Genomic DNA, 55,954 nt, shown 5'->3' with positions numbered 1-55,954 from the left:
GATCTCCGGCCCGATACGCTGATCAACCATATAGTCGGCTTGCGCCACCCAGAGGCGCAAGACGTCAGCACCGTACTGTTTCACCACCTGCTCCGGCACGATGGTATTGCCGAGCGATTTGGACATTTTCATGCCCTTTTCATCCAGCGTGAACCCGTGGGTCACCACGTTCTTGTAAGGCGCACGCCCCTTGGTGCCGCAGGCCTGCAGAAGCGATGAGTGGAACCAACCGCGGTGTTGGTCGGTGCCTTCGAGGTAGACATCCGCAATCCCATCTTCGGTGCCATCTTCGCGGTCACGCAGCACAAAAGAGTGGGTGGAACCACTGTCGAACCACACGTCAAGCACGTCAAACACCTGCTCGTAATCCTCTGGGTTGGCGGCGTCACCGATGAACAGTTCTTTAGCCCCCTGCTTGTACCAAGCGTCCGCACCCTCGGCCTCGAAGGCCGCGGAAATACGGGCATTCACAGCGTCATCACGCAGAAGGAAATCGGCGTCCGTCGGCAGCGCGCCTTTCTTGACGAAGCACGTCAGCGGTACACCCCAGGCGCGTTGGCGTGACAGCACCCAATCCGGGCGCGCTTCGATCATCGAATAAAGACGGTTGCGACCGGCCTGCGGCCACCATTTCACCAGCTTGTCGATCGAATTCAGCGCGCGCGCACGAATGGTGGTGCCCATCTCGTCTTGCCCGTCACCCACTTCACGGTCCACAGATGCAAACCACTGCGGGGTGTTGCGGAAGATCACCGGCGCTTTCGAGCGCCACGAATGCGGATAAGAGTGGGTCACGCGGCCACGCGCAATGATACCGCCCGCCTCAACCAGCTTCGAGATCACAGCGTTGTTGGCTTTGCCTTCCTTGCCTTTGCGGTCAAAGACCTGAAGGCCTGCAAAGAACGGCACATGGGGCAAGAACTCAGATTCCTCACCCACATTGTGGGTCATGCGGTCGATCCAGTTGCGTTTGACGAAAGCTTCATAGTCGTCGGCACCGTGGCTGGGCGCGGTGTGCACAAATCCCGTACCAGCGTCGTCGGTCACATGATCACCGTCGATCATCGGCACATCGTAGTCCCAATAGCCTTCAGCATCATCCACGCCGTGGAACGGGTGTTTGAGGATCAGACCAGCAAACTCGCTCGCCTCTACATCACGCACACGGGTGAACTCGGTCACGCGGGATTTGCCCAGCGCATCCTCGGCCAGTGCATCCGCAAAAAGATAGAGGTCGCCCGGTTTGGTCCAGCTTTCTTCCTCGGTCGCGTCAACACGATAAAGCCCATAGGCAATCTTGTCATTATAGGCCACAGCCTTGTTCGACGGGATGGTCCAAGGGGTGGTGGTCCAGATGACAACGCGTGCCTCAGCCAGATCACCTTCGGCGTTCGCAAACGAGAACGGCACCCAGATCGTGTGCGACTTGTGGTCGTGATATTCGATCTCGGCTTCGGCCAGCGCGGTTTTCTCAACCGCCGACCACATCACGGGTTTGGACCCCTGATAGAGCGTGCCATTCATCAGGAACTTCATGAATTCCTCGGCAATCACCGCTTCTGCATGGAAATTCATGGTCAGATAGGGATCAGCCCAATTGCCGGTGATGCCCAGACGCTTGAATTCCTCGCGTTGGATGTCGATCCAACCTTCGGCAAACTTGCGGCATTCCTGACGGAAGTCGACCACGTCGACCTCGTCCTTGTCGCGGCCCTTCTTTCGGTATTGCTCCTCGATCTTCCATTCGATGGGCAGACCGTGGCAGTCCCAGCCGGGCACATAACGCGCATCGTGACCCATCATCTGATGCGAACGCACGATCATGTCCTTGAGGATCTTGTTCAGCGCGTGGCCAATATGCAGGTGGCCGTTGGCATAGGGGGGCCCATCATGCAGCACAAACGGTTCGCGCCCCTCGGCTTTGCCCTTCTCACGCAGGCGATCATAGATACCGATCTTGTTCCAGTGCTCCAACCAGCCCGGCTCACGCTTGGGCAGTCCCGCGCGCATCGGGAAATCAGTTACGGGAAGATTCAGCGTGTCTTTGTATTCAGGTGTGTCGGCACACATGTGTCCGGTCCTTTTCGGAAACTTCTGGATGTTTGGGAAGGAGCGGCGCGGCTGGTCCATACGCCTTGTCCCGGCGTCTCAAGCAAGGAGCGCCGGGTATGTAATTCGAATAATAATGATGGGCATATGTCGCATCATGGGGGCGTTATAGGCCCGCGTGCGCGTGGCGTAAAGCCATGATGGCTGGAGAGAACGCAGTTGGGCTGCGCTGAATTGCCCTGATCCACCCTCTTGGCAACGCCCCTCTTTCCGACTATTTCTCTCGGAATAACGAGGCGAGATATGACCCATCCCAATCCAATGCAGCTTTTTGACATCTCAGGTGATGAGATCGACCGCGTGCTGAACACATTCTACTCCCGCATCCGCCAGCACCCCGAACTTGGTCCGATCTTCAACGGGCATGTGGGGGAAACAGACGCGGAATGGGACAAACACATCGCATTGATCGCACGTTTCTGGCGCGGGGCCATCCTGCGCGAGCCCGGCTATGACGGCAACCCGATGCGCGCACATATGCAGGCAGGAAATGTCTTTTCAGAGCATTTCGACCCCTGGCTTGCGCTCTTCGAAGAGGTGGTTTCAGAAATTCTGCCCCCCCAAACCGCCCGCCCCTGGATTGCCCTCGCCCATAGGATCGGACGCGGCTTGCGACTGGGTGTTGAAGACCTGCACCGGCCTGCAACCAAAGCCCCCAGCCTCTCCTGATATTCTGCTTTTTCTTGCCATAAATACCTTGGGGTGAGGCCGTAAGGCCGAGGCGCAACGCCCCTTCAAGGCTCACCACAACTCGGGCCGCGCGATCATCACCCAAAAGATCATCAACATCGCAAGAAACGCAGGCCAGCCGAAGGCGAACCAGATACGATAAAGCTGGTGATAGCGATCGGGCAATGGAGTATTCGTCTGCGCGGCCTGTCGCGCCAGATCCCGCAGGCGGATCTGGATCCGGACCACGGGCAGCCAGAACAGACCCACAAACAGGTAAAGCCCAATCCCGGCAAGCAACCAAGGCTCGGTCAGGCTCCACCCCATCTCCCATGCCAAAAGCGTGCCAGTGATCGGCTGGATTACAGCAGCGGTGGCCGTGAAAAGCGTGTCAGCCACGACCACACTGCCGGCCACATGGGCTATCAGTGCCGGATCGCGGGAGCGTTGCGCCATCACCATGAAAAACGCAATCCCGGCCCCGGTGCCCATCAGGACCGCGGCCCCAAGAATATGCGCCCAGCGCAAAAAGATCAGCCAGTCCATCACCGGTTCTCCAGCAACATGCGCAAAAGCAGCGCCGACAGGATCACGGGGATCACTTTGACCAGCGCTCCCAGCGGATCCAGCCACAGAGAAGGTGCCAGAGCACTGGCCGAGATAAGGTAAACTAGACTGACGACAATCATCGCCCAACAGGCGCGTGCGGCATGGGCGCGCCAAAGGACTGCCAGCCCAATGGCGATGTCGATTGCGGACCAAAACAAAACCGTAGCTTTGGCCGCAAATAGCGACCATCCAGCCTCGACCAATACCTCTGCAGCCATTGACAGCGACACCACCCCGACCACACCCGACAGGATCCAAAAAAGCGACAGCCCCATCAGCACCAGCGGCATGAGCAGTGACAAACGCGCTTGCAGCCGATGCTCGGTCCCAACCGGTGTCGCGGTCAGTTGCTGCTCCAGGGACGCGATTTGCCCTCCTGCCCTGCGATATGGCACCGGATCTCCCGCAACCCCGGTTTTCATCACTTCAAGCGCCGTGCTGCGCAATGGTGATCGCCATCCAAGACGTCCCAACCCATCTGCGACCCATCCCAATATCGGCAACAAGATCCGTGGCAGGGGGAGGTAAAGCCGGGCCGGCGCAAAACCCAGCCATCGGCGGTGCAAGGCAATCACCTCTCGCAGAGGCCGGGGCTGTTCTTCAACGAGGTCAATTGGGGTGCCCGTCGGCAACTCACCCTTCAAGGCGCGATCAACCGCATGCGCGAGATCTGCGATGCCGACACATTGCACAGGGGTCTTCCCCAAAGCCAATGGTTGCACCAAGGGTACGGCCGCCAACATGCGGATCAGAGCGGTGCCGCCATAGGCCTGCTGCGAGATCACCAATCCGGGGCGCAGGATCCAGACCGGAGTTCCCGATGTCAAAAGGGCCGCGTCACCTTCAGCTTTCGTGCGGAAAAATGCGGTGCTCGCATCAGGGGCCACGCCTACGGCGGAGATTTGCACCACGGGCAATTTGCGTTCAGCAGCGGCCTCACCAAGTGCGGCTGGCATCAGGTGATGAACAGCTGACAGGTCATCCTCGGCCCCGTCCTGCAAAGCCCCGGCGCAATTCACAACTGCATCAATACCGTCCAGAACCGGCACCCATGCAGCAGGGTCGGTCAGCTCTCGCAGATCGACAATTCTCCATTCCAGATCGGGAAAGAGGCGGTGGGCCGTAGCTGCCTCGCGTCCCAGACCAACCACCTCATATTCCTGCGAAATCAAGTGCCGCGTGATCCCGGCTCCGATCAGACCATAAGCCCCAAGCACAAGGACGCGGATCATTCCGCCCTCTCTTTGTCCTGTATCTCTTTACCTTGCATCGACGCCCAGCGATTGAGCCAGGCCAATCCCGCGAGTGACAGGCCAAGGGCAAGGAACGAGAACACGCGCATCAACCCATCCAACCCCGAGATATCCACGAGGAACACCTTGGCCACGGTCAGGGCGATGACCCCCATCGCACCCCGGCGCAGAAGGTCGGATTGACGTGCAATCGCCTGATACAACAACCCTGCCCCTGCCATCAGCATTGCAACGGTATAAGTGTAAAGCTCTGGCTGGCGCATAGGCATGTCGGGCAACACCGGGCCACGCCAGAAATGGGCAATCTCGGCCACGACCCAGAAGATCAAAAGCCCAACTCCGGCCACCAGGAGACCAAGACCAAACTGACGCGGCAGATGTGGCATGAACCGCGTGACCAACAGCATCAAAATCGCCGGAAGGGCATAGGCCACCGTGAGGGTGCTGAGGACCGGCCAGCCATGGATCACTTCGCTGTTGCTGAGGAATGGATTATCCTCGCTCAACCCACGTGCCAAATAGCCGATGGCCAGCACAGCATAGATCCCGCCGAGCACCATACGCATCTTGGCCAAACGTCCGCCCAGCTGCAGACGCCACGCCTGCACGCTCGCGGCGACGAGCCAGATCAGCGCATTCAGGCCGGTTCCCCAATGCCGCTCTCCTCTGTCACCTGTCACCATTTCGATCCAACGATCCAGAAGGACCGCCGCAAAGATGGCTGTCAATGACAGGGCCGCGCTTTCCAAAGTGACCAGTGCTTTGATCCGGTCGCGCTGCCGCGCCAAATACCAGGCACCTGCCAGCGGCAAGATGGATCCCACAAAAGCGAAAGACACTTGGCCAATCGGGGCGTTATCCGCCCAAAATAGACCGGGATGGATCACCAGGCGGGCCGAAACAAGGATCGCACCAATCACCGCAAACCATTCCAGCAAAGGCAGGTCAAAGCGCCGGTCAATCTCTACCGCCGCCAACACCGTGAAGGCCAGAGCCACAGTCAGCGCAGAAGGCGACAGAAGCAACATCATGGCAAAACTTATCAAGCCGAGCGCGGAAATCAGCACCAGCGACAGGCGCATCTTGTCCTCATCTCCGGCGCGTGCAAATCGCTCAAGTTTCAGGACCATCAGGCCAGCCAGTGCAATTGCCGTGAGCGCCCACGGAAAATCTCCGATGATCGACGCGGGGGACCAGGCGACCTCAAGCGAGGTCAGCATGGCGGGCGCAAGGACTGCCGCGGCAAAGGCCCAAACCCGCGGATGGAAGGCAGATGTGAGGCTGCGCCAAGCGGCAACCAATCCAAGCAGGGCAGACAATGCCACCAGCATGATTGGGGCCCAGCGCAAGCCTTCTTCAGTCCCTTCGGCCACCGGCGCGATGAAGTCCCGATAGACGTTGTGCCCCAGCATTGGCTCAAGCCAGACAAGTGCGATTGTGCCCAGCGCGGGGAAGATCGGCAGGTCTTCCATCGCCGCACTGCCACGCCCCCAGATGGCGATGCCACCTGCAAGTATCACGAGTGCGAAGGTCGACAACCAGAACTCAGCGGTCCCCGCCTGTGCCGTCAATACAAGCCAGATCGTACTGCCCGCCATCATGGCCTGCAGCAAGAGCATCCGGCGGGGCCATTTGGAATAAAGAGGATTGCGTGTGAGCGTGGCCAACACCGGCTTACCCGGCAATTGTGGAATCAGGCGCCATGTCATTGTGATGATGGCGGCAAAAGGCATGACCAGCGCAAATCCGATCACCCATTCGGGATCCACATCGGCAAAGGCCAGTGGCACGATCAGACTATATCCCAGTGCCAGCGACAGAACCGACAGCCAGTGCCAGCGGCGATAGGTGTCAATCGCCAGCCCGACCAGCGTGACAATGCCCAGATAGGCAACAAAAGGCGAGGCATCTCCGCTGCCCCCCAGCAAAAACGGGGTCAGGAAAGCTCCGACAATTCCCAGTGCGGACAACAGCGGCCCGGTCAACCAACCGAGCAAAATTGCCCCGGCTGCCACGGCCAGTAGTCCGGCAAAGGTGGTGGTGGGTCCAATCAGGTCGTACAGATGGCGTGCCGAGAGAACCCCGGCAAAAAGAGAAATGATCCCCGCACCCGAGAAGACCGAGGGCAGGAAGGCAACCGGGCTGTCCTCACCATCGCCCCAACGCTTGCGCAGATATTCTCCGGCACCGATCAGGGCCGCACCAAAGGCAAGGGCAGCAAGCACACGGGCCGTCGGCGGCAACAGGCCGTTTTCGATGCCGTATTGCACCAGAAAGATCCCCGCCAGCGCAAGCGACACGGCGGCCACGGCATAAACCCAGTTCTGCACAAGCCAGCTGCCAAGCTGTCCCGTCCAACGATTAAAAGCGGAGGGTTCGGCAGGGGCGGCGGGTCGTCCTCGCGCAGATGTCGACCCGTTTGCCGCAGCGGGACGCGACCGATCTGTCGTCGCTGCTCGTGTCGGAGGTTCCGCCTGCTTGCTCGCCCATGGATCTGCGGCTGCGGAAGTGGGTTTCGGCTCTGATACTTCCGGTTCTTTGAAAGGGGGTCGCGCCGCAGCTTCTGGTTCTTGCTCAGAGACCGGTGCAGTTTGCGCCTCTGCCGGAGCATCGCGGTGCATCGTCTGTAACCGCTGTTCGGCCTGATGGATTCGTCTTGCAAGATCGGTATTTTCACGCCCAAGCCGACCGGTTTTCACCAGCAGATAGATCACGCCAACGGGCAGACCCAATCCGTAAAGCAATGCGATCAAACCCAAAAGTGCTTCCATAACGAACTCCTTGAAATCGATCCCACCCTAGCGAGCGGTTTTCAGAAAAGCCATTAAGGAATGTCCGACCTTTCAACGCTGCTCAGCGGCCAGAGTTGAACAGCCCGGTCAGGGCCCGTTTGACGATCCCCGAGACCGAGGGGCGTTTTTGCGTGACAAATGGCAAGGGGCGACAGACTTCGATTGCGGCCACGCCAACACGGGCTGTCAGTGCGCCGTTCACAACGCCCTCACCAAAGCGACGCGACAGTTTGGACAAGAGACCTCCCCCGGCAAGAGATCCAATCAGGTCATCTCCAACCGCAACTGCGCCTGTGGCCACCAGATGTGTCATCACGGCCCGCAACAATCGCCAACTTCCGAGGGTCCCCGCGCGCCCTCCGTAAATCTCAGCCACCCGGCGGATCATGCGGATGTTTCCGGTCAGCGCCGCCACCACATCTGCCAAAGCCACGGGAATGATCGCCGTGACCGTGGCGACCTGACGGCTCGCGGCTTCAACCTCGCGCAGGGCGGCTTGATCCAGCGGGGCCATCACTTCGGCCTCAGTCAACCCGATCAGCGCGTCCGCATCGAAGGCATCGGCTTGTTTTTCTTCCAACCGCGTCAGCCCCCATTTCAACTCGTCCCGCCCACGATAGAACCGAGTGAGCTGCGCCACTGCAACGCGCGCCTCGCCCAGATCCTCATGAGCCACGGCCTGCCCCACCATATGCTGCAGCCGATCCACTCGGCGTAGCCGCACCAGAGCCAGCATCTCTTTGAGCAACACAACAGCCGCCACCAGAAGAAACGCCGCAAGCAGCCCAAGAGCCACCATGCCCAGCCATGCATTCCGGTCGATCAGCCCGGTTACAAAATCATAGGCAGCAACCGATAACGCGAACCCCATGAGCGCCAGTAAAAGTGACCAGAACCAACGCCCGAGACGCGAGGGTTTGCGACCGGTCAACGAAGCGACCATCTGCATCGCGGCACCGCTTGGGTCCTCTTTGCCTGCGGGCACTTCTGGCACTGGTGGGACATCAGCCGGGGTCAAATCCGGGGTGCCTTCCAATTCGATCAACACCGGTCCCGTCGATTTTGGGGTATCACTCATGGTGAATTTCTCCATTCATAGCGGATGTCCGGCAATCCTTCGTCATTGCCCTGACCACCTGTGCGGGCCACCTCGATAAACCCTTCGCGCAGGTAAAACCGTTGCGCCGCTTCATTTGCCACAAACGTGTAAAGGACTAGTGTGCCGCTTGCGGTTTTCGCATGATCCAAAAGTGCCTTACCAATGCCGTTCCCGCGTGCGGCAGGCGAAAGGTAAAGCGCGTGGATCATCGTATTATCTCGGGCGAGAAATCCCAAAACGCGCCCATCGTGACGCGCGACGTGAACCCAACTCCGCTCTACTAGCATCCGCGCGAAATACTTTTCGGATGCTCGACTATGTAGCCGTGGCATCCACGGGGTCGCCGCGTTCCACTGGCTGAGGATATTGGCAACGCCAAGCACATCCTCGCGGGTTGCGGGGACAATGTTCATAGCCGGTCCCCGATTAGAAATTCCACCGCCTTGTCGAGCCGGATATGCGGCGGTCCTTCACCGGGTTTGAGCAAAAGATCTGCAGGTGCAAAGCGCATGATCTGATAGTCGGCATCAAGCCAAGCCTCTTCGCCATTACGCGCGGGCGACAAAAGCCGCGCCGGATCTTCGGGCAAAGCGCCGGGATAGAAGGCCGCTGACTTGCCTGTCTCAAGCAGACGCCCACGCACGCAATCCAGCGGCTTGCCCTGATGTTCGATCCGTTCTTCCACCGTGGTGCGCAGGGCTGCGATTGACATGGCGGCGGTCTTGGCCCCGGCAAAATCGGCGCGATCCTTGGCCTCGCGCAACAGCGCTTCGGTGATAGCGGTCAGCTGCGGATGCTGAGAATGATGCAGGTGATCAGCCTTGGTTGCGGCAAAGAGAATACGCTCCACCCGCTTTCCTAAAAAGAGTTGCGACAGGAACGCATTGGCGCCGGGACGAAAGGCGGCGAGGATCTCAGCCATCGCCCGGCGTAGATCCTCAAGGGCGGCAGGCCCCGCATGGATCGCCCCCAACACATCCACCAGCACCACCTGACGGTCGATGCGGGAAAAGTGATCGCGAAAGAACGGTTTCACCACGCGGGATTTATAAGCCTCGAACCGCCGTTCAAACTCGCGATAAAGCGATCCCCGCGTTGGTTTTGCGAGTTTTGGCAACGGCGCAAATGTCAGCGCTGGGGACCCTTCCATATCACCGGGGAGCAGGAACCGGCCCGGTGTGCAGTCGGAATAACCACTTTCGCGGGCAGATTTGAGGTAAGCAGCAAAATCCGAGGCAAGGCCCTGTGCAATTGGTTCATCCAGTTTCTCTGCTGGATCAATCCCGTCCACCTGCGTCAGAAATGTTTCTGCCTGCGGGCGGTTGGCAATACGGTCCAGCGCGTCGGCGGACCAATCGGCGAAACTTTGATCAAGCAGCGCCAGATCGAGCAGCCATTCGCCGGGGTAGTCAACAATATCCAGATGCACAGTGCGCGGGCCACGCAGTCCGCCCAACAGCCCGGATGGTTGGATGCGGAAAGAAAGGCGCAGTTCGGAGATTGCGCGGGTCGATGCGGGCCAATGGGGGTTTTGCCCGGTCATTGCCGCAAGGTGGCTCTCATAGTCAAAGCGCGGCACAAGATCATCGGGCTGGGGTTGCAGGAACGCGGTCTGCACGCGACCTTCGGCAGTAGCGGTCAGCCCGTGCATCCGCCCGCGATTCATCAGGTTGGCAACGAGGGAGGTGATGAACACGGTCTTGCCCGCCCGCGACAACCCTGTCACGCCGAGGCGGATCACCGGTTCAAACAGTGCCTCGGATGTGGCATCGCCCATTGCCTCGATTTGGCGGGTAATGCTGTCTGCCAGATCGCCAAGCCCCACGGTGTTCTCCTTATTGTTCAATGGGAAGATAGGGGGGCGGGCGGGGTTTCGCTAGGGGGGAGCTTTGTGTTCTACCTCCCCGTGGCTGGGGGCTCCGCCCGTTCTTCGGATGAAACAATCCACTGGATCGTTTCCCAAAAACCCTCGAACCCCGGGATGTTTTTGGCAAGAGGAAGGCGGCAGCGGGCTTGTCGGATCGGGTTGTGAGCGCTATGCGGTGCCATGCCCAGATTTGCGTTGAAAGTCGAATATCATGGCGCGGGATATGCCGGATGGCAGCGCCAGAAGGATCAGCCCTCGGTACAGGGGGCGATTGAAACGGCTTTGGCCAAGCTTGAGCCGCGCGCGCATACAATTGCAGCAGCAGGCCGAACCGATGCGGGGGTTCATGGGTTGGGTCAGGTGGCTCATTGCGACATGGAGAAGGACTGGGCGCCGTTTCGCCTGTCGGAGGCCCTGAATTATCACCTCAAGGAGGCGCGGGTAGCGATCGTCGACTGCGCCCTAGTGGATGAAGAATTTCACGCCCGGTTTTCTGCGACCGAGCGGCGGTATCTGTTCCGACTGATCTCACGGCGCGCGCCTCTGACCCATGATCGCGGTCTGGCTTGGCATGTGAAGCAAGAGCTGGATGCTGCGGCGATGCAGGCGGGGGCTGACCAGCTCATTGGGCTGCATGATTTCACCACGTTCCGGTCGTCCATCTGTCAGGCGGAAAGCCCGGTGAAAACGCTGGATGAGTTGCGGGTGGAAGAGGTGCGGCGCGCAAATGAAGTGGAATACCAGTTCAATGTGCGCGCACGATCCTTCCTGCACAATCAGGTGCGATCTTTTGTGGGCACGCTGGAACGGGTTGGTGCCGGGGCATGGTCGCCAGAAGATGTAACCCGCGCACTTGACGCCCGCGATCGCGCCGCCTGTGGCCCGGTCTGCCCGCCGGAAGGGCTCTATCTGGCCGGTGTCACCTACCCCGTCGATCCTTTCGCCTGAACAACCGCATCGAGGGCGGCAATGACATCTTCCTTGGTGCTGCGATGATTGACGATGGCGGCGCGCAGGCAGGTGATGCCGTTCACATCCGTGGTCGAGAATACCGCCTCACCGCTGAGCTGAAGATCCAGTGCGATCTTGCTGTTCAGGGCTGATTGGGCTTCGGGGGTTTGGTCTGGGTCAGCGCTGAACACACAGATATTCGACGTGACCGGAGACAGCAGCGCCATACCACGTGAGATCACCTCTTGCCCCATCAGGCGGGCCAGTTCGCAGTTGCGGGTGATGGCCTCGCTGAAGGCCTCTTCTCCGAACATTTCAAGCGCGCACCAGACCTTGAGCGCGCGGTTGCCGCGGGAAAGATCGATGCCATAGTCGCAAAACCATGGATCCCCGCCGGCAAGCCCCTGATCAGCGCCCTGCAAATAGGCCGGGCGGGCGGCAAAAGCGGCACGATGTTCGGCCTCGTCCCGGATCAGGGCAAGTCCGCAATCATAGTTCACATACATCCATTTGTGAAAATCGAGGGCAATACTGTCGGCGCGTTCGATCCCATCGGACAGGCTGCGCCAAGGGGCGTCAGCAATACGGGTCCATGCGCCGAACGCACCATCCACATGCAGCCAGACATTTTCTTCACTGGCGATATCTGCAAGCGCATTCAGATCATCAAATCCCCCCAGATCAACCGATCCCGCGGTGCCGACGATGGCCATGGGGCAGAGCCCATTGGCGCGGTCTTTGCGGATCTGCTCGCGCAGAGCTGACGCACCCATCTGCCCGTCCGACGACGGGATCAGACGCAGAGCATTATGACCAATCCCCAAAAGTTCGATCGCCTTGCGGGTGGCATTATGCACCCCATCCGCCGCATAGCAGGTGAAGCCCGCCTGTGTGCCTTCTGATCGCACTGTGCCTTGGGCGCGCAACCGAGCGCATTGAAGCGCGATCACCGTGGCCTGCGACGTGCCCGCCACCATGATTCCGCTCGCCCCTTCGGGGAAACCCATCTTGACCCGGGTCCAGTCAATCACTGCGCGTTCCATTTCATTGGCCCCGTGATTGCGCCCGCCACCGTTGGTATTAATGGTCGCTCCGACCATGCCAGCAATCAGGTCCGACGCAAGTCCCGTACCCTGCACCCACCCCCAAAAGCGCGGATGCGTGTTTCCACCGTGATATGGCAATACATCTTCGTCGATGCGCGCCGAAAGCTCATTGCCTTCGCTCTGGTGACGCCCAATTGCATATCGCTCGGCGGCGTCCTCGGGAGGGGATTGCCACGGGTGCTGCTGAGCTTCGGCGATCTGGGTGATGCAGCGATCCAACAGATTATGCGCCTGCGATCGAAATGCAGCCCAATCCTTGGGGTCGAGGTTCGAAGTCACAGGCAGCTCTCCTTGGGATGGTCTTGGGTGATACGAGCAGACGCATACCAGCTTACGCTACGTCAACTCAATCCCAATATCATCATTCCGCCGCATCCTCCCGCAACGTCAACAGTCCAGAGCCGATCAGACCAAGGAAAACGCAACCTCAGCCAATGGCCGCCCATTGACCTGCACGGTCAGATGGTGCGCACCGGGGTAAAGCCGAAACGTCGTGGCATTGCCCTTGAACCTGTGTGATTTCGTCAGGTGCATAGTCCGCCCGGCCTTCAATGTGACGTTTTTCAGCTTGAACACCTTCTCGCCGATCTTGCCACCTGCGCGCTGAAAACGAATGACATAGTCGACAATCAGTAGTTCGTCCCGCTTGGCAGTCAGATCAAACGAAAACTCCAGCGCGCTGTCGATTGCAACGTGTCCATTTGCGGGCGTCAGAGTGATATTGCTGGCGGTCACCTGTGCATCAGGCCGATACCCCAACAGTTCCAGCGCGGCAGGGTTCCCCTGCTTCACCAATGTACGGCAGGCATGGCGCGTCATCCAATCCAGCTCTTTCGGGTTTTGTCGCCCCATGTCGCGCCAACGCGACAAAGTTGTCACCACCAGACCCGGATCAGATTTCGCAATGTCATTGAGGTGGTTCGCAACCGAGCGCGTCACATAGCGGGTCGGGTCCGTGTGCAGCAGATCCAGCACCGGGATTGTGTCCGCCACGTCCCAACGAATACGCTCGCCCCACGGCAGGTTCGGACGGCACCCTTCGCTGGCCAGTCTGCGGACGTGATAGTTCTCATCCCCTGCCCAGAGCAAAAGCACCTCCTGCATCCGCGCCTTTTGATGGATTAGGAACGGGCGGATCGCGAACTCCATTGAAAACCGACGGGTAAGAGCGTGCAAAAGGGGTAAAGATGTTTCGAGATCTTCCAACCCGTTTCGCGCCACATACTGCCCAAACGGATCAATGATGAAATCGCCAAAGTCGTCATCGGTGTTGGCCGGGTCAAGCTCTGCCGGAAGGGCCTTGTGAATCATCTTGGCCGCAGCTGGGAAATCTCTCGGCAGATGTTCTTCCAGCACCTCCGCAATCCAGAGGATCCGCGCCTTGAGCTCCAGATCCGGCAGGCGTGCCATGATCTGTGATTGAAAGGCAGCCCCATCAAATTCAGGAGATACACCACTTAGCCAGCTGGCCAGCAGCTCGATCTTTCCGGCGTGGATCAATTGATCTTTCAGACTGAACCCTTCACTCATCGCACCCTCTCCACCAGAAATTTGTTCATGTTTTACCCCACCCTCAATCAGAACCACTTACAACACAAGAAGAAAGGGGGGCTGCCCCCGCCCAGATCAATTAATACACAGCTATTTCGCTGCGGGGGCTTCCCCCTGCCGCGCGCCTCGGCCATAATGCAGGACCAACGAGCAGTACAGTATTTCAAGGCGGCACATACATGAGCGAAGACCTTCTGGCCGAGCACAGCCCCGGGCAAAACCAAGACACCTATGACGCATCCTCGATTGAGGTGCTGGAGGGGCTAGAGCCCGTACGTCAACGGCCAGGCATGTATATCGGCGGCACGGATGAACGTGCGTTGCATCACATGGTGGCTGAGATCCTCGACAACTCGATGGACGAAGCGGTGGCGGGGCACGCCAACCGGATCGAGATCGAACTGCACGCCGATTATGCGGTGACGGTGCGTGACAATGGACGCGGAATTCCGATTGATCCGCATCCCAAGTTTCCCGACAAATCTGCGCTGGAGGTGATCCTCTGTACGCTGCACGCGGGCGGTAAGTTTTCCGGCAAGGCCTATCAGACCTCGGGCGGTCTGCATGGGGTTGGCTCTTCGGTGGTAAACGCTCTGTCGGATTCAATGGTGGTGAAGGTCGCCAAGAACAAGGAACTGTTTGAACAGCGCTTCTCTCGTGGCTTGCCTTTGGGTGGTGTCGAGAAAGTGGGTGCTGCCCCCAACCGGCGCGGCACCGAGGTCACTTTCCATGCGGATGAAGAGATCTTTGGCAAGCACCGCTTCAAACCCAAGCGCCTGTTCACACTGGCGCGCTCCAAAGCCTATCTCTTCTCGGGCGTTGAAATCCGCTGGAAGTCTCATATCGACGACGGCGAAACGCCGACCGAAGCCAGTTTCCACTTCCCCGGTGGTCTGGCTGACTACCTCAAGGAAACGCTGGGTAAGGCATCGGTCTACGCCGAGGCGCCTTTTGCCGGCAAGGTGGAGTTTCGCGAGAAGTTCGGTCAAGCGGGCTACGTGGAATGGGCGATCAACTGGACGCCCTCGCGCGATGGCTACATCCAGTCCTATTGTAACACCGTGCCCACCCCCGAAGGTGGCACCCATGTGACCGGGTTCTGGGCCGCGATCCTCAAGGGGATCAAGGCTTATGGCGAGCTTGTCGGCAACAAGAAGGCCTCCAATATCACCCGTGACGACCTCTTGACCGGGGGCTGCGCGCTGGTCAGCTGCTTCATCGCCGACCCGGCTTTTGTCGGCCAGACCAAAGACCGCCTGTCGACCGAGGCCGCGGCCAAGATGGTTGAACAATCCGTACGCGACCATTTCGACAATTGGCTGGCGGCGGATACGAAATCCGCGGGTGCGATCCTTGATTTCCTTGTGCTGCGGGCCGAGGAACGTCTGCGTCGTCGTCAGGAAAAAGAAACCCAACGAAAGAGCGCGACCAAGAAACTGCGCCTGCCCGGCAAGCTGGTGGATTGTTCCGCCACCAACCGCGACGGGACCGAGCTGTTTATTGTCGAGGGCGACTCGGCCGGTGGCTCTGCCAAGATGGCGCGCAACCGCAAGACACAGGCGCTGTTGCCCCTGCGCGGCAAGATCCTGAACGTGCTGGGCGCAGCGTCATCGAAACTCGGCACCAACGCGGAAATCAGCGACCTGACACAAGCGCTTGGCGTCGGGTTGGGCACGCGGTTCAACGTGGACGATCTGCGCTATGACAAGATCATCATCATGACCGACGCTGATGTGGACGGGGCGCACATCGCGGCCTTGCTCATGACGTTCTTCTTCACGCAGATGCGCCCGATGATCGACACGGGGCACCTGTATCTGGCCTGCCCCCCTCTGTTCCGCCTGACCCAAGGGGCCAAGCGGGTTTACTGCATCGACGAGGTCGAGCGCGACGAATGGCTGGAGAAGGGTCTTGGCGGCAAAGGCAAGATCGACGTCTCGCGCTTCAAGGGTCTGGGCGAAATGGACGCGAAGGACCTGAAAGAAACGACGATGGACCCGGACAGCCGGACGCTCATCCGCGTGACCATCGACGAGGACGAACCGGGTGAGACCGCAACGTTGGTTGAACAGCTGATGGGCAAGAAACCCGAGCTGCGGTTCCAGTATATTCAGGAGAACGCCAAGTTCGCTGGGGATTTGGATGTATGACGAACAACGCCCCAAACGATTGGAGAAGTGGGGCCTCCGTGCCACCTTACTGTATCTGATTGTTTTGGTTGGCGGATTGCCAGTGGCGGCATACTTCGGTGCGATTGAACTCAAGCCACTTGGGCTTAACGAAATCGGTGATTTTCTAGCTGGGGCATTTGGGCCGCTTGCTATCTTCTGGATTGTCTTGGGTTTCCTGCAGCAAGGTGAAGAGCTTCGAAACAGTGTCAATGCACTGAAGCTTCAGGCGGATGAACTAAAGAGTTCTGTCGAGCAGCAAAAAGCGATGGTCGGCATCACTGAACAGCAACTGAAACTCGACATCCAAGTGCGAGAAGAACAAACAAAGGTAAGCATCTCAAAAGATTTACCTTTTGTTCAGCTTCGAGGTGGAGGATCCATTAGCTCGGGCGGGAAACGTCAATACCGCTATCACTTGAAAAATATTGGAGCTGCTTGCACTGAAGGGCTCATTGTCCTTGCTGACAATGATGAACTTGAAGTCCCAAGAAATGGAATACCTTACTTGGACCAAAACTCAGAGTTCGAGATTTCACTGAATAACAAAGACGGACGCCAACTGGATGTATCCAAGACTTATGTTCTGGAAGTAACTACGTTCAATATCCGAAATCAGAAACGTTCCCAGCGCTTTGAAATAGGCCCCGGTCAACCAAAGTTGGTCTGGTGCGACCCCGAAGTTCAATGACGAGGACAGCGCCCGACCCTGGGTGGGCGCATGGATCGGCTTGTAGGGCACTTACTCCCCCCACCCACACCAATTCAGCATATCGAAACGTCGCAAGTGCGCCCTCCCGTGGGGAGGGTCGGGCGCTGTCCGGCCTTCGACCGGACGGAACATTTTTTGCAAGGAGGGTGATCACCCTCGGCAAATCACTCCAGCAACAGCCCTTCAATTACGCCCATCATCTGCGCGTCCGTATCATCACTATCCGCCGACAGGGCGAGTGCCACCAAGGCTCCCGGTTCCGTACCAAAAGCGCGCTTGTAGTCGGCGGCGAGGTTGATGCTCTCGGTGGAACTGCCCTCGCCGGACGGGCGCAGGACCAATGTTTTGCCACGTGCGCCGAGGTAGGGTGAGGCCAGCACCTCTCCGCGTTTATGCGCGCCGCCGTGCACGTAGACCAGCACGCGGCCATTGGGGTTTTTCAGCAGTCTACGGATACTCTGCCGCCCCGCTTGCTCTGCCTCTTCCTTGGGCAGGAAAGCGAAGTAAAGCGCAAGGTTGCGGTCATCCCCGCCTTTCCGGGTCAGGTCGGTCGGCGGGACAGATTTCGCCACGTTCCACCGCCATGAGGCTTTGGACGCATCCCAGTCTGAGGGCGGCAGGAGTTTATAGGTGATCGATACCGACCCCTCCGCGTCCACCACCATCCGGTTGGCAGAGCCATCAAAATCGACGCGCGAGAACCACGCGGCAAACCAGTGGGTCTTCCAGTCGGCAAAGCTGATTGGACCGGCTTGGGCGGGCAAGGACAACGCCGCCATAAGGGCGGGGGCAAGAAAGATACGGGTCAACATGAAACCGGCATATCACCTCCAGTGCATGGATCAATCACCCGGCCCTGATGCTCACGCGCTTGTCAGAGACCGTTAGTGATCACCCCGTCATCTAGCCTAAGCACCCGATCCATCCGGGCGGCGAGTTCAAGGTTGTGGGTGGCGATGAGTGCCGACAGGCCGGTGTCGCGGACCAGCTCCATCAGCGCCGCAAACACGGTGTCCGATGTGGTCGGATCAAGGTTCCCGGTGGGCTCATCGGCCAGAAGGATCGCGGGGCCGTTAGCGAGCGCACGACAAAAGGCGACGCGCTGTTGTTCGCCGCCAGAGAGTTCGGCAGGGCGATGGCTGGCGCGGTCGGCGATGCCCACACGGGTGAGCAGTTCTTCGGACCGTGCGCGGGCCTTACGGTCGGACACACCAGCGGCCAGTTGCGGCAATACCACGTTTTCCAGCGCGGTGAATTCTGGCAGCAGGTGGTGGAACTGATAGACAAAACCGACTTCGTCGCGGCGGGTCTCCGTGCGGCGGCGGTCAGACTGCGCGCCCATATCGCGGCCATTGATTTTCACCTGCCCGGCGTCCGCCCCATCCAGCAGCCCCGCGATGTGCAGGAGCGTGGATTTGCCCGAGCCGGAAGGCGCAACCAAGGCGACCACTTCGCCACGGGCAAGGGTTAGGTCTGCCCCGCGCAGCACGCGGATCTCACCGGGGGTATCAGGATTGAAGGTCTTTTCCAGACCGGTCAGTTCGAGAACCGGATCACTCATCTCATTACTCATAACGCAACGCCTCCACCGGGTTCATCCGCGCCGCCTTGCGGGCGGGGAAGAGTGTGACGATGAATGACAGCGACAGCGACAGGGCAACGGCTGAGAACACGTCCCAGAACTCCAGCTTGGCAGGCAGGCGATAGATGCCGCGGATCGAAGGATCCCACACGCCGCCGCCCGATAGCCAGTTCACGAAGGAAAACACGCTGTCGATGTTGATCGCAAAGAGACAACCGAGGATCACGCCCGCGATGGTGCCCACCACGCCGGTCAGCGAGCCACAGAGGAAAAAGATCCGCAGCACCGCGCCTTCGGTCAGGCCCATGGTACGCAGGATACCAATGTCGCGCCCCTTGTTCTTAACCAGCATGATCAGACCCGAGGTGATGTTCATCGAGGCAATCAGCACCAGAACAGAAAGGATGATGAACATCACATTATCCTCCATATCAAGCGCCCGCAGGAAGGCGCCGGAGCGGTCGCGCCAGGTCCATGTGGTAGAGGGTTCCTGAGCGGCCTCCATGACCGGCAGTAGCATGTCATCGACGCCTTCTGGGTCTTCGACCATCACTTCGATCTCGTCGGCTGTGCCTTCGCGGTTGAAGAAACTCTGCGCCTCTTCAAAGGGCAGGTAAACGCGGGTGCGGTCGATGTCCCAGCGACCTGCGGTGAAGATGTAGGTGACCTCGTAGACATTCACCCGCGGGCTGGTGCCGAATGCGGTTTTCACCCCGTTGGGGGAAATAAGCTTGATCTTATCCCCAGCGGTCACCCCCAGTTCCTGAGCCACCCCGGATCCGATGGCGACGCCTTTCTCGAACTGCGAGATGTCACCCATGTGGCTTTCTGGTTCGGCAATACGCGGAATGGTCAGGAGGTCGTCATAAAAAGTTCCGAAGACCTCAACCCCCGCGTTGGCCTGACCCTTGTTGGCCATGACCTGCCCTTTGATCAGGGGGGCTGTGCGGGTCACACCCGGCACTCTGGCGATGCGGTTGGCCCAGCCTTCAAAGTCGCGAATTTCACGAGTGACCTGCCCGATCTCGTTCACATGAGTTTGCTTGTAGACCGTGACGTGAGAATTGGCGCCAAGGATTGTGTCGACAAACTCATCCCGGAACCCGGTGCGCACCGCAAGCGTGATGATCAGCGCGGCCACCGCCAGAGTGATGCCAATGAGACTGATCCAGGTCATCGTGCTGACCCCGCCTTCCGCGCGGCGAGCGCGCAGGTAGCGCCAGGCGATCATCCATTCGTATCGGGAAAAAGGGGCGGTGCGGGCCAAGGGGCTCTCCGGTTCTGGTTCGGGCGTTGACGGACCCGTTTCTGCTTGTCGGCAAAGTGGGGGTTTCCCCGGCCAAGGTCAAGCACAGGGCGACCAGATCGGCGTTTGAATGCAAAATCCGCCGCGTCGGTGGACAAGCCGCCATCGCTCTGTGGAGAAGCCACAGATTTCTGTGGACAAGTGAGGTTATTTCACAAGTTCCTCTTTACAGGTTAACTGAAACGGGACACCATATCTAGTAAGGAAACGGCGCACAGACCGCCGCACCTAGTACAGGCAACAAATCCTAGGAACCGTTTTTGGGGCAACGGGTGTCAGGGTTTCAACCGCGAAAGGGTACGCCATGGCTGCCACCGAGCACTATCTCGAAACCGAAGACATGCATCCGATCGACATTGTCGAATATATCGCCGAACACCACGCATGGGAATTTGACCGGGTCGCAGATGACCAGATTGCCATGGCAGTTGAGGGACAGTGGCGGACCTATTCGATCACCTTGGCCTGGTCTGATTACGACGAGACGCTCCGGCTCATCTGCACATTCGAGATGGAGCCGCCGGAAGACAAACTTCCGAAGATTTACGAAGCGCTGAACAGCATCAATGATCAGTGCTGGAAAGGGGCCTTCGCCTACTGGCACGAACAGCGCCTGATGGTGTGGCGTTATGGTCTGGCACTGACCGGGGGTGGAATTGCCACACCAGATCAGATCGACCACCTGATCGCCACAGCAGTAGGGACTGCAGAACGTTTCTATCCGGCCTTCCAGTTGGTGGGCTGGGCCGATCACAGTGTTGAACAGGCGATGCAGGTCGCCATCGCAGACGCCTATGGGCGCGCGTAACAGCGACGGACGGGTATAACCAAAAGGGTACATACGGTTCTCCCAGCAAAATTCGGTCTTTCGGGGCCGTTTTTTGTTGTCGTGACTAAGCGTTGGTTTCGGGAGAGGGGCGCTGCCCCTCGCGAGACAAGCTCGCTCACCCCGAGGTATTTCCAGCAAGAAAAAAGGCGCAAGCTCGGATTTCCCATTGCCGCTTGGGAATGCTCTTCATAGTCTCGGCCCATATTCGGGAGGGATGTGATGAATATGGATGATCTGAAGGCGCGCGGATTGGTGCTTCTGGGTTGTGGAAAGATGGGTTCGGCGATGCTTGAAGGCTGGTTGGGCCAAGGCCTGCCAGCGAGTTCCGTCTGGGTCAAGGATCCCTACCCCTCGGGCTGGTTGAAGGGGCTTGAGGGGCTCAATCTGAACACTGCTCTCCCCGTGGATCCGGCGATCGTGCTGATCGCCGTGAAGCCACAGATGATGAGCGAGGCCCTGCCAGAGCTTGCCCCCTTGGGCAATGGCAAGACCCTGTTCCTTTCGGTGGCTGCGGGCACTCCGATTTCCACATACGAAAATATGCTCGGGAGCGAGACACCCATCATCCGCGCGATGCCCAACACGCCAGCTGCAATTTCACGCGGGATCACGGCGATTTGCGGTAATGCCCATTCGAACGCGGCGCAGATGGACCTCGCCGAAGCCCTCTTGAAGGCTGTCGGGCAAGTGGTGCGCCTTGACGGCGAACATCAGATGGATGCGGTCACCGCAGTATCCGGTTCCGGCCCAGCCTATGTGTTTCATCTGATCGAAACTCTTGCGGCAGCAGGTGAAGCAGAGGGCCTGCCGGTTGAGCTTTCAATGCAACTCGCCAAGGCCACTGTTGCGGGCGCGGGCGCACTGGCAGAAGCGGCGGAAGAGGACCCCTCACAGCTGCGCGTGAATGTGACCTCTCCCGGCGGCACAACAGCTGCTGCACTTGGGGTTTTAATGGATGAGACCGATGGGTTTCCTGCGCTGCTGACCCGTGCGGTCAAAGCTGCGGCAGATCGCTCGAAGGAGCTGGCCAATGGCTGATCCTACCGCAGAAATCACATTCGACGACTTCATGAAGGTCGACATCCGCAAAGGCACGGTGATCCGCGCCGAGCCCTTTCCTGAGGCGCGCAAACCGGCGATCAAGCTATGGGTTGATTTCGGGTCAGAGATTGGAGAGCGGAAAAGTTCGGCCCAGATCACCCAGCACTACACGCCCGAAGATCTTGTGGGGAAATCGGTGTTGGGCGTGGTAAATTTTCCACCGCGTCAAATCGGCCCGATGCGGTCGGAGGTGTTGATCCTTGGCCTGTACGATGCGGACGGCAATGTTGGTCTGATCATGCCGGACAAAGACACTCCAGACGGGGCCCGCCTATGCTGAGCCTCTTTATCTCTCGCCCTCTGCCTGACGCAGTTCTGGATCGTGCGCGCGCTCGGTTCGATACAACCATTCGTTCCGACACAACCGGCATGACCGAAGATGAGATGGTCGCGTCTCTTCGTGATTACGATCTGGTGTTGCCGACATTGGGAGATCTTTATTCAGCCGAGGTTTTTGCAAAGGCTGGAAGCATTCGCGCCAAGCTGTTGGCGAATTTCGGGGTGGGCTACAACCATATCGACGTTGAAGCGGCCAAGGCCCACGGGATTGTCGTCAGTAACACGCCCGGCGCCGTAACCGATGCCACCGCTGACACGGCGATGACACTGATCCTGATGACGGCGCGTCGCGCTGGCGAAGGTGAACGCATGGTGCGTGCAGGCGCATGGGAGGGCTGGCATCCGACACAGATGCTCGGCATGCATGTGACTGGCAAAACGGTCGGCATCATCGGCATGGGGCGGATCGGACAGGCCATCGCTCGACGCTGCCATTTCGGGTTTGGCATGAATGTGGTGTTTTACAATCGCTCTGCGAAACAGGTCGATTTCCCGGCAAACCAACTCGACAGCCTGCAGGAGGTCGCCGCCAACTGCGATATACTCATAATCGCCACCCCGGGTGGCGCTGAGACACGCCACCTGATCGGGACCGATACATTTGCCGCAATGCAACCTCATGCCCTGGTGATCAATATTGCCCGCGGTGAGGTCATTGACGAGACCGCCCTGATCGCCGCCCTCGACGCTGATGAAATCGGTGGTGCGGGTCTTGATGTCTATGAATTCGAGCCTGCTGTTCCCGAGACTCTAATCAATCGCGAGAATGTCACCCTGCTGCCCCATCTAGGCACAGCCACGTTGGAAGTTCGTACCGAAATGGGAATGCTCGCCATGGAAAATCTGGAACGGTTTTCACGTGGCGAACCGCTCCTCACACCAGTCTGATCCAGAGGGTCGAACGCCGCGATGCGTTCTCTCTTTTTTCTTGCCAGAAATACCTCCGCCGGAGGCAACACGAGGCAGCGGCGCAGCCGTTGACGAGATATCATGTGCGCCGAAGGCGCTCATTCAGGTGGCGCAGTCGCCTACCGCTTCGCGCCAATGCCGTCGACAAAGCGATACATAGGTTTCATTGCCACCTATCTGCACCTGATCACCATCAACCAGCACCCGACCATTTTCATCCTGACGCACGACCATCGTGGCTTTTTTCCCGCAATGACAGATTGTGCGGGCTTCTCGCATTTCATCGGCCAGCGCGAGCAACGTGGCCGAGCCCGGAAAGAGGTTGCCCTGAAAATCGACACGAAGCCCGTAGCACATGATCGGCACGTTAAGGTCATCAACAGCGCGGGCCAGTTGCCAAACCTGTTCTTGTTCAAGGAATTGCGCTTCGTCGATGAAAATACAGGCGCAGGGGCCCGCGTCCAGCCGAGTTTTGATCTTGGCGAACAGATCCTCGCCTACGGAAAACGTGTCTGCTTCTGCCCCAATTCCGATCCGCGACCCAATCCGGGCAGTCCCTGCCCTGTTATCGAAATTCGCAGTCAGCAGGTAGGTGTCCATATTCCGTTCGTTATAGTTATAGGACGCCTGTAGAAGCAGAGTGGATTTCCCTGCATTCATGGTAGAATAATGGAAGTAGAGCTTTGCCATAGCTCCGAAATACGGTGCATTCCGAACAGGATCAAGCATCAAGCCATCCGGGCCAATTTTTGCAGTATGGGGGAGAAGGCAGGGAACAAACACCTGAGGTCAGTGGCAACGACGTGCCTTGGGGATGGAACAGACCTCATCACTCATACGCGCCCCGCGCTTCACTTAACCCGGTCAAAATTCCCAGGCCATCTCCACTTTTGGGTGCAGACCCCCCATCTGAATCAGCGCCAAGGCGCTGAAACCTACAACTCTTCAATATCTTGACCCCATAAAAGCCATTCCATTGATGTAAGAATAATGGGAAAAGGGGGGCGGAATTCCCCGTGGCCCGTGTATTGGGTCACCGCAAAAGGTTGAAAGCATGGCGAGCATCAGTAGCTATCTGAAGAAACACACTGAAGCCCTGGTAAAGGACGTGGGCTTGGAAGCAGCCTGTACGCTGACCGGAAAATCGAAGGCGACCCTCGGGCGATACTATTCCGATAGCGAGGAGCATAGTGATCGCTTTATGCCGATCAATGCGGTTGCCGTCCTTGAAGAGGCCGCCAAATACCCGCATGTCACCAGCGCACTGGCCGAACTCAAGGGCATTACAATGTCCTATGATGCAGAGCGCAAAAACACCCCGTCAGGTGGTGTAAACGCTGATGTTATTGCGCTTTCTCAACGATTTGCGATGTTGATGGCGGAATATCAGCAGTCTATCGAAGATGGGATCATCACCATCAACGAAGCCAAAAGGTTGCTGCGAGAAACGCTAGCGCTGCAGCACGTATTGCTGGATATGAAGCTGCATCTCGAAGAAGAGGCGGGCTGATCCCACCGACCTCAGATCTGGTCTATCAGGATCACGACCCATGCAATTCCGGCGGCAATAGCGACCAGCGCGACAAATGCGCTGGCAGCGTCTTTTGCGCGCCCTGCCAAATCGTGATGCTCCTGGGTGACCAGATCCACTGCGCGCTCTACCGCGGTATTAATGAGCTCAGCGGCAATCACAAGAAAGCTTATTGAGAGAATCAGCGCGCGCTCTGTGGTGCTCAGATCAAGATAGAACGCGAGTGCGGCTGAAGCGGCCCAAGCATATACCCATTGGCGCACAGATTTCTCATTGCGCCAACCGTCACACCAGCCCTGCCAAGACCAGATACAACGATCCCAGAACCGCGCCAGTTCTTCTTGCACCCGTGCCCGCATCATTGCTCCCGTCGTTCCAGATAGTGGTCCACCGCATCCTGCACCCGGCGAAACCGATCTCCACCCAGCTTAACCCCACCATACCAGCGGGTCACGACAATGATATGATCCGTCAATTCAGCACGTTCCAGCATACGCACGATCACCATGCCAGCACCGCTTTCGCCATCATCCCCTTTTACAGGGCCGTCTTCAAACAGGGCACCCCATGTATTGTGGGTCGCCTTGGCGAATTTCTTGTCTCTTGTCAGTTGCTTGAGAAATGCACGGACGTCGTCTCGAGACGTCACAGGCCCGCCTGTGACTGCGTACTTCGATCCTCGATCCGTGAGAAATCCGGAAAATTGCTGCATCTTCATTCGCGCCATAACGTGACTATAGTTAGGCGCGCTGCGAGCGACTAGCCCAGCCGTTTGAAAAGCTTGCGATTCTGGCAGATTTCCGGTGCGTCATGGGCACCACCTTCGTGGTTGTCGAGCCAAAGCTGACACCCTTCTGGATCCGAGCAGTTCATGCAGCGATGCACAGCATCATCAAGCCCCGTAAAGCTCATACGGCCCGCTTCCACTTCTTCGGTCATATCCAGACCCAGCTTGGCGGCCATGCGCTCAACCAGCTTGGCGTGAAAGGCAAATCCCTGTCTTACAATGTCCTTCATATCTTCAACCTCCATCTCATAGCTTGCAATGAGCGGGCGGCCTTCACCTTGACTTCCATCAAGGAAGTGTTTGGCAGAAACGGTTCCGAGGGCTAGGCTGGGTACATGTTTACCATCGAGCACGAATTCGACGCCACGGTTGTCACATTGGTTGACGAAGGCGAAACCCCATTAAATGAAGATGTAACCATCACCGCATTTGCAAGCTGCGTGACGGTCGAGCAATGGGATCCACGCACCGATAAGGTGCAGAAGATCACACTGTCGATGACTCAGATCACCGATCTTGTGGCGGCTTTGGACCTGCCAGAAGGGATCTATCGCACCGTGCGTCCGGGGGAAGATCTCGGTTGATCCACAGGTTTTCGGTGGAGGAGTCGCGAAGGGGGCGTTGCCCCTCTTGGTCCTTACAGGACCAATTCACCCCAGGATATTTGCAGCAAGAGGAAGGCAGCCGCGTGACGGGGATTGCCTGTCACTCGCCGTTCTGGCTACGCTCAATGTAGGCACGCAGTTCTTCCGCTTCCTGGCGCGCATCCCGCAGGCCATCCATCGCGGCGCGCAGTTCCGCTTCGGTCTGCTGCAGTTGGTTCGACATCTCGGCCTCGCGGCTTTGCAGATAGGTGATGGCCTGATCCCGGGTTTCCTCGGCTTCGTGCAACTGCTGCGCCATCCGGTCAATCTCACTCATGTCGTTGCTGGAGACTTTGGCAAAACGGTGGATGAGCCAATGAGCAAACCAGCCCAGCGCAAAAGCGGCAAAGAGGATGATCGCGGTGACGATGATAAATTCGGTGCGGTTCATTCGCAGTCTCCTTATTGCGACGGGCTGTCGGTTGCTGTTTCGGGGCGCGGGGCCGGACGTGGATCATCAGCGTCGGGGCTTTGCACGAGGGAAGCAGGCCCGGAATAGTCCGGATCCGCTGATTGTGCATTCAGATCGGCATTCTCAGTTTCCAGATCTGAGGCTGTTGCCGGGGCATCGGTCGCATTGGCATCAGATATGCCCTCTTCTGCTTCGACCTCATCCCCAGAGCCATTGGAAGGCTCTTGATCCGGTTGCTCGGGCTCATCTGCTTGCGATCCGTCCGAGATGTCCAGAAGGCGGAATTCGATACGACGATTTGCTTCCCGCCCCTCCTCGGTCTTGTTCGACGCGATAGGATCTTTTTCGCCGTAGCCTTTCGCAACCAGATTCGAGGTCAGCACGCGTCGCACCAGAAGCGCACCGAGCACGGCTTGGGCACGACTCTGCGACAGCGCCTTGTTCATCTCTTCACGGCCTTGGCTGTCGGTATAACCGGCGATTTCCATCCTCACATCTTCACAGGTCTTCAACACTTCAGCGATTTTTTCGAGCGTATCGGAAGCCGAGGCCTCGATATTGGCAGATCCGGGGGCAAAAGTGATCTTGTTCACAGCCATCAGCCCATTGATATCTGACACACATTCTTCCGCGGTGGGCAGACCAAGCACCGGATCCAGTTCCTCAACATAGGTCACATTGACCTGATAGTTCTGGCTGGCCCCCAGCTTGTCGGACAAAAGCCGTGAGATCGCCGCGCTGGCCTCAGGGTCGCCGGTTTTACCGCGTACATCCACCACGTCGGGTTGCACAACCACAACACCATTTCCAAGATGCCCCAGAGCCTCAAGCCCGGCGAGCACGCGAGTTGACCAACCGGCGGGCAAGTCTTCATCAAATCGCGTCGCGGTATAGATCGCCCCAACGCCGAACTCTGCCTTGGCATAGCTTTCGGCAGCGGCGCGCTGCAGATCATCGGTGACACGACCACGCAGTTGCACCTGCCCTTCCGGGCTCAGGGTCGCAACAAACTCGGGCGGGCCATCGCCTTCGCCTGTTCCGTCAATTTTCACTTCCTCAGGCAGTACGGAATGCAGCGAATAAAGTGCAGGAAGATCCCCTTCCAGCTCGCCCACCACCCTGTCAAACACAGTTTGTTTGGTGCCCGCAGGGGCAACCAATGTCACATCCGCGTCAGAAAAGGTCACTGACCCGCCTTCGAATTTGGCAACCGCCGCAATCCCGGCGCTGACGGCGTCGGGCCAATTGGGGGAGGGAACACCAAGGCCGATGGTGCAATCAATGCCCCCTTCCATCCCGGCGCGCAGGGCAGCACTCGCGATCTTGGCTTTACCCGTGTTGTTGTGCGCGGAACACGCGTCAAACCGGGGGCCTTGTTCATCCATCAGGAAGCGCAGGGTAAAGGGCGTGATCACCGGGCGAGGCGCCGAGATATCCATCAGCAGGAGCAGACTACGGGGGGCCGCCCGTTTCAACGCGCGCTCCCAACCTGCTTTCTGTTCGATACTGTCCGAGACGGCCGTGATCGAAACGCGTTTTGCGTCCATCGAGATCTTGGACCGTGGCAGAGTTTCCAGAGCTTTGACGGCAAATGACAACACGTCGTCCCAGTTCTCAGGCACCGGGTAATCCGCTGTGCCCATGAGATCGGTGACAGAAGTACCGCCCGCAATCTCCTTGATTCGATCGTTCAGCTCTTCGCGATCCGATTTCGCCGGGATCAGACCAATCAGCGAAATTCCCGCATCATTGCGCAAAATCTCAAGCGAAAAATGCGGAGGAGCAATTGCCTCGGTAGCAGCCATTTGCATGTTGTCGATCACGCGCGAGGCATCGATCACCGTTCCAGCTGAAGATATGGCGCGAAACCGTGCGATCTCGCTTGGGGCTGTGCCGGAAACCACCACCTGCAAACCATCCGCCTCGACCTCGGCCCAATCGTGACCCTGCAAGACCAGCTCACCTTTCACGCCTTCTGCGGACAGGCGCTCGATCACGGTCACGGCAATACGCCCTCCAACCAATGACAAAAGCGCGGCAACCGCAAAAAAGCCTAGTGCCAGAAATGAAGTTGTGATGCGCATTTTCGGTTCCGGGGTTCAACAGGTTAGGGCTCGGTCGATCAAGCGATGGCCATCTTCTTAGGCGAGGGATGCAAAGGGTGCAATCACACGAACAGGGAAACGGCAAGAAACAGCACGGGAATCAGGCCGGCATTCCGATTTGCGCGGAAAAGGCGCAGGCAATTATCCGGGTCATTGATATCCAGCACACGCATTTGCCACGCAAGATGCCATCCCATCGCCCAAGGCGCGCCCAGCGCGAGAACCAAGGACAGGATATTGCGCGCACCCATCGCCTGCACGACGGCCAGCGCCATCATTACGATGGTCAGGATCATGAACAGCATCAACCATTGCCGCGTCTTTTCCCCAAACAGGCGAGCGGTGGATTTAACACCGATCAACGCATCATCGTCTTTGTCCTGATGGGCGTAGATCGTGTCATAGAAAAGCGTCCAGCTGATCCCTGCAAGGTAAAGAGCAACAGCGGGCCACTCCAACTGTCCACGATGCGCAACCCAGGCCAGAAGCGCCCCCCAGTTGAAGGCAATCCCCAGAAACGCCTGTGGCCACCAGGTGAAGCGCTTGGCAAAGGGGTAGATCAGCACCGGAATCACCGCAAGGAAGCCCAGTGCAATTGCCGCCGGATTGAACGTCAGCAGGATGCCCAGTGATATCAGCGCCTGTAATCCCATCCAGATCACCGCGCCACGCACAGACACCTGTCCTGACGGAATTGGCCGGCTTTTGGTGCGTTCAACGGCGGCGTCAAACTTGCGATCGGTGATGTCATTCCATGTACACCCCGCCCCACGCATCAGGAACGACCCGATAGCACAGCCCAGCGCAATCCACAGATCATAAAGCCCGAACCGCCCCGATTGTCCGGCGGCCAACAAGAGCCCCCACCAGCAGGGGATCAACAAAAGCCACGTCCCAATCGGCCGATCCGCGCGGCTCAGGCGCAGATAAGGCCGCGACCATTCGGGTGCCCAATGATCCACCCAATTGCCCTGATAGGCATCTGCCACCTGCCCGTCTGCCGCAGATGGCACGCTTGGGTCTGGAAGTTCGTCACGTTGGGTCATAGGGTGCTCGCAACTGGAGGTTTGGCCATGAAACAGGCAAAAATCAGGCTCTTTGTAGAGCAGCCTTTGGGCGCGGGGCAAACCGTTTTGCTGGATCGCGATCAGGCGAACTATCTTTTTAACGTCATGCGCTTGTCGGTGGGCGATCTGGTGGCGCTGTTCAACGGGCGAGATGGCGAGTTTGTGGGCGAGGTGGCCGAAGCAGGCAAACGCAAAGGGGCATTGGTCTGCCGCGAACAAACAAAGCCCCTGCAACTGCCCCCCGACCTTTGGCTCTGCTTTGCCCCAATCAAGAAAGCCCGCACCGATTTCATCGTCGAAAAGGCCACTGAAATGGGGGCTGCGGTGATCCAACCGATGCAGACTGAATTCACCAATTCCGAACGCATCCGCCGCGACAGGCTGCAGGCCCACGCAGTAGAGGCCGCCGAGCAATGTGGCGGAACCTATGTGCCCGAGGTTCGCGACCTGACCCGGCTTGATCGCTTGCTTGCCGATTGGCCAGAGGATCGTCAGATCATGTTCTGCGACGAGGCGCTGGTGGGCGCGACAGAGACGCTGGGCCAAGCGGGTGGTGAGAAATGGGCGATCTTCATCGGCCCTGAAGGTGGGTTCTCGGAACCTGAACGCGCCAAGCTTCGCGAGATAGGCCACGCAGTCAGCCTCGGCCCCCGCATCCTGCGCGCCGATACTGCCGCGGTGGCCGCTCTCACAGTTTGGCAGCAACATCTCGGAGACTGGGGATGATCCGACCGGCCCGGCATGGTGACGAAGCCGCCATGATGACATTTCTATCTCTCCACGCAGAAACCACCATGTTTATGCGGGCGGGACTCGCACGGTTTGGCCTTGCCAGTTCTGACCACCCTCATGCCGCAAAATATTGGGTAGAGGACAAATCAGGCGAAATCGTTGGCGTATTTTCCCGGTCCAACGCGGGTTTCCTCAATGCCCGCGGAGAAGGCGCCATATTCTGGCAAGGATTCCATGAAGCAATGCAGGGACAGCAAATCGCTGGCCTGAATGGAGCCGCGGATATCGTCAAAGGAATGCGTGCAGTTCTGGCGCTTGAAGACGCGGCATATGATCTGAACCGGGTGGAGCCGCTTTACCGTCTGGATCTTGACCAAATGCGCGATCCCGGCCCTGATAAGATCCGCAAACCCAAGGCAGAAGATGCCGATCTGCTAACCCGCTGGTTCCGCGCCTATCACATCGAAGCACTCGGTGCGGCAGATGACGAGACACTGACGCGGGTGATCGCGGATCGGGTGGAAAGCACAATTGCCACTGGGCATGTGCGCCTGATGATCGAGGATGGTCAGCCTGTCGCCATGACCGCCTTCAACGCTCAGCTCCCAGACATGGTGCAGATCGGCGGCGTTTACACCCCGCCCGAGGCGCGTGGCCGGGGGCTTGCACGACGCGTGGTGGCCGCCCATCTGAATGAAGTGCGCGCCGAAGGGGTCAAAACCGCAATCCTGTTTGCCAGCGGAGACGCAGCCTGCCGCGCATATGAAGCCATCGGATTTGAACGGACCGGGGAGTACACGCTCGCCATCCTATCCCATCCTGTCACCATCGGAGTCCGCATATGATCCGCCCTGAGGCACGCACACAGATCTTCCGCTATCGCGAAGCCATTATTGGCATCGGTGTCGCTGGACTTGGCCTTTGGTGGGCGATCGGATCCTTGGGCCTTCTAAAGTGGATGGGTGTCGCACTTGCACTTATTGGTGCTGCGATCCTTTGGCAGGGCCTGCAACGAGCCCGTATCCGGGTTGGCTCCGGCGGTGTGGGCGTCGTGCAGATTGACGAGCGACAGGTGATCTATCTGGCACCCATTGGGGGTGGGTTTGCCTCGCTTGATCTGGTGCATGAAATCAGTGTGGCCCGCGATATGGCCGGATTGCCGGTCTGGCGCTTTCGTTCTGGGATGGAGCTTTTGACCATCCCAGTGGCGGCGGAAGGGTCTGAACAGCTTTTCGATGCCATGTCCGTCTTGCCCGATGTGGATATCCCCGCGGCCATCAGCGCAGTGAATGCTGCGATTGACGGACAAGGCGATGACAGAGTCGTTATCTGGAGCCGTAAGGTCGTCCCCCTCCATTGACACTCTCCCCGCTTTCCCCCACCTAATGCGGATCCAAGATACGCGCGAGGAGAGCCCTTCATGTCCATCCCCCAATCTGGCGGCGGCCCGATCACTGACCACAAGCAGCTGTCCCAATTCCTCGAAGATGGCTGTAAACCGCGCGAGACGTGGAAAATTGGCACCGAGCACGAGAAATTCGGCTATTGCCAGGACACGTTCAAACCGCTGTCCTACGAGGGCGATCGGTCAGTCCTGCACATGCTCGAAGGGTTGCGCGACAGGTTCGGCTGGACCGAGGTCCGCGAGGCGGGCAACCTCATTGGGTTGGAGCGCAACGGGGCCAATATCTCACTGGAACCCGGCGGCCAGTTTGAGCTTTCTGGCGCGCCACTCGACAACATCCACCAGACCTGCGACGAGGTGAACGAACACCTGCGCGAAGTGCATGAAATTGCCGATCTGATCGGCGCGCGGTTCATCGGTCTAGGCGCGGCACCAGAATGGACACACGAGCAAATGCCCGTGATGCCCAAGGGGCGCTACAAACTGATGACCGACTATATGGACACGGTCGGCACCCACGGCAAACAGATGATGTACCGAACCTGCACCGTGCAGGTAAACCTCGACTTCGCGTCTGAGGCCGACATGGTGCAGAAGTTCCGCGTTGGGCTGGCGCTGCAACCGATTGCCACCGCTCTTTTCGCCAATTCGCCTTTCTTTGAAGGTAAAGTGAACGGCCACAAATCCTGGCGCTCGCGCATCTGGCGCGACCTGGATGCTTCCCGCACCGGGATGCTGCCCTTTGTGTTTGAAGAGGGAATGGGGTTTGAGCGCTACGTGCAATATGCGTTGGATGTGCCGATGTATTTTGTCTATCGCGATGGGGAATACATCAATGCATTGGGCATGAGCTTCCGTGATTTCATGCAAGGCAAGCTTCCTGCCCTGCCGGGTGAAACCCCCACTCTGTCAGACTGGGCAGACCATCTGACGACGGCTTTCCCCGAAGTCCGGATCAAGCAATATATGGAAATGCGCGGTGCAGATGGTGGGCCATGGCGCCGCATCTGCGCCTTGCCCGCCTATTGGGTGGGTTTGATGTATTGCCAGGAAAGTCTGGATGCCGCTTGGGATCTGGCTAAGGGCTGGGACGCGGAAACACGTGAAGAGCTGCGTGTGGCCGCATCGGTCGACGGGCTGCAGGGCGAAGTTAATGGGGTGAAAATTCTGGATGTCGCCCGTGAAACCATTGAGATCTCCAAGCAAGGCCTGAAAAACCGCGCCCGACCGGGGATCGGCGGCATGGTGCCTGATGAGCGTCATTTCCTGAATGCACTGCAAGACAGCGTGGAAGAAGGCAAAACCCCGGCGGATGAGCTTTTGGAGCACTATCACGGTGACTGGAAAGGTGATCTGAAACGGATCTACGCGGAATACAGTTATTGATCGCCTGAGCGGCAATCACATCACACCAGAAAATGCATTCGACTGACGTCGCGCCGCGCTTCCTGCACATAGTGGGCAATGCGATCAAAATGCTTGTCCCAAGTACCGCAGCACCCGCCCCAGACATCAATGTGAGGATAGCGTCGCGCGAGATCTCCCATCATTTGTCCCAACTCTTCAGGATCACCTTCTTCGATATGGTCCAGACGACACAGGGACACCTTGTCCATTTTAGCGGCATTTGGACGAAGTGAGCGGATCCTGTTGGTCCAGTCACCGGGTTCCAACGCAGGTTCGAATTCAAGCGGGTGGGAGCAATTGATCCCATAGGAATCGGGGCGGGCATCGCCTGCCAGTTCATCCGTCGCCTCTATGGCCTCTTTCAGGCTCGGCCCGGATTTGAGCTTATGCGTGCTGTCGAGGGTAAAGGAGATATTGACCGGCAATCCAACACCGGCCGCTGCCCGGCTGACACCCACCGCTTCGGGGATATTGTTGAGGGTCGCCGCCCAGACCAGATCAACGCCACATTCCTTCAGAGTTTCCATCTGGGTTGCATGATACTCTTCCGCCTCTTCGGACGTGATGCTCTTGTTCAGGGAATAGGCATCCCCGCGCGGGCCGATACATCCGGCAATAGCAATGCGAGGCAGTTGGCTCTTGTAGGGTGTGGATACCTCGCGCAGAAAGTCGATACACTTATGCTGCATCTCGCGCAGCCCTTCCCGGGAATAGCCGAGTTTTTCACCCCAATCCGGGCTGGCACGATAGTCAAACCCGGCCATCAACGCAGCGCATTCATGTTTCGCGGCGACATCCAGATAACGCCGATACATGTCTTTCATATCCGAGACGGCATCCGGTTTATTCAGCAACTCAAACATCGCAAATTCTCGTAGCTGATGACCGTGACGGTACATAACCTCTGTTTCGGTCCCCCCTTCCGCAAGGTAGATGATCCCCTCTTCATGGGGGAAACTCGTTTGTTCAAAAGTCATGGGTTTCTCATTTTTTACGTTCCTAATCCAAACAGAATAGCACAGCTCCCCGTCACGCCCAAAAGGACGGCGAAACCCAATGCGGCTGATGACCTAATTGGGGCGGGCAGCACGGATGATCAGCCATGCTGTGAAAGAGTTCAGCTCAAGCGTCAGCCCCAATCATTCTGGTCCGGAATAAGCTTGCCGGGATTCATGATTCCCTTTGGGTCCATCGCAGCTTTCAGCTGATGCATGACTCTGAGCGCCACCGGATCTTTGCGCCGCCGCATGGATGGCAGTTTCGACAGGCCAATTCCATGTTCGGCAGAAAAGCTCCCCCCCATCGCCGTGGCCACATCCTCGACCGCTTCCATGATCGGGTCACAAAGTGAAGAACCGCTGGGATAGACCGTGAAGTGGATATTGCCATCGCCCAGATGCGCCACCGACAGCGCGTCAGCGTCGGGATCGATCCCTTCCAACCTTTCCGCCATTTGTGAGAAGAACGCCTCTATCTGATCCAGCGGCAAGGCAATGTCGTTATTCACCAAGGGACGACGCGAAAGCGTAACTTCGGCTGCAGCCTCGCGCCGGGCCCACATCTCGGCTCGTTGTGTCGCGTTTTGTGCGATCACAGCATCGATCACCCGCCCCTCTTCAAAGCATTCGGCCAGCAGCTCTTCCAAATAGGTTGTGATGGGCAAGCTCCCATCTTCGGTCGGGGTTGCATCCCGCGCGGCAAGTGCGCCGATTTCGATCAGCAGATTGACCTCGTGGCTTTCGGCAAAGGGCGGGCGGCTGTCTGGGTACAACTCCTCAAACCGAGCGAAATATGCGGCGGGCATGTATTCAAACGCCTCTACTGCTCCGCCCGTGCCGGTCTGCAAGTGGTTCAAAAGCCCAAGAGCCTCGGAAAGACCGGGTACCGACACCATCGCCGTAGCAAACGCCTTGGGCGTCGGCACAAGCTTCAAAACCGCCCCGGTGATCACACCCAATGTTCCCTCGGCCCCGATATACAGGTTCTTGAGGTCATAGCCGGAATTGTCCTTGCGCAGTTCGCTCATCAGGTTGAGCACGTCGCCGTTGGGCAGAACCACCTCAATCCCCAGACACAGGTCACGCATATTGCCATATCGCAGCACATTGGAACCACCCGCATTGGTCGACAGCATCCCGCCGATCATTGCGGAGCCTTTGGCGCCGAAGGTCATTGGAAAGGTCAAACCATGCCCTGATACCACCGCATGGAGCGTCTCAAGAATGACCCCCGCCTCGACACGAACCAGCAGCGCCTCTGACCGGATGTCGTGGATACGGTTCATCCGATCCAAAGACAAAACCAAGCTGCCGGAAAGGGCGCATCCACCACCTGTCACGCCCGTATTGCCCGACACAGGTACCACGGGAGTGCCTGTATCATGGGCTAGTCGCATCACCGCAGCCACGTCTTCGGTTGAACCGGGGCGCAGAACCGCCAGCGGATCCCCTGAATAGATATGGGTCCAATCGTGACACCAAGGCCCTCGCGCCTCCCCTTCGAGCACGTATTTTGACCCGATTGCGGCGCGAAGCTCTTCAATATGGGAAGTGGACATTCCTGTGACATTCCTGTCTGGAAATTACGGATTAGGTCAGGCGAGTTCGGGTTCCTTGGGATGAAGTCCTTTCAGGGCAAGACCGGCCCCCTCATGGGGTTCGACCATCGCCCCCTGTACTTCAAGCGCCTTGGTGTAGAGGGCAACATGGGCAGCGTCCCCAATTACCGCAACCCTCTGTCCCAGCCAATATGGACGCATCGACGCAAGCTCGGCCCCAATAAGTGCACCACTCAATTCGGCCTGTGCGGAGGTGCTGTCGATTTGCCCCAGTGTCATGGCGGCTTTCAAACTTGCGATTTTGGCCGCCAACCGTTGCGGGCGGGCCATCACATCTGACATCGCCTCTTCAAACCCCTCGCCAAGGCAAAGCTCTGCCCCCAGCAGGCGGGCCAGTTGACTGGTGGCTGCGGATTGAAAACTGACAATTTCTTCTGCACTTATCTGGGCCCAGATGGTTTGATCGCCGATCAGACAAGCCACGCCGTCAAATCCGGGATCTTGGGCAAGCAACCCAGCGAGGCGTGCAACATCATACCCGATCAACCCGGCCGGAGCGTCCTGCTTTACCGCCGGGAACACGTAAAGGCGCGGATCCACCTGGGGCACGTGACGCGGGGATGCCAGTTTACACGGCACGGTAACCGGATCACCAACCCGTACGCCGGTGGCAAGAATTTGCGTGTCAGGGCGCAGCCGAATGGTATGCTCAATTTCCGGCACCAGTGAAGCCAGCGTCACCCCGGCATTCAAGCCACGGCGAATCTCTTCCCCGCCGTCCGGCCACATGCGTAAAACGCGTCCTTTCACTTCAACAGCGATCCATTTCATTGTCATTCCCCCAGTTGCGGCCCCAAGATGCGGCAAGCCAGATAGCGCAATGTTTATAGCATAAAATCCGTGGCTTCACCCCCAGAACCCTCAAAATGACTGTCCGGGGGGGATTCCGCCCTTGAACACCGCTTTGGTTACTGGCAAAGCCAGCCTAGGCCCGAGGGGGTGCATGGCAAATTCTTGGGCTTTCCCATTTGACTTGTCACCAAATGCCCCCTATAGACCGGGCTTCGAAAGACACTTGCCCGAATCCTTCCGCGGGCTGCTTGATCTGAGCGATCAGAGCGCAGCGCTGCATCAGACGGAAAAGGGCCCAAACGGAGACGGGCGATGAAACGCACCTACCAACCCTCGAACCTGGTTCGCAAACGCCGTCACGGCTTCCGCTCGCGTATGGCCACCAAAGCTGGCCGCAAAATCCTGAACGCGCGTCGTGCGCGTGGCCGGAAGTCGCTGAGCGCGTAAGCGTCGGCCGCAGTTATGACTGCGCCGGACAGCAAAGATATGCAGACCGCCGAGGCGTCGCCGCCTGCGGCGGTTTTTGCGTGTGATGACATGAAACTTGCGATCCTGACCCAAAGACGAGATTTCCTGTCTGCTGCCCGTGCCCGCCGGGCGCCGCAGCCTGCATTTCTATTGCAAGCCCGACACAGGCGCGATGACGAAACCAGCGAAGCTGATATTCGCATCGGTTTCACCTGCTCAAAAAAGGTGGGAAATGCGGTCGCTCGCAATCGCGCCAAACGCCGCCTGCGTGCAATTGCCCGGGACATTTTACCCGCACACGGCAAAGCGGGCTGGGATTACGTGCTGATCGGTCGCAAGGAGGCCACGGCGACGCGGGACTATACTGATCTGACAAAAGATCTGATTCGTGCGCTGAAAGAAGTACACGCGCCGCGCAAACCTCGCCCGAAACCGAAAAACTAGAAAACTAGAAAACTAGAAAACTAGAAAACTAGAAAACTAGAAAACTAGAAAACTAGAAAACTAGAAAACTAGAAAACTAGAATCGAAACAGAAGACCACGTCAATGACCCCGCTTGCCCAAATTGCTGCCCTGCCCATCCGGGCCTATCGGCTGATCTTTTCGCCCTGGGTCGGGTTCAATTGCCGTTATCAACCAACCTGCTCGGCCTACGCCTTGGAGGCACTGGAAAAGCACGGGGCATTCAAGGGCAGTTGGTTGGCCGCAAAGCGCATTACGCGCTGCAACCCTTGGGGGTCTTGCGGTTATGACCCTGTTCCAAGTGGAGAAAACGATCACTCCAACTGTGACCACAATTGACGTATCATTTCCGCCACAGAATTGATATTCACCAATCTTTTTCTTGAACGCTTTGCCACTTGCGATAGAAAGCACACACCCGCAACGCAAGACAGAAGGAGGCGTTACATGACAAATATCAGCGTATACACCCTCCGAGTAGTTCTGCATTCTGCATTCTGCCCCGCGGGTCTTCCGGTCACTCAAGCTTGGTAGTGCGCCGCACTTCTGCCTGACGGCCCCGTCACCCCGGACATCATGACTCCCTGACACCGCTCGACGTGTCTTTTACGTCTGCCTCCGGATTTCTGACACTTCACCAACACAAGACCAATCTCTGCGTCACAGCCTTCGCTTGGGCCTGCCGATTGCACTCTTTGTTGCGTGATTTTCCAACCTCAAATCGCACAGCCCCTCCGGGGCCTCTGTGCTTCAACTAGGGAACCAGCCCAGAGCTGGTCACAAAACAATGATGGACAGTAATTTTCATCCAGAAACCATACGGCTTCAGGATCTGATCGACGAACTCGTCACCGAATATGGCGGCCTGCGCGTGGCACGAGTGCTGCTTGCAAACATGATTGCACGGCTGCGCCGACCTCGGGCGGACGCCCTTAGCAACCATCTGCGTCGCGACATCGGTTTGCCGCCGCATGACCCGCCCCCAGGGTTCCGAGACCTCATGATGTAAGCACAGGGGCCACAGCCCCAACTGTCTCGATCCCAACACACAACCGGCGCGGCCATCGCGGCGCTGGACCAATTGTTGCGCCCTCAGTTCTGCTGCCCCGCACATAATTCAGGCTTGAGCTAAAGGGCGGTTGAGGTCGCAATCTGCCATCGAATCACAATCATCAAGGAACACGACATGACATATTATTCGGACACACCACAGCGCGTCGGCAGCCCGGCGGCACAGGTCATTGCCGCGCTGATCAAGCGCCACGGCAGATGGCGAGTTCTGCGCGCGGCTTTGTTCGCCGGGCATCCGCTCCCAAGACGTACAAAACGTACCGCCCCACCGCAGTTGCCAGATCACTTGCGTCGTGATCTGGGGCTGCCAGAAAACGGATCCGGTAAATACCCACCACCTCTGAAGGATTTCATGTGGTGACGGCACCCTCTGACGCCCAGCGCGGCAGAGGGTACTCTTAGCACTTTGCGCCCAAGGGAAATGAAACTCCAAGCCTGCCTGAACATCTTGTCAGGCAGGCCGAAACCCCCTAAAGGCGGGGCCATGACTGACACGCTCGACGACATCCACCCGCTTTTTTCAGGCGCCCCCTCGACCACTGAGTTTAAAAAGCTGCGCAAGCGGATCATCCGCAATGTGCGCGAGGCGATTGACCAGTACGGCATGATCGAACGCGGCGCGAAATGGTTGGTCTGCCTGTCGGGTGGCAAAGACAGCTACACCATGCTGGCTGCCCTTTATGAACTGAAATGGCGCGGCGTGTTGCCGGTCGAACTGGTCGCCTGCAATCTCGATCAGGGTCAACCCGGTTTCCCGGCCACTGTCCTACCGGAATTTCTTGAAAAAATGCAGGTGCCAAACCGTATTGAATACGAAGACACTTATTCGATCGTGATGGACAAGATCCCGCAAGGGCGCACGTTCTGTTCACTCTGTTCACGACTAAGACGTGGAAACCTTTACCGAATTGCGCGCGAAGAGGGGTGTTCCGCTGTCGTTCTGGGCCACCACCGCGACGACATTCTCGAAACCTTTTTCATGAACCTCTTTCATGGTGGGCGTCTTGCGACCATGCCCCCAAAACTGGTGAATGAAGAAGGCGATCTGTTTGTCTATCGCCCCCTCGCCCATGTGGCAGAGGAAGACTGCGAGAAATTTGCCACCCAGATGAACTATCCGATCATCCCCTGTGATCTGTGTGGATCGCAGGACGGGCTGCAACGCCAGCAGGTGAAGGGTATCATCGACCAGTGGGAAAAGAACTTCCCCGGGCGGCGTCAGATCATGTTCAAGGCATTGATGAATACGCGCCCCAGCCATCTTCTCGATCCACAGCTCTTCGATTTTGTGGGGCTTTCGCGCGATCTTCCCGCAGATAGTGAAAAATAAAACGATATTTCCGATCTGCATTAACGATCGATTGACACCATGTTCCTAATTTGTCCGAACCGGGGCACTGTCGCGCCGGGGAATAAGGACGAAGACGCATGGCTGCCACCGGCACTTCACAATATATTGCTCGTATCAAAAACCTCATTCGCACCGCTGTTGTCGGCCCGCAGCTGGCCGCATTCTTGCCCGCGATAGCTTTGGGGGCCTATTGGTTTGGTGGCGAAGGGTTGCTGGTGATCTTTGCAGCCATTTTTCCAAGCCTTCTTTTGTTGGCTGGAATCTTGACGCAACAAGAACCTCAAACAAATATTGGCCCGGTCGATGCTGTGACGGAGCTGCCGCTACGCGATCGACTTGTTGCATCGTTGGAACAGGCACTTCGCCGCGACGATTCTCCCGACAAAGCCTGCATCGTGTTCGAAATTGATGATTTCGACAGAGCAATATCCAATATGGGTGCCCCTTTGGCAGACCAGTTGATGGTTGCATGCGCTGAGCGAATCAAATCCGTGTTGCGAAATACCGACCTTCTGGTTCATCTGGGAGGGGCACGTTTTGGTGTGAGCCTTGCGAAAACTCGCCGCACCGATCTGGAGGCGTTGATCCAACTTTCCGCACGTTTACAAGCCGCTTTCGAAGGTTCCATCTTTGTTGAGAATGCACATGTACATTGCACTGTGTCGGTTGGCTTCGCCCTTCCAACTCGAGTGCCTGACCCCACAGGTGAGGCAATTTTGAATGCCGCAGAAATGGCCCTGCAAGAAGCAAAATTCTCAGGCCCGGGATCTATTCGAGCTTATTCCAACACGCAACATCAGCGGGCCGCAAGTTCTGAACACTCCGCAAAGGAGATCTTGGGAGCCCTGAATGACGGGCAAATTGTACCCTGGTTCCAGCCCCAACTCTCAACCGACACTGGTGCCCTCTCAGGCTTCGAAGCTCTGGCTCGTTGGAACCATCCTGAGAAAGGCTTGATTGCGCCTGGCGCCTTTCTGCCCGCGCTTGCGCAGGCTGGGCTGTCAGAGCGGTTGGGCGAATTAATCCTGTATCATTCTCTCACTGCACTGAAGAACTGGGACAAACTGGGGTTAAATGTGCCCTCCGTCTCCGTTAATTTCTCGGACGATGAGCTGCGCAATCCCCGTTTGTTCGAAAAAGTTGAATGGGAACTTGATCGCTTCGAGCTTGATCCAAAGCGTCTTACCGTAGAGATCCTCGAAACTGTGGTTGCCCGCTCTGATGACGATGTGACCTCTCGCAGCATTGCTGCTTTTTCCGCCCTGGGCTGCGGTGTTGATCTAGATGATTTCGGCACCGGTCACGCCTCGATATCAAGCATTCGGCGCTTCGACATAAACCGGATTAAAATCGACCGCTCATTTGTAACACATGTCGATACAGACCGAGATCAACAAAGCATGATTGCGGCTATTTTGACGATGGCAGAGCGGCTCGGAATGGAAGCAATCGCCGAAGGCGTAGAAACGCACGGAGAACACGCAATGCTTGCTCAACTCGGCTGTAAACACGTTCAAGGTTACTCAATCGCCAAACCCATGCCCTTCGATGCAACAGTAGGATGGCTACAAACATTGGAAGAAAAAGTGGCCGCCAGCTCAATTTTACCCAAACGAGCCTGAGCTTTCATAGGTAAAATCAGGGAAAACTGCTTGACCTTTTGCCTCAGGCCCGCTTGAACCACTCTGACCAATTCCTCAAGAGCGGTGGGCCTGATGGACGACCAGAATAAGAACCTGATCCTGGCAACAGTACTGAGTTTTATCGTGATCACCGGATGGCTGATCATGTTTCCTCCAGCGGAACCTGTATCTCCTCCGGAACTACAGGAAACTGCGGACACGCTCACACCACCAGCAGGTTCTGCAGAAAGTGCTGTCGCGGCGGCTCCCACGACTTCCACTCAGGACCTATCCGGGCAGCAAGCCGAGGCGGGACGCATTGAGATCGACACTCCAAAGGTCGAAGGATCAATTTCACTTCTTGGTGGTCGCTTTGATGATTTGCGCCTGAAATCCTATCACACCGAATTGTCCAAAGAGAGCCCGATTGTCACCCTGCTCAAACCCACCACCGAAGCTGGTGCCTATTATGCCCTCTACGGATGGACCCCAGGTGGACAAACCAAAATCGACGAAGTTCCGGGCCCCTCCACCGTCTGGCACATTGAAAACGGTGCATCCCTCACCCCAACCACTCCGGTGACATTGCGTTGGGAAAACGGCAATGGCCTGGTGTTCCGCCGCATATTGTCGGTGGATGAAAACTACATGTTCACCGTGCGTCAGTCGGTTGAGAACACCGGTGAAACTGCACACCGCATGGCCCCCTATGGCGTCTTGGCCCGCCATGGTGAACCCGCAGATCAAAAAGGTTTTTTCATTCTGCATGAAGGCATCGTCCGTCAGACCGATACCGAATTGTCCGAGGTTGACTATGGGGATGTGGCCGATCTTGATGTTGATCCGCGTGAAGGCGCTCGGGCAGAAATCATGGATGTCAGTGAAAATGGCTGGATTGGGTTTACCGATCACTACTGGATGACCACCATGATCCCGGCACCCGGGCAACCCTTTACATCTGCTGTTCGTTACGCTGAGAAATCCGATATTTATCAAACCCAGGTTCGGCTGCCCGTTATGGACGTTGCACCGGGGGCCACGGTTGAAACCGAAACGCGGCTGTTTGCCGGGGCCAAGGAATGGGAAACCATCCGGAACTACCAGAATAATGAAGGCATTCACAAGTTCCTCGACTCGATCGACTGGGGCTGGTTTTTCTTCCTGACAAAACCGATCTTCGCGCTTCTTCATTGGCTCAATGGCGTGATCGGCAATATGGGCTGGGCCATCATTGGCCTGACACTGGTAATCAAAGCCGTACTCTTCCCGCTGGCCTATAAATCCTATGTCTCGATGGCGAAGATGAAGGAATTGCAGCCCGAGATGGAGAAGGTCAAAGAGCGCGCTGGCGATGATCGCCAGAAGGTCCAGCAAGAAATGATGGAGCTTTATAAGCGCGAGAAGGTCAACCCGGCCTCGGGTTGCTTGCCGATCCTGTTGCAAATTCCGATCTTCTTCTCGCTCTACAAAGTGATTTTCGTCACGCTTGAGCTGCGTCACGCTCCCTGGATGGGCTGGATCCGCGACCTGTCGGCTCCTGATCCCAGTTCGATCCTCAACCTGTTTGGCCTGTTGCCCTTTGCAGCCCCGGGACAGGAAAGCCTTCTGGCCATTATCTCGCTTGGCATCCTGCCAATCATCCTTGGTATTTCTATGTGGCTGCAACAGAAGCTGAACCCGGCGCCCACCGATCCGACCCAAGCGATGATTTTTGCCTGGATGCCTTGGGTGTTCATGTTCATGCTGGGCGGTTTTGCGTCGGGTCTGGTGCTTTACTGGATTGCAAACAACACGATCACCTTCACGCAGCAATATCTGATCATGCGCAGCCATGGGCATAGACCGGATGTGCTGGGCAATGTGTTGAAAAGCTTTAGACGGCGCTCGAAGGATGCCGGGTAATGGGGCAAATTGCCCAAATCTGGCGCCATCCGATTAAATCTCATGGGCGTGAGGCATTGGCCAAGGTTGATCTGACCGCTGGCCAGTGCCTTCCTTATGACCGCCACTGGGCGGTGGCTCATGAGGCGGCGAAGCTGCCTTCGGATGGTGGTTGGGCACCCTGCAACCATTTCTCACGTGGATCCAAAGCCCCGTTGCTGCAGGCCTTATCAGCCAAATTTGATCAGGCGACAAATACCGTAACACTGACCCACCCGAACCAGCCGGGCATCACCCTCAATCCCGACCTTGAGCAAGACCAAGATCGCTTTATCTCGTGGGTCACCCCACTTTGCCCACGAGATCGTGCGTTACCAAACCGGATTGTAGCCGCTGGCCGCGGAATGACGGATACCGATTTCCCTTCGATTTCGCTGATCAATCTCGCCTCTCATGCCGAGGTTGAAACACGATTGGGACAAGAGATTTCGCCGCTGCGCTGGCGTGGAAATATCCTGTTGGCGAACTTGCCTGCATGGGAAGAGCGCGGCTGGATTGGCAAACGCATTCGTCTTGGCGAAGCTGTGCTGGAGGTGCGCGAACAGATCGTGCGTTGCCTCGCCACCACCGCAAGCACCCGTACGGGTGAGCGGGATGCCGACACCTTAAAGGCCCTGCAAGAGGGCTGGGGTCACAAGGAAATGGGCGTCTACGCCGTGGTTGTGGAACCCGGTCAAATTGTCGTCGACGACAAGATTGAGGTGCTGTGATGAGCCAATTGCCTTTCCCGATGGCTGAAGAGCCAGATGACGCGTCGCGCGAAAGAGGGCGCAAGCTTTTTGCCGGTCAGACCGACTTTCTGAAAGGCGTTGTGGCCATGTCGGGCCTGCCAGATGCGGATCGATTGGAGGTCTGCTTTGCTGGTCGCTCTAACGTCGGAAAATCAAGCCTTATCAACGCCCTGACCGGTCGCGTCAAACTGGCGCGTGCCTCTAACACGCCGGGCCGCACCCAGGAAATCAACTTTTTCACCACCACCGACGGGCCTTATCTGGTCGACCTTCCCGGCTATGGATTTGCCAATGCACCGGTGGCTGTCGTTGAAAAATGGCAGCGCCTGCTCAAGTCCTACCTGTCGGGTCGTGCCAACCTGCGCCGTGCCTTTGTGCTGATTGATTCACGCCACGGAGTGAAGAAGGTTGATGATGAAATCATGGCCCTTCTCGACAAATCTGCCGTGACTTTTCAAGTGGTTATGACCAAGGCGGACAAGGTGAAAGAAAATGACCGCGCCAAGGTTCTGGAGCAAGTGCGTAAAGCACTGTCAAAACACCCGGCAGCTTATCCCGAGATGATCCTGACCTCGTCTGAGAAGGGTGACGGCATTGCCACATTGCGGGCGATCATCGCGGGCCTCGATTGATCATCGAGACACCCCACGAAGGTTCGAAACTTTAAACTCTCTAATGGTCCGAAACCGAAAACTTTAAAGTTTTCACCTGCGAAAACGCGAAAGTTTAAAGTCTTTAAAGATTCGCGTCAGACGTGCTGCGCCCCGTTCACCTCAATCTCGGTCCCTGAGATATACGAGCTTTCGTCGGAGCAGAGGAAATAGATCGCGGCGGCAACTTCTTCGGGTTGGCCAAGCCGCTGCATTGGCAGTTTCTCGACAATCTTCTCGGTGCCCGGCGACAGGATGGCGGTTTCTACTTCCCCCGGCGCAATCGCATTGACGCGCACCCCAAGCGGGCCAAAGTCATGGGCCATCTCACGGGTTAACGCGGCGAGCGCCGCCTTTGAGGTTGCGTACGCGGCCCCTGCAAATGGATGCACACGCGACCCGGCAATCGAAGTCACATTGACCACCGCGCCTTTGGCCGCCGCCAGTTCATCCTTGAGCCCGCGCGCCAGCACCACCGAGGCAAAGAAGTTCACATGGAAGACTTTGCCCCAATCCATCAGATCGGTGTTGAGCGTGTTCAGGCGTGACCCTCCCGGACCTTTTGGAGAGATGCCCGCATTGTTCACAAGCGCATCCAACCGCCCATCGAGTTTCTCTTGAATAAGCTTCACCGCGTTGATCGTGCCCGCCGGGTCCGAGAGATCCAAAACCACATGGTTTTCCTGACCGCCCCCCCAGGGGCATTCCTCGGGGAAAGGCTGGCGTGAACAGGTGATCACACGCCAGCCTTCACGGTTGAACCGGCGCACGGTGGCGTGGCCGATTCCACGGCTGGCCCCGGTTAGAAGCAGGGTCTTGCGATCGTCAGACATGGGGACCTCTCGGCAGAGTTCAAATCACGCGCCCACCCTATCAGCACGCCAAACGGGCGCAATGCCCCTTGGCAGGCCCCGTCGCAGGCTCTAACAGGGAAGGGAACGAGGACAAGAAAAGATGAAGACCCAGAAAATGAACCGCGATTGGATCGCCACCGCCCGGACCCTGTCACAAGCCCTGCCCTATCTGCAACGTTATGCAGGGGCCACGGTTGTCATCAAATTTGGTGGCAACGCCATGGGCAGTGACGAGGATATGGCAAGCTTTGCCCGTGATATTGTCTTGATGCGTCACGTGGGCGTAAACCCGGTGGTGGTGCATGGCGGCGGGCCGATGATCAATGCGATGCTCGACAAGCTGGAGATCAAGAGCGACTGGGTGAATGGCAAACGTGTCACCGACAAGGCCACCGTGGAAGTGGTCGAAATGGTCCTGTCGGGCCGGGTGAACAAGCGGATCGTTCAAGCGATCAATGCCGAGGGCGGCAAGGCCGTGGGCCTGTCGGGCAAGGATGCTGGCCTTGTGACCTGTGATCAGACCAATCCGGATCTGGGTTTTGTCGGAACGCCTTCTGAGGTGGATCCGACCATCCTGCAAGACCTTGCAGCCTCCGAAACCATCCCGGTGATCGCGCCGCTTGGCGCGGGTCGCAATGGCGAGACGTTCAACATCAATGGCGACACGATGGCCGGGGCCATTGCCGCGGCCCTGAAGGCCGACCGCCTGCTTCTGCTGACCGATATCGAAGGAGTAAAGGGCGCAGATGGCGAGGTATTGACCGAGCTCTCAGCAGATCATATCCGCGAGTTGATTGCCGAAGGTGTGATTGCGGGCGGCATGATTCCCAAGACCGAAACCGCGCTGGCGGCGGTAGAGGGCGGCGTACGCGCCGTGGTTATTCTGGATGGCCGGGCCCCTAACGCCTGCCTGTTGGAGCTTTACACCGATCACGGTGCGGGCTCGATGATCCGCGCCTGATCTCACCATGTTGGGCAGAGAGGAGCGCTGCCCCTCGGCCTGACGGCCTCACCCCGGGATATTTCCGGCAAGAGGAAGCCGCATGTTCCAAAGCAATCTGTCGCATCATTGTGACTTGTTTTGCGCAACGCTCCGCGTAGGCTGGCGTCATGGAAAACGAAGCGCTTATCCGTCTGATAGCCTTTCTCGGCTTGTTGGTGTTGTTCACTGTCATGGAAACACTGGTGCCCCGTCGCAAAAGGGTGCTCTCGCGCAAGCTGCGTTGGACCACTAATTTCTCGATCGTAGTGATAGATACGCTGACTGCGCGGTTGATGGCAGTGGGTCTGCCTCTATTGGCTGTGGGGGCGGCACTGGATGCGGCGGCACAGGGTTGGGGGCTGTTGAACCTGCTTTCCCTGCCCGGCTGGTTCTCGGTTCTGCTGGCTGTGCTGATCCTCGATCTGGCGATCTGGTTTCAGCATATGGTGTTTCACAAGGTGCCCTGGCTTTGGCGGCTGCATCGCGTGCATCACGCAGACCGGGATTTTGACGTGTCCACAGCGCTCAGGTTTCACCCGATCGAAATCGCCGCCTCGATGCTGATCAAGATCGGAATAGTCTATTTGATCGGCGCGCCAGCCTGGGGTGTGGTGCTGTTTGAAGTGATCCTGAACGGATCCGCCATGTTCAACCACGCCAATATGCGCCTGCCATTGGCTGTGGACCGGGTATTGCGGAGGGTGGTGGTGACGCCCGACATGCATCGAGTACACCACTCGGTGCATCGCCATGAAACCGACAGCAATTACGGGTTCTTCCTGTCGATCTGGGATCGGATCTTCGGCACCTATACCGACCAGCCGCAGGACGGCCATGACGAGATGGTGATCGGGCTTCAGTGGCAGGATGAACGGCCGGGTCGTCTGGGATGGAGCCTGATGCTCCCGTTTCGCGACAAATGACCTTGGAAGAGCTGACACAGGCGGCCCGTGCAGCACAGCTGGATGTGTTTGGTCATGTTGTTGACGGCGACAACACCGTGCTTCTTCTGGGACCACATGAACCCGGTTTCTGGTCCGAATTCAGCACGTCACCCGAATATCTGGACGGCCAGCCAGATCCGCTGGATCGCTGGTCGAAACGCGTGGTCATGGGACTCGCAATGGCGTGGGGCGGTCAGGCGCTGTTTCCGTCTGACGGGCCCCCTTACCCGCCCTTCTTTCACTGGGCGCAGAACAGTGGCCGGGCATGGCAATCACCAGTTACATTGCTGGTCCATGATCGCGCGGGTCTTTGGGTGAGCTATCGTGGTGCGATACGTCTGCCCTTTGAACTGCACGCACTCGCGCCCGCACCCGCGCCATGTGGCAGTTGCCATGCACCCTGCAAAACCGCCTGCCCGGTCAATGCCTTAACCGATCAGGGCTATGATCTGGATCGCTGCCATGCCCATCTTGATACGCAAGACGGGCAGGACTGTATGACGCTGGGGTGTAAGGTGCGCGCAGTTTGCCCACTGTCACAATCCTATGGCAGACTGGCCAAACAATCCCATTTTCATATGAAAGCGTTTCACCCACATGACCCTCACTCTGATCCTGACACGTCACGCAAAATCGAGCTGGAATGAGCCGGGACTTGATGACCATGAGCGCCCGCTGAACAAACGTGGCATCGCATCCGCCAGGGCGATCGGCCGCTGGCTGGCCGATAACGATCATACCCCCGGAGAAGTGCTTTGCTCAGATGCCGCACGCACCCGTGAAACCTGGGCCAATATCGCGGATAAGCTGATCGGCGCCCCCGAAGCACATTATACGCGCGACCTGTACCTGTCTGACCCGGACACCATGCTGGATGCCCTGAAGAGGGCCCGCGCTGATGTTGTGATGATGATCGCCCACAACCCCGGCTCGGCCTATCTTGCGCGCCGCCTGGTGGCCGATCCACATCCCCATCCCAAATTTCACCACTATCCGACAGCCGCCACCTCAATCATTCAATTCGATGCGGAGAACTGGGCGGATGTAAGCTGGCACAGCGGGAGTGTTACCGATTTCGTGGTGCCGAGAGAGTTGATCTGAGGCGAGTTTACCCCGGTTTGAGGAGACCCGAAATGAAGCAGTATTCCGGTGGATGCCTGTGCGGGAAAATCCGGTTCACTGCGTCAGGGGATCCTGACCGTGTCGGGATCTGCCATTGTCTTGATTGCCGCAAACATCACGGGGCGCTGTTCTTTGCCGCCGCCATCTATCCTCAAGGTGCTGTGACCATCAAAGGCGAAACCGCATCATATCAGGGGCGCCATTTCTGCCCAACCTGCGGATCTTCGGTTTTTGCGCAAAGTGAAGAAGAGATTGAGATCCATCTTGGGGCGTTGGACGCCCCGGACCAGTTTCAACCTGATTATGAGCTTTGGACCGAGCGACGTGAAAACTGGCTGCCTGAGTTTCCCAAGACCATTCAATATCCGCAAAACAGACATTTCGATGATCCCCAAGACCAACAAGACAAATAAGACAAATAAGACAGAAGGGGCGCTGCCCCTCGGCCTGCGGCCTCACCCCGAGGTATTTTTGGGCAAGAAAAAAGATGTTCTGAAACATTCCCAATTCCCGGCCCCCCCGCTGTCTTCCCCTGAGCGGTTATAGAGGCATCTCCGAACGGCGCTCAGGAGCGTCAGGTTCTGGATGAACCGCGTTTCACTTTTTTCTTGCTCCAAATACCTCCGCCGGAGGCATGAAATCCACCGAGCGAAGCGAGGCTACGCCGACCCGCAAGGAAGGTGTCGAAGGCACATAACGGCGGGCGGAACATTTCTTTATCCCCTCCCAACCCGCAATAAAAAACGCCCCGTGTTTTCGACACAGGGCGTTTCATTTGTTTGAGCTGCGGAGATCAGAGGATCTGGCTGAGGAACAGTTTGGTGCGTTCCGATTGCGGGTTGTTGAAGAACTCTTCCGGTTCGTTCTGTTCCACAATCTGCCCGGCGTCCATAAAGATCACGCGGTTTGCGACCTCTTTGGCGAAGCCCATTTCGTGGGTCACGCAGAGCATGGTCATGCCTTCTTCTGCGAGCGACACCATGGTTTCCAGCACTTCCTTGATCATCTCAGGGTCAAGCGCCGAAGTGGGTTCGTCAAACAGCATGATGCGCGGCATCATGCACAGCGAGCGGGCGATGGCCACACGCTGTTGCTGACCACCCGACAACATGCCCGGATACTTATGGGCCTGCTCGGGGATCTTCACCTTCTCAAGGAAGTGCATTGCGCGCTCTTCGGCTTCTTTCTTAGGCGTTTTACGCACCCAGATCGGGGCCAGCGTGCAGTTTTCCAGAATGGTCAGATGCGGGAAGAGGTTGAAGTGCTGGAACACCATCCCCACTTCTGAGCGCACTTTATCGACGTTTTTGAGATCCGAGGTGAGCTCGGTCCCGTCCACGATGATCTGCCCTTCCTGGTGTTCTTCCAGGCGGTTGATGCAGCGGATCAGGGTGGATTTACCTGACCCCGACGGTCCTGCGATAACAATCCGCTCGCCTTGGTTGACGGTCAGATTGATGTCGCGCAGCACGTGGAACGCGCCATACCACTTGTTCATGCCATTGATTTCAATGGCAACTTCTTCCGACACCTGCATTTTTGAACGGTCGGCGTGATGGTCGAGAGTAATTGAAGACATACTCTACTCCTTTAACGATGGTCCGTGCGCAGACGACGTTCGAGATACATCGAATAACGCGACATGGAGAAACAGAAGACGAAGAACAGGAGGGCGATGAAGCCGTAGAGCTCCCATATCAGTCCTATCCAGTTCGCATCTGCACGGATCGAGTTCGACAGACCCAGCGGGTCGAGAAGGCCGATGATCGACACCAGCGTCGTGTCTTTGAACACGCCGATGAAGGTCGACACGATGCCCGGGATCGAGATCTTGAGGGCCTGTGGCATGATGATCAGCCGTTGTGCCTTCCAGTAATCAAGTCCAAGCGCATCCGCAGCTTCATACTGACCGCGCGGCAAGGCCGCGAGACCACCCCGGATCACCTCGGCCATATAGGCAGAAGCAAACAGCGTGACCATGATCAGCACCCGCAGGATGATGTCGAAATTGGTCCCCGGCGGCAAGAAGATGTTCAGAAGCGTCGAGGCCACAAAGAGAAGCGTAATCAGTGGCACGCCGCGAATGAACTCGATAAAGCCCACACAGAGGGTCTTGACGATGAACAGATCCGACTGACGGCCCAGCGCCAGCACGATACCGATCGGCAGCGAGCAACCAATGGCAACTACGCCGATTGTGAGTGACAGCATGAAGCCGCCAAAGTCACGGCTGGCCACTTGCACCAGATCCAGTGGAATAATCCCACCAATGGCATTTCCAAATGGCACGGCCATGAACAGCCACCAGACCAACGCGACGATGACTGACAGGATCAATCCGGACAGGCTGCCCAATACCGCCGCCAGATAGCGATAGGCATAGAAAGCCAGCACGAATCCCAAAGCCGCTGCGATTGGCAACCACAGGCTGCCGCCCCACAAAAGCCAAGGTGTCAGGAACGGGAAGATCGCGGTGAAGATCAGCGGATTGGGCAGGCGTTTTGCCCCTTCTGCAATCTCAGCCGCCCGCGCGTCCTTGTCGGTCGACAGAGCCTTGTAGGCAATGGCAGCACCCAGAGCGAGCAGGGCCAGGCCTGCGATGCTTCCGGCAAGTCCACCAAGATACAGGGCTGTCACGCCCAGCACCACACACAGCATCACCCAGTTCATCCGACGCGAGATCATGCTGAACAGCACGGGCGTCACGGCGACAAACAACAGAGCAAAGGCCAGCATCGGACGCCAGTATTCTTCCGGTGGATAGAAACCGAACAGAAGCTGGACCCAACGTTCACGGATCACGCCCCAACAGGCAACGTGGCCACCGCCAGACAGTTCACGGCAATTGTTTACCGAAGTGCCGGACCATGTGGGGGATAGTGCCCAGCTGAGGAAGGCAGAGAGGAGCCACACCACCAACACTAGCGACACGATGGACAGAATCGAGTTGAGAACCGAACTGAAAAGGTTGGCCCGCATCCATCCAATCACGCCCACAGATGAGGCGGGTGGTGCACGTTCGGGCAACATTTCAGAGCGGACATAAGACATATCGGACATATCAGCGCTCCTTCAGCTTTACGGATTCATTGTACCAGTTCATCACCGCCGAAATCGTCAGCGAGATGGCCAGGTAAACCAGCATCAGCAAGAGAACCGTCTCAAGCTCGCGGCCTGTCTGGTTCATGGTGATGCCACCCAATGTGCCCGTAATGTCCATGTATCCGACCGCAATCGCCAGCGACGAGTTCTTGGTCAGGTTCAGGTAGTTTGAGATCAATGGCGGAATGATCACCCGCAGGGCTTGCGGCAAAACCACCAGGTTCATGGTCCGGTTTGGACGCAGACCCAACGCACCGGCGGCTTCGGTCTGGCCCTTGGAGATGGCCAAGATGCCCGCCCGTACGATCTCGGCGATAAAGGCAGCCGTGTACAGCGACAGCGCCAGCCAGAGGGCAATCAAGGAGTTCCGCATATAAATGCCGCCCTTGAAGTTAAAGCCCTTCAGTTCGGGATAGCCGAGGTGGAAACCCAGAGCGACCATAACGATGAGGGTCGGCACAAAGATCACGCCAAGGCTCCAGTACCAGGTGGTCGGACGATCACCGGTTTGCTCTTGAATGCGATCCGCGCGGCGTTTGATCTTGATCGAGGCAAAAATTCCACCGAAGAACAAAACAGCCAGCAGGATCAGATCGAGGCTCACGTCGAAACGCAGGCTGGATTCACCGAAGAAATGGAGGTTGCCCAGCGTGTTCGAAAACAGCGGCTCCGGGATATAGGTGCCGCGGTTGGTGAAGGCTACACTGTCGAAAAGCTTCATCGTCGCTTCGGGGGTTTCGCCCCGGAAGGCCTTTGGCGCAGGCAGGGTTTCGATCAGGATCGCCATCGTGAACACGATCCAGAGCAGGACCGGCACATTGCGGAATGCTTCCACGTAAACAGCGGAAAGACGCGATACAATCCAGTTGGGTGACAGGCGAAGGACGCCAATGATTACACCCAGGATGGTGGCGGTGACACAGCCCAGCGCAGCCACAAGCAGCGTGTTCAACAGCCCCATCAGGGCAGCGCGCATGTGGGTGTCGCGGTTGGTATATTCCAGCAGACGCTGGTTGATGTCATAGCCAGCCGGTTCGCTTAGAAACCGGAAGCTGGGTTCCTTGCCCAGATCGGCAAGGTTGTTGGCGGTGTTTGAGAACAGCCAACCCAGAAGGGTCAGGAAGCCGATCAACGCGATGATTTGGATCGTCATCGACCGATAGCGGCTATCATATAGAAGCATCGACAGGCGGAAGGACGCCTGATGCGGATCAGTTGTGGTGGTCATTTGGGATATCCCCGTTGCCTCTGGCGATTTTCTTGAATGACACGTCTTTGTGCGTGCAGGACCAGAGTGCAGTCGCTTTAAAGGGAAAAAGGGCGCGGTTTCCCACGCCCTTTCTCAACTAATCTTAACGGAACGGCGGCGAGTAGATCAGGCCACCATCACGCCACTGGGCGTTCAGGCCACGGGCCAGACCGATCGGGGTGTCTTCACCAATATTGGTGGCGAACACTTCACCGTAGTTACCAACCGACGCAATTGCGCGGCGGGCCCAGTCAGCATCCAGGCCGAGCATTTCGCCCAGGCTGCCTTCGGTGCCCAGCAGGCGGTTGATTTCAGGGTTATCGCCTGCAGCAGCCGACAGTTCAGCAACATTGGTCGACGTCACACCAAACTCTTCTGCAGTGACCAGAGCGTTGAGCGTCCAGCGCACCACGTCACCCCATTCGTTGTCGCCGTGACGGACCAGCGGGCCCAGCGGCTCTTTCGAGATGATTTCAGGCATGATGATCGCCGAAGACGGATCTTCGAAGGTCGAACGAGCAGCAGCAAGGCCAGATGCGTCAGTGGTGTACGAATCACAGGCACCAGCGTTGAATTGCTGCAGAGCTTCAGCTTGGGTTTCGATCGGAACCGGCTCATAGCTCATGTTGTTGGTGCGGAAAAAGTCCGCCAGGTTCAGTTCGGTGGTCGTCCCGGTCTGGATGCAGACGGTCGCGCCGTCCAGCTCTTTGGCCGAGCTTACGCCCAGATCCTTGTTTACCAAGAAACCTTGACCATCATAGTAGTTCACACCAACGAAGGTGAACTTCAGGTCAACGTCACGTGAAAGGGTCCAGGTGGTGTTCCGGGCCAGCATGTCAACTTCACCCGAGGCCAGAGCCGTAAAGCGGGTTTTACCGGTGGTCGGCACAAATTCAACAGCGTCCGAATCGCCCAGTACAGCAGCAGCAACAGCGCGGCAGACAGCAACGTCAAAGCCTTCCCAACGACCGTTTGCATCTGGCGCTGCAAAGCCCGGTACGCCGGTTGCTACGCCACAGTTCAGCTTGCCGCGAGCCTTGACATCGTCAAGAGTTGCAGCCGCCGAAGCGCCAGCAGCGAGCCCGGCCACGGTCAGTGCGCCAAGAAATACGGTTTTCTTCATATTTACCTCTTCCTGATTTTCACCCTTTTGGGTGATTTATTTACGGTCCTAGGACCGTTGGTAAGTTTGCGAAAGGGCTCTCCCCCCTCTCAGCGTGGAGGGAGTTTGGGCGAATTCATCAGAATTCGTCAAGGGTTACATCTAAAATATCGATAGTTGACCTAAAGGAAAGCGGTAGAATCTGTCATACGCTAACCCAACGGTTGAAGGACAATCGCACAAGGCGACGGATTTATCCGGCGCAATGTCGGAAAAACTCGCTCGCCTCAACAAAAGCGACGCGCTTTAGCGTCGCCTGTTCGGTTGCCTCGTCATCCTCACCCCATTGCTCTTCCTGCCATTTCTCGTCGATCCGCGACAAATCCCAGGCCTGATCGGCGCTCAAATGGCCCTTTGCAACGGCCAAACCAAGCACCAGGGACCCCGAAATTCCTACCAAATCATGAAAAGCGGCAAGTTCAAACGGCGTCAGCGCGTGAACTTCAGCGGTCAGGCGGGCAAGTGTCGCCGAATCTTGCGCCTCATGAATCACCCCGGAGACCGGTTTCAGGCGCGCCTCAAAGGTCTCGGCTGCCCAGTCGAGCACCGGGTCCCAGTTTGCCGCCTGACGGTCGATCAGCTCCTCCGGTTGGGTGGCGCGATAGCAAAGCAGGTCACTGTCGCCATAGGCGGCCAACATGTCCGCCACCGCCTCGAACTGCGTCGACACCTTGTCGATGGCAGAGTTGGCCATGCGGGTGACCGGCATTGTGTTGGGATTGATCTCGTTCTCCTGTGCGTCCCATTCTGCTGCGATCGCCTCGGCCAAAGCGCGGGTTGGCACCGCAAAGGCGGTCTTTGCAGGTGTCTTCACCGCGCGCCCGTCCAGAGTGATGGTAAACCCGCCCCCAAGATCAGCCGCAACCTCGGCCACTTCGGTCTGTTTCCAAAATCGTTTCGCAGCCCATCCGCTCATGTCGTTCCCCAAATCCGTTCCAGCGCCGGCACCAGCGCGTCATATGTCTCGACCAGCAGGTCCGCCCCCGCCGAGATCAGCTTGTCGGTGTCGTGATAGCCCCAGGTCACACCAATCGTGCGAAAGCCCGCGGCCACACCCATTTCGATGTCAAAGCTGGTATCGCCAATCATCACCGCCTGATGCGCCTCGGCCCCGGTCTCGGCCAGCGCCGTTTGCAGCATCGAGGGGTGCGGTTTTGACGGGTGATTGTCCGCCGTCTGACTGGTCAGAAAGAAATGCCCGATGTCATGGGCGTGATACGCATGATCCAGTCCGCGCTTCGCCTTGCCTGTGGCAACGCCAAGCAGGACCTCATCACGGGCGTGCAGCTCCTCAAGCGCCTTGCGCGCGCCGGGATACATCGGCGCTGCGGCCTCCCCACCCTTTTCGGCGCGAAGCTTGATGAACATGTCCTTGTACCCCTCTGCGGCGCGGGCAACCTCATGTTCGGCCATATCCGGCACCAAAGTGGCAATCGCGTCATGCAGCGACAGCCCGACAATCGACAGGATCTCTTTGCGGGTGGGCAGTGTCACGCCCATCTCGGCAAACGCCCGCGACATCGCTTCGACGATGAAATCCTGACTGTCGATCAGCGTGCCATCGACATCAAAAACCACCAGTTTCAGATCAGACATGATCGCTCCTTACAGCGCCTCAAACGGATCATCCGCCGCCAGATCCGGGGTCCAACCGAGCGTGTCAAACGTCTGCGCCATATGCTCGGGCAGATCCGCTGTCACAGTGATCGGTTTTTTCGTGATCGGATGCTGGAAGGTCATCGACCGCGCGTGCAGGTGCAATTTCTTCGAAATCACACCGCCCATCATCGC

59 protein-coding genes (2 of these 59 running past the window's edge) are annotated in these 55,954 nt (G+C 57.7%); 29 read left to right on the top strand and 30 right to left on the bottom strand.

Annotation, left to right across the window (positions count from 1 at the left end):
- On the bottom strand, positions 1–2,070 hold the 5' portion of the coding sequence (gene ileS / locus O2N63_RS04515; RefSeq protein ID WP_271053041.1) for an isoleucine--tRNA ligase. Its footprint begins 840 nt before the window's first position; the window shows 2,070 of its 2,910 coding nt (coding positions 1–2,070); its start codon is at positions 2,068–2,070; the stop codon falls past the left edge of the window.
- Between the two features lie 282 nt (positions 2,071–2,352).
- Here ileS and O2N63_RS04510 point away from each other — a divergent pair, with 282 nt between their 5' ends.
- A complete protein-coding gene (locus O2N63_RS04510; RefSeq protein ID WP_271053040.1) occupies positions 2,353–2,778 on the top strand; it encodes a group III truncated hemoglobin in 426 nt (141 codons plus the stop codon).
- Positions 2,779–2,850: 72 nt separating this feature from the next.
- On the opposite strand, the gene O2N63_RS04505 is transcribed toward O2N63_RS04510, so the two are convergent.
- The 6 genes from O2N63_RS04505 to O2N63_RS04480 form a co-directional block, all read right to left on the bottom strand.
- Positions 2,851–3,324 carry a DUF2269 family protein gene (locus tag O2N63_RS04505; protein ID WP_271053039.1) on the bottom strand — a complete coding sequence of 158 codons (474 nt, stop codon included), beginning with the start codon at positions 3,322–3,324 and terminating at the stop codon, positions 2,851–2,853.
- Positions 3,324–4,619 carry an SDR family oxidoreductase gene (locus O2N63_RS04500; RefSeq protein WP_271053038.1) on the bottom strand — a complete coding sequence of 432 codons (1,296 nt, stop codon included), beginning with the start codon at positions 4,617–4,619 and terminating at the stop codon, positions 3,324–3,326. The genes O2N63_RS04505 and O2N63_RS04500 overlap by 1 nt, the downstream gene beginning before the upstream one ends.
- Complete coding sequence (locus O2N63_RS04495) at positions 4,616–7,411, bottom strand: DUF2339 domain-containing protein (RefSeq protein WP_271053037.1); 2,796 nt, start codon at positions 7,409–7,411, stop codon at positions 4,616–4,618. Before O2N63_RS04495 ends, O2N63_RS04500 begins: the two co-directional genes overlap by 4 nt.
- A gap of 82 nt (positions 7,412–7,493) precedes the next feature.
- The gene (locus tag O2N63_RS04490; protein WP_271053036.1) at positions 7,494–8,510 is read right to left on the bottom strand and encodes a YcjF family protein; all 1,017 of its coding nucleotides are present in this window, start codon (positions 8,508–8,510) and stop codon (positions 7,494–7,496) included.
- Positions 8,507–8,944, bottom strand: a complete 438-nt coding sequence (locus O2N63_RS04485) for a GNAT family N-acetyltransferase (RefSeq protein ID WP_271053035.1) — start codon at positions 8,942–8,944, stop codon at positions 8,507–8,509. The genes O2N63_RS04490 and O2N63_RS04485 overlap by 4 nt, the downstream gene beginning before the upstream one ends.
- Positions 8,941–10,356 carry a YcjX family GTP-binding protein gene (locus O2N63_RS04480; protein ID WP_271053034.1) on the bottom strand — a complete coding sequence of 472 codons (1,416 nt, stop codon included), beginning with the start codon at positions 10,354–10,356 and terminating at the stop codon, positions 8,941–8,943. The genes O2N63_RS04485 and O2N63_RS04480 overlap by 4 nt, the downstream gene beginning before the upstream one ends.
- 222 nt (positions 10,357–10,578) lie before the next feature.
- On the opposite strand from O2N63_RS04480, the gene truA reads away from it, so the two are divergent.
- Positions 10,579–11,346: a tRNA pseudouridine(38-40) synthase TruA gene (gene truA / locus O2N63_RS04475; protein WP_271053033.1), complete on the top strand. Its 768-nt coding sequence runs from the start codon at positions 10,579–10,581 to the stop codon at positions 11,344–11,346.
- Here the strand turns inward: truA and O2N63_RS04470 are convergent.
- The gene (locus tag O2N63_RS04470; protein WP_271053032.1) at positions 11,322–12,734 is read right to left on the bottom strand and encodes a pyridoxal phosphate-dependent decarboxylase family protein; all 1,413 of its coding nucleotides are present in this window, start codon (positions 12,732–12,734) and stop codon (positions 11,322–11,324) included. The genes truA and O2N63_RS04470 overlap by 25 nt on opposite strands.
- Before the next feature lie 126 nt (positions 12,735–12,860).
- Positions 12,861–13,985 (bottom strand): hypothetical protein, encoded by a 1,125-nt coding sequence (locus O2N63_RS04465; RefSeq protein WP_271053031.1) that lies wholly within the window; start codon positions 13,983–13,985, stop codon positions 12,861–12,863.
- A gap of 200 nt (positions 13,986–14,185) precedes the next feature.
- On the opposite strand from O2N63_RS04465, the gene parE reads away from it, so the two are divergent.
- Together parE and O2N63_RS04455 are read left to right on the top strand one after the other, a co-directional pair.
- Positions 14,186–16,156, top strand: coding sequence for a DNA topoisomerase IV subunit B (parE, locus tag O2N63_RS04460; RefSeq protein ID WP_271053030.1), 1,971 nt, complete (start codon positions 14,186–14,188; stop codon positions 16,154–16,156).
- Complete coding sequence (locus tag O2N63_RS04455) at positions 16,149–16,865, top strand: hypothetical protein (RefSeq protein ID WP_271053029.1); 717 nt, start codon at positions 16,149–16,151, stop codon at positions 16,863–16,865. Before parE ends, O2N63_RS04455 begins: the two co-directional genes overlap by 8 nt.
- Positions 16,866–17,050: 185 nt before the next feature.
- Here the strand turns inward: O2N63_RS04455 and O2N63_RS04450 are convergent, their stop codons facing one another.
- The 3 genes from O2N63_RS04450 to O2N63_RS04440 form a co-directional block, all read right to left on the bottom strand.
- Positions 17,051–17,698 carry a DUF3047 domain-containing protein gene (locus O2N63_RS04450; RefSeq protein ID WP_271053028.1) on the bottom strand — a complete coding sequence of 216 codons (648 nt, stop codon included), beginning with the start codon at positions 17,696–17,698 and terminating at the stop codon, positions 17,051–17,053.
- 62 nt (positions 17,699–17,760) lie between these two features.
- Positions 17,761–18,447 (bottom strand): ABC transporter ATP-binding protein, encoded by a 687-nt coding sequence (locus O2N63_RS04445; RefSeq protein WP_271053355.1) that lies wholly within the window; start codon positions 18,445–18,447, stop codon positions 17,761–17,763.
- 4 nt (positions 18,448–18,451) lie between these two features.
- Positions 18,452–19,699 carry a lipoprotein-releasing ABC transporter permease subunit gene (locus O2N63_RS04440; RefSeq protein WP_408629789.1) on the bottom strand — a complete coding sequence of 416 codons (1,248 nt, stop codon included), beginning with the start codon at positions 19,697–19,699 and terminating at the stop codon, positions 18,452–18,454.
- Positions 19,700–20,078: 379 nt separating this feature from the next.
- Here O2N63_RS04440 and O2N63_RS04435 point away from each other — a divergent pair, with 379 nt between their 5' ends.
- The 4 genes from O2N63_RS04435 to O2N63_RS04420 all read left to right on the top strand — a co-directional run bounded on the left by O2N63_RS04435 (position 20,079) and on the right by O2N63_RS04420 (position 22,931).
- Positions 20,079–20,582 carry a type III secretion system chaperone family protein gene (locus O2N63_RS04435; protein ID WP_271053026.1) on the top strand — a complete coding sequence of 168 codons (504 nt, stop codon included), beginning with the start codon at positions 20,079–20,081 and terminating at the stop codon, positions 20,580–20,582.
- Positions 20,583–20,822: 240 nt separating this feature from the next.
- Complete coding sequence (gene proC / locus O2N63_RS04430; protein WP_271053025.1) at positions 20,823–21,641, top strand: pyrroline-5-carboxylate reductase; 819 nt, start codon at positions 20,823–20,825, stop codon at positions 21,639–21,641.
- Positions 21,634–21,984 (top strand): tRNA-binding protein, encoded by a 351-nt coding sequence (locus O2N63_RS04425; RefSeq protein WP_271053024.1) that lies wholly within the window; start codon positions 21,634–21,636, stop codon positions 21,982–21,984. Before proC ends, O2N63_RS04425 begins: the two co-directional genes overlap by 8 nt.
- Entirely contained in the window at positions 21,981–22,931 is a 951-nt protein-coding gene (locus tag O2N63_RS04420; RefSeq protein WP_271053354.1) for a 2-hydroxyacid dehydrogenase, read from the top strand. Before O2N63_RS04425 ends, O2N63_RS04420 begins: the two co-directional genes overlap by 4 nt.
- Positions 22,932–23,054: 123 nt before the next feature.
- Here the strand turns inward: O2N63_RS04420 and O2N63_RS04415 are convergent, their stop codons facing one another.
- On the bottom strand, positions 23,055–23,642 hold the full coding sequence (locus O2N63_RS04415; RefSeq protein WP_271053353.1) for a thymidine kinase: 588 nt from the start codon (positions 23,640–23,642) through the stop codon (positions 23,055–23,057).
- A gap of 364 nt (positions 23,643–24,006) precedes the next feature.
- On the opposite strand from O2N63_RS04415, the gene O2N63_RS04410 reads away from it, so the two are divergent.
- The gene (locus O2N63_RS04410; RefSeq protein ID WP_271053023.1) at positions 24,007–24,462 is read left to right on the top strand and encodes a hypothetical protein; all 456 of its coding nucleotides are present in this window, start codon (positions 24,007–24,009) and stop codon (positions 24,460–24,462) included.
- A gap of 11 nt (positions 24,463–24,473) precedes the next feature.
- On the opposite strand, the gene O2N63_RS04405 is transcribed toward O2N63_RS04410, so the two are convergent.
- Genes O2N63_RS04405 through O2N63_RS04395 form a run of 3 tightly spaced genes read right to left on the bottom strand, consistent with a single transcriptional unit; the run spans position 24,474 to position 25,500 of the window.
- On the bottom strand, positions 24,474–24,842 hold the full coding sequence (locus O2N63_RS04405) for a diacylglycerol kinase (protein WP_271053022.1): 369 nt from the start codon (positions 24,840–24,842) through the stop codon (positions 24,474–24,476).
- Positions 24,842–25,195 (bottom strand): YigZ family protein, encoded by a 354-nt coding sequence (locus tag O2N63_RS04400; RefSeq protein ID WP_271053021.1) that lies wholly within the window; start codon positions 25,193–25,195, stop codon positions 24,842–24,844. The genes O2N63_RS04405 and O2N63_RS04400 overlap by 1 nt, the downstream gene beginning before the upstream one ends.
- A 47-nt stretch (positions 25,196–25,242) precedes the next feature.
- The gene (locus O2N63_RS04395) at positions 25,243–25,500 is read right to left on the bottom strand and encodes a DUF6455 family protein (protein ID WP_271053020.1); all 258 of its coding nucleotides are present in this window, start codon (positions 25,498–25,500) and stop codon (positions 25,243–25,245) included.
- Positions 25,501–25,605: 105 nt separating this feature from the next.
- On the opposite strand from O2N63_RS04395, the gene O2N63_RS04390 reads away from it, so the two are divergent.
- The gene (locus O2N63_RS04390; protein WP_271053019.1) at positions 25,606–25,854 is read left to right on the top strand and encodes a hypothetical protein; all 249 of its coding nucleotides are present in this window, start codon (positions 25,606–25,608) and stop codon (positions 25,852–25,854) included.
- Positions 25,855–25,975: 121 nt separating this feature from the next.
- Here O2N63_RS04390 and O2N63_RS04385 read toward each other — a convergent pair whose 3' ends face one another.
- The 3 genes from O2N63_RS04385 to ubiA all read right to left on the bottom strand — a co-directional run bounded on the left by O2N63_RS04385 (position 25,976) and on the right by ubiA (position 29,477).
- Positions 25,976–26,305, bottom strand: coding sequence for a hypothetical protein (locus O2N63_RS04385; protein WP_271053018.1), 330 nt, complete (start codon positions 26,303–26,305; stop codon positions 25,976–25,978).
- 11 nt (positions 26,306–26,316) lie between these two features.
- Positions 26,317–28,410 (bottom strand): OmpA family protein, encoded by a 2,094-nt coding sequence (locus O2N63_RS04380; protein WP_271053017.1) that lies wholly within the window; start codon positions 28,408–28,410, stop codon positions 26,317–26,319.
- 83 nt (positions 28,411–28,493) lie between these two features.
- Positions 28,494–29,477, bottom strand: a complete 984-nt coding sequence (gene ubiA / locus O2N63_RS04375) for a 4-hydroxybenzoate octaprenyltransferase (RefSeq protein ID WP_271053016.1) — start codon at positions 29,475–29,477, stop codon at positions 28,494–28,496.
- 27 nt (positions 29,478–29,504) lie between these two features.
- On the opposite strand from ubiA, the gene O2N63_RS04370 reads away from it, so the two are divergent.
- From O2N63_RS04370 to O2N63_RS04355, 4 genes are read left to right on the top strand one after another with little or no spacing between them, the layout of a single operon-like run.
- Positions 29,505–30,224 (top strand): 16S rRNA (uracil(1498)-N(3))-methyltransferase, encoded by a 720-nt coding sequence (locus O2N63_RS04370; RefSeq protein WP_271053015.1) that lies wholly within the window; start codon positions 29,505–29,507, stop codon positions 30,222–30,224.
- Positions 30,221–31,075, top strand: coding sequence for a GNAT family N-acetyltransferase (locus O2N63_RS04365; protein WP_271053014.1), 855 nt, complete (start codon positions 30,221–30,223; stop codon positions 31,073–31,075). The genes O2N63_RS04370 and O2N63_RS04365 overlap by 4 nt, the downstream gene beginning before the upstream one ends.
- A complete protein-coding gene (locus tag O2N63_RS04360) occupies positions 31,072–31,590 on the top strand; it encodes a hypothetical protein (protein ID WP_271053013.1) in 519 nt (172 codons plus the stop codon). The genes O2N63_RS04365 and O2N63_RS04360 overlap by 4 nt, the downstream gene beginning before the upstream one ends.
- Before the next feature lie 60 nt (positions 31,591–31,650).
- Entirely contained in the window at positions 31,651–33,021 is a 1,371-nt protein-coding gene (locus tag O2N63_RS04355) for a glutamate--cysteine ligase (RefSeq protein WP_271053012.1), read from the top strand.
- Positions 33,022–33,041: 20 nt separating this feature from the next.
- Here the strand turns inward: O2N63_RS04355 and O2N63_RS04350 are convergent, their stop codons facing one another.
- The 3 genes from O2N63_RS04350 to O2N63_RS04340 all read right to left on the bottom strand — a co-directional run bounded on the left by O2N63_RS04350 (position 33,042) and on the right by O2N63_RS04340 (position 36,430).
- On the bottom strand, positions 33,042–34,019 hold the full coding sequence (locus O2N63_RS04350; RefSeq protein WP_271053011.1) for a homocysteine S-methyltransferase family protein: 978 nt from the start codon (positions 34,017–34,019) through the stop codon (positions 33,042–33,044).
- Between the two features lie 152 nt (positions 34,020–34,171).
- The gene (locus O2N63_RS04345; RefSeq protein ID WP_271053010.1) at positions 34,172–35,599 is read right to left on the bottom strand and encodes an FAD-binding oxidoreductase; all 1,428 of its coding nucleotides are present in this window, start codon (positions 35,597–35,599) and stop codon (positions 34,172–34,174) included.
- Positions 35,600–35,635: 36 nt separating this feature from the next.
- Positions 35,636–36,430, bottom strand: coding sequence for a 2-dehydro-3-deoxygalactonokinase (locus tag O2N63_RS04340; protein WP_271053009.1), 795 nt, complete (start codon positions 36,428–36,430; stop codon positions 35,636–35,638).
- Positions 36,431–36,763: 333 nt separating this feature from the next.
- Between O2N63_RS04340 and rpmH the strand changes: the two genes are divergently transcribed.
- The 10 genes from rpmH to yihA all read left to right on the top strand — a co-directional run bounded on the left by rpmH (position 36,764) and on the right by yihA (position 44,730).
- Entirely contained in the window at positions 36,764–36,898 is a 135-nt protein-coding gene (rpmH, locus tag O2N63_RS04335) for a 50S ribosomal protein L34 (protein WP_048599009.1), read from the top strand.
- A 15-nt stretch (positions 36,899–36,913) separates the two neighbouring features.
- Complete coding sequence (rnpA, locus tag O2N63_RS04330) at positions 36,914–37,363, top strand: ribonuclease P protein component (protein ID WP_271053008.1); 450 nt, start codon at positions 36,914–36,916, stop codon at positions 37,361–37,363.
- Between the two features lie 103 nt (positions 37,364–37,466).
- Complete coding sequence (gene yidD / locus O2N63_RS04325) at positions 37,467–37,721, top strand: membrane protein insertion efficiency factor YidD (protein WP_271053007.1); 255 nt, start codon at positions 37,467–37,469, stop codon at positions 37,719–37,721.
- Between the two features lie 451 nt (positions 37,722–38,172).
- Positions 38,173–38,391: a hypothetical protein gene (locus tag O2N63_RS04320; RefSeq protein WP_271053006.1), complete on the top strand. Its 219-nt coding sequence runs from the start codon at positions 38,173–38,175 to the stop codon at positions 38,389–38,391.
- Between the two features lie 177 nt (positions 38,392–38,568).
- Positions 38,569–38,814: a hypothetical protein gene (locus tag O2N63_RS04315; RefSeq protein ID WP_271053005.1), complete on the top strand. Its 246-nt coding sequence runs from the start codon at positions 38,569–38,571 to the stop codon at positions 38,812–38,814.
- A 123-nt stretch (positions 38,815–38,937) separates the two neighbouring features.
- The gene (gene ttcA / locus O2N63_RS04310) at positions 38,938–39,783 is read left to right on the top strand and encodes a tRNA 2-thiocytidine(32) synthetase TtcA (protein ID WP_271053004.1); all 846 of its coding nucleotides are present in this window, start codon (positions 38,938–38,940) and stop codon (positions 39,781–39,783) included.
- A gap of 98 nt (positions 39,784–39,881) precedes the next feature.
- Positions 39,882–41,426: a putative bifunctional diguanylate cyclase/phosphodiesterase gene (locus tag O2N63_RS04305; protein ID WP_271053003.1), complete on the top strand. Its 1,545-nt coding sequence runs from the start codon at positions 39,882–39,884 to the stop codon at positions 41,424–41,426.
- Positions 41,427–41,519: 93 nt separating this feature from the next.
- Positions 41,520–43,328: a membrane protein insertase YidC gene (yidC, locus tag O2N63_RS04300; protein WP_271053002.1), complete on the top strand. Its 1,809-nt coding sequence runs from the start codon at positions 41,520–41,522 to the stop codon at positions 43,326–43,328.
- Entirely contained in the window at positions 43,328–44,077 is a 750-nt protein-coding gene (locus tag O2N63_RS04295; protein WP_271053001.1) for an MOSC domain-containing protein, read from the top strand. The genes yidC and O2N63_RS04295 overlap by 1 nt, the downstream gene beginning before the upstream one ends.
- Positions 44,077–44,730, top strand: a complete 654-nt coding sequence (yihA, locus tag O2N63_RS04290) for a ribosome biogenesis GTP-binding protein YihA/YsxC (RefSeq protein WP_271052999.1) — start codon at positions 44,077–44,079, stop codon at positions 44,728–44,730. The genes O2N63_RS04295 and yihA overlap by 1 nt, the downstream gene beginning before the upstream one ends.
- A gap of 116 nt (positions 44,731–44,846) precedes the next feature.
- Here yihA and O2N63_RS04285 read toward each other — a convergent pair whose 3' ends face one another.
- Positions 44,847–45,581 carry an SDR family NAD(P)-dependent oxidoreductase gene (locus tag O2N63_RS04285; RefSeq protein WP_271052998.1) on the bottom strand — a complete coding sequence of 245 codons (735 nt, stop codon included), beginning with the start codon at positions 45,579–45,581 and terminating at the stop codon, positions 44,847–44,849.
- A 121-nt stretch (positions 45,582–45,702) separates the two neighbouring features.
- Here O2N63_RS04285 and argB point away from each other — a divergent pair, with 121 nt between their 5' ends.
- The 5 genes from argB (at position 45,703) to O2N63_RS04260 (ending at position 49,063) form a co-directional block, all read left to right on the top strand.
- Positions 45,703–46,563 (top strand): acetylglutamate kinase, encoded by an 861-nt coding sequence (argB, locus tag O2N63_RS04280; RefSeq protein ID WP_271052997.1) that lies wholly within the window; start codon positions 45,703–45,705, stop codon positions 46,561–46,563.
- A gap of 149 nt (positions 46,564–46,712) precedes the next feature.
- The gene (locus tag O2N63_RS04275; RefSeq protein WP_271052996.1) at positions 46,713–47,507 is read left to right on the top strand and encodes a sterol desaturase family protein; all 795 of its coding nucleotides are present in this window, start codon (positions 46,713–46,715) and stop codon (positions 47,505–47,507) included.
- The gene (locus O2N63_RS04270; protein ID WP_271052995.1) at positions 47,504–48,175 is read left to right on the top strand and encodes a ferredoxin; all 672 of its coding nucleotides are present in this window, start codon (positions 47,504–47,506) and stop codon (positions 48,173–48,175) included. The genes O2N63_RS04275 and O2N63_RS04270 overlap by 4 nt, the downstream gene beginning before the upstream one ends.
- Positions 48,126–48,629, top strand: coding sequence for a SixA phosphatase family protein (locus O2N63_RS04265; RefSeq protein WP_271052994.1), 504 nt, complete (start codon positions 48,126–48,128; stop codon positions 48,627–48,629). The genes O2N63_RS04270 and O2N63_RS04265 overlap by 50 nt, the downstream gene beginning before the upstream one ends.
- Positions 48,630–48,661: 32 nt before the next feature.
- Positions 48,662–49,063, top strand: coding sequence for a GFA family protein (locus O2N63_RS04260; protein WP_271052993.1), 402 nt, complete (start codon positions 48,662–48,664; stop codon positions 49,061–49,063).
- Between the two features lie 380 nt (positions 49,064–49,443).
- On the opposite strand, the gene O2N63_RS04255 is transcribed toward O2N63_RS04260, so the two are convergent.
- From O2N63_RS04255 to O2N63_RS04225, 7 genes are all read right to left on the bottom strand, one after another.
- Positions 49,444–50,229: an amino acid ABC transporter ATP-binding protein gene (locus O2N63_RS04255; protein ID WP_271052992.1), complete on the bottom strand. Its 786-nt coding sequence runs from the start codon at positions 50,227–50,229 to the stop codon at positions 49,444–49,446.
- Between the two features lie 11 nt (positions 50,230–50,240).
- Positions 50,241–51,629 carry an amino acid ABC transporter permease gene (locus O2N63_RS04250; protein WP_408629788.1) on the bottom strand — a complete coding sequence of 463 codons (1,389 nt, stop codon included), beginning with the start codon at positions 51,627–51,629 and terminating at the stop codon, positions 50,241–50,243.
- 82 nt (positions 51,630–51,711) lie between these two features.
- The gene (locus O2N63_RS04245) at positions 51,712–52,980 is read right to left on the bottom strand and encodes an amino acid ABC transporter permease (RefSeq protein WP_271052990.1); all 1,269 of its coding nucleotides are present in this window, start codon (positions 52,978–52,980) and stop codon (positions 51,712–51,714) included.
- A 124-nt stretch (positions 52,981–53,104) separates the two neighbouring features.
- Complete coding sequence (locus O2N63_RS04240) at positions 53,105–54,124, bottom strand: amino acid ABC transporter substrate-binding protein (protein WP_271052988.1); 1,020 nt, start codon at positions 54,122–54,124, stop codon at positions 53,105–53,107.
- 232 nt (positions 54,125–54,356) lie between these two features.
- Positions 54,357–55,079, bottom strand: coding sequence for an ATP12 family chaperone protein (locus O2N63_RS04235; protein WP_271052987.1), 723 nt, complete (start codon positions 55,077–55,079; stop codon positions 54,357–54,359).
- Positions 55,076–55,759: an HAD-IA family hydrolase gene (locus O2N63_RS04230; protein ID WP_271052986.1), complete on the bottom strand. Its 684-nt coding sequence runs from the start codon at positions 55,757–55,759 to the stop codon at positions 55,076–55,078. The genes O2N63_RS04235 and O2N63_RS04230 overlap by 4 nt, the downstream gene beginning before the upstream one ends.
- Positions 55,760–55,768: 9 nt before the next feature.
- On the bottom strand, positions 55,769–55,954 hold the end of the coding sequence (locus tag O2N63_RS04225; protein ID WP_271052985.1) for an RluA family pseudouridine synthase. It continues 864 nt past the right edge of the window; 186 of the gene's 1,050 nt are visible here — the last part of the coding sequence; the start codon falls outside the window, past its right edge; it ends in the stop codon at positions 55,769–55,771.

Origin of the sequence: Aliiroseovarius salicola (assembly GCF_027891095.1) — a bacterium.
GTDB lineage: Bacteria > Pseudomonadota > Alphaproteobacteria > Rhodobacterales > Rhodobacteraceae > Aliiroseovarius > Aliiroseovarius salicola.
The sequence above is the reverse complement of the archived record's forward strand: the minus strand, read 5'-3'. Positions and strand labels throughout refer to the sequence as shown.

Coding starts and splice junctions, on each gene's coding strand:
- O2N63_RS04510 (WP_271053040.1), top strand. CDS start 2,353: ATGACCCATCCCAATCCAATGCAGCTTTTTGACATCTCAGGTGATGAG.
- O2N63_RS04505 (WP_271053039.1), bottom strand. CDS start 3,324: ATGGACTGGCTGATCTTTTTGCGCTGGGCGCATATTCTTGGGGCCGCG.
- O2N63_RS04500 (WP_271053038.1), bottom strand. CDS start 4,619: ATGATCCGCGTCCTTGTGCTTGGGGCTTATGGTCTGATCGGAGCCGGG.
- O2N63_RS04495 (WP_271053037.1), bottom strand. CDS start 7,411: ATGGAAGCACTTTTGGGTTTGATCGCATTGCTTTACGGATTGGGTCTG.
- O2N63_RS04490 (WP_271053036.1), bottom strand. CDS start 8,510: ATGAGTGATACCCCAAAATCGACGGGACCGGTGTTGATCGAATTGGAA.
- O2N63_RS04485 (WP_271053035.1), bottom strand. CDS start 8,944: ATGAACATTGTCCCCGCAACCCGCGAGGATGTGCTTGGCGTTGCCAAT.
- truA (WP_271053033.1), top strand. CDS start 10,579: ATGCCCAGATTTGCGTTGAAAGTCGAATATCATGGCGCGGGATATGCC.
- O2N63_RS04465 (WP_271053031.1), bottom strand. CDS start 13,985: ATGAGTGAAGGGTTCAGTCTGAAAGATCAATTGATCCACGCCGGAAAG.
- parE (WP_271053030.1), top strand. CDS start 14,186: ATGAGCGAAGACCTTCTGGCCGAGCACAGCCCCGGGCAAAACCAAGAC.
- O2N63_RS04455 (WP_271053029.1), top strand. CDS start 16,149: ATGTATGACGAACAACGCCCCAAACGATTGGAGAAGTGGGGCCTCCGT.
- O2N63_RS04450 (WP_271053028.1), bottom strand. CDS start 17,698: ATGTTGACCCGTATCTTTCTTGCCCCCGCCCTTATGGCGGCGTTGTCC.
- O2N63_RS04445 (WP_271053355.1), bottom strand. CDS start 18,447: ATGAGTGATCCGGTTCTCGAACTGACCGGTCTGGAAAAGACCTTCAAT.
- O2N63_RS04440 (WP_408629789.1), bottom strand. CDS start 19,699: ATGATCGCCTGGCGCTACCTGCGCGCTCGCCGCGCGGAAGGCGGGGTC.
- O2N63_RS04435 (WP_271053026.1), top strand. CDS start 20,079: ATGGCTGCCACCGAGCACTATCTCGAAACCGAAGACATGCATCCGATC.
- proC (WP_271053025.1), top strand. CDS start 20,823: ATGAATATGGATGATCTGAAGGCGCGCGGATTGGTGCTTCTGGGTTGT.
- O2N63_RS04425 (WP_271053024.1), top strand. CDS start 21,634: ATGGCTGATCCTACCGCAGAAATCACATTCGACGACTTCATGAAGGTC.
- O2N63_RS04415 (WP_271053353.1), bottom strand. CDS start 23,642: ATGGCAAAGCTCTACTTCCATTATTCTACCATGAATGCAGGGAAATCC.
- O2N63_RS04410 (WP_271053023.1), top strand. CDS start 24,007: ATGGCGAGCATCAGTAGCTATCTGAAGAAACACACTGAAGCCCTGGTA.
- O2N63_RS04405 (WP_271053022.1), bottom strand. CDS start 24,842: ATGCGGGCACGGGTGCAAGAAGAACTGGCGCGGTTCTGGGATCGTTGT.
- O2N63_RS04400 (WP_271053021.1), bottom strand. CDS start 25,195: ATGCAGCAATTTTCCGGATTTCTCACGGATCGAGGATCGAAGTACGCA.
- O2N63_RS04395 (WP_271053020.1), bottom strand. CDS start 25,500: ATGAAGGACATTGTAAGACAGGGATTTGCCTTTCACGCCAAGCTGGTT.
- O2N63_RS04390 (WP_271053019.1), top strand. CDS start 25,606: ATGTTTACCATCGAGCACGAATTCGACGCCACGGTTGTCACATTGGTT.
- O2N63_RS04385 (WP_271053018.1), bottom strand. CDS start 26,305: ATGAACCGCACCGAATTTATCATCGTCACCGCGATCATCCTCTTTGCC.
- O2N63_RS04380 (WP_271053017.1), bottom strand. CDS start 28,410: ATGCGCATCACAACTTCATTTCTGGCACTAGGCTTTTTTGCGGTTGCC.
- ubiA (WP_271053016.1), bottom strand. CDS start 29,477: ATGACCCAACGTGACGAACTTCCAGACCCAAGCGTGCCATCTGCGGCA.
- O2N63_RS04370 (WP_271053015.1), top strand. CDS start 29,505: ATGAAACAGGCAAAAATCAGGCTCTTTGTAGAGCAGCCTTTGGGCGCG.
- O2N63_RS04365 (WP_271053014.1), top strand. CDS start 30,221: ATGATCCGACCGGCCCGGCATGGTGACGAAGCCGCCATGATGACATTT.
- O2N63_RS04360 (WP_271053013.1), top strand. CDS start 31,072: ATGATCCGCCCTGAGGCACGCACACAGATCTTCCGCTATCGCGAAGCC.
- O2N63_RS04355 (WP_271053012.1), top strand. CDS start 31,651: ATGTCCATCCCCCAATCTGGCGGCGGCCCGATCACTGACCACAAGCAG.
- O2N63_RS04350 (WP_271053011.1), bottom strand. CDS start 34,019: ATGACTTTTGAACAAACGAGTTTCCCCCATGAAGAGGGGATCATCTAC.
- O2N63_RS04345 (WP_271053010.1), bottom strand. CDS start 35,599: ATGTCCACTTCCCATATTGAAGAGCTTCGCGCCGCAATCGGGTCAAAA.
- O2N63_RS04340 (WP_271053009.1), bottom strand. CDS start 36,430: ATGAAATGGATCGCTGTTGAAGTGAAAGGACGCGTTTTACGCATGTGG.
- rpmH (WP_048599009.1), top strand. CDS start 36,764: ATGAAACGCACCTACCAACCCTCGAACCTGGTTCGCAAACGCCGTCAC.
- rnpA (WP_271053008.1), top strand. CDS start 36,914: ATGACTGCGCCGGACAGCAAAGATATGCAGACCGCCGAGGCGTCGCCG.
- yidD (WP_271053007.1), top strand. CDS start 37,467: ATGACCCCGCTTGCCCAAATTGCTGCCCTGCCCATCCGGGCCTATCGG.
- O2N63_RS04320 (WP_271053006.1), top strand. CDS start 38,173: ATGGACAGTAATTTTCATCCAGAAACCATACGGCTTCAGGATCTGATC.
- O2N63_RS04315 (WP_271053005.1), top strand. CDS start 38,569: ATGACATATTATTCGGACACACCACAGCGCGTCGGCAGCCCGGCGGCA.
- ttcA (WP_271053004.1), top strand. CDS start 38,938: ATGACTGACACGCTCGACGACATCCACCCGCTTTTTTCAGGCGCCCCC.
- O2N63_RS04305 (WP_271053003.1), top strand. CDS start 39,882: ATGGCTGCCACCGGCACTTCACAATATATTGCTCGTATCAAAAACCTC.
- yidC (WP_271053002.1), top strand. CDS start 41,520: ATGGACGACCAGAATAAGAACCTGATCCTGGCAACAGTACTGAGTTTT.
- O2N63_RS04295 (WP_271053001.1), top strand. CDS start 43,328: ATGGGGCAAATTGCCCAAATCTGGCGCCATCCGATTAAATCTCATGGG.
- yihA (WP_271052999.1), top strand. CDS start 44,077: ATGAGCCAATTGCCTTTCCCGATGGCTGAAGAGCCAGATGACGCGTCG.
- O2N63_RS04285 (WP_271052998.1), bottom strand. CDS start 45,581: ATGTCTGACGATCGCAAGACCCTGCTTCTAACCGGGGCCAGCCGTGGA.
- argB (WP_271052997.1), top strand. CDS start 45,703: ATGAAGACCCAGAAAATGAACCGCGATTGGATCGCCACCGCCCGGACC.
- O2N63_RS04275 (WP_271052996.1), top strand. CDS start 46,713: ATGGAAAACGAAGCGCTTATCCGTCTGATAGCCTTTCTCGGCTTGTTG.
- O2N63_RS04270 (WP_271052995.1), top strand. CDS start 47,504: ATGACCTTGGAAGAGCTGACACAGGCGGCCCGTGCAGCACAGCTGGAT.
- O2N63_RS04265 (WP_271052994.1), top strand. CDS start 48,126: ATGACCCTCACTCTGATCCTGACACGTCACGCAAAATCGAGCTGGAAT.
- O2N63_RS04260 (WP_271052993.1), top strand. CDS start 48,662: ATGAAGCAGTATTCCGGTGGATGCCTGTGCGGGAAAATCCGGTTCACT.
- O2N63_RS04255 (WP_271052992.1), bottom strand. CDS start 50,229: ATGTCTTCAATTACTCTCGACCATCACGCCGACCGTTCAAAAATGCAG.
- O2N63_RS04250 (WP_408629788.1), bottom strand. CDS start 51,629: ATGCGGGCCAACCTTTTCAGTTCGGTTCTCAACTCGATTCTGTCCATC.
- O2N63_RS04245 (WP_271052990.1), bottom strand. CDS start 52,980: ATGACCACCACAACTGATCCGCATCAGGCGTCCTTCCGCCTGTCGATG.
- O2N63_RS04240 (WP_271052988.1), bottom strand. CDS start 54,124: ATGAAGAAAACCGTATTTCTTGGCGCACTGACCGTGGCCGGGCTCGCT.
- O2N63_RS04235 (WP_271052987.1), bottom strand. CDS start 55,079: ATGAGCGGATGGGCTGCGAAACGATTTTGGAAACAGACCGAAGTGGCC.
- O2N63_RS04230 (WP_271052986.1), bottom strand. CDS start 55,759: ATGTCTGATCTGAAACTGGTGGTTTTTGATGTCGATGGCACGCTGATC.